General features: G+C 68.7%; 47 protein-coding genes (1 of these 47 cut by a window edge). 24 read left to right on the top strand and 23 right to left on the bottom strand.

The window, feature by feature from the left end; all coding sequences use genetic code 11:
* On the top strand, positions 1-264 hold the final stretch of the coding sequence (locus tag INR38_RS10340; protein WP_207443660.1) for an alcohol dehydrogenase catalytic domain-containing protein. It extends 858 nt beyond the left edge of the window; the window shows 264 of its 1,122 coding nt (coding positions 859-1,122); the start codon falls outside the window, past its left edge; the stop codon is at positions 262-264.
* A gap of 45 nt (positions 265-309) precedes the next feature.
* Positions 310-1,266: a sugar-binding transcriptional regulator gene (locus tag INR38_RS10335; RefSeq protein ID WP_012206377.1), complete on the top strand. Its 957-nt coding sequence runs from the start codon at positions 310-312 to the stop codon at positions 1,264-1,266.
* Between the two features lie 35 nt (positions 1,267-1,301).
* Here INR38_RS10335 and INR38_RS10330 read toward each other — a convergent pair whose 3' ends face one another.
* The 3 genes from INR38_RS10330 to INR38_RS10320 form a co-directional block, all read right to left on the bottom strand.
* Entirely contained in the window at positions 1,302-1,949 is a 648-nt protein-coding gene (locus INR38_RS10330; RefSeq protein ID WP_016453272.1) for a LysE family translocator, read from the bottom strand.
* 106 nt (positions 1,950-2,055) lie between these two features.
* Positions 2,056-2,727, bottom strand: a complete 672-nt coding sequence (locus INR38_RS10325; protein ID WP_013801706.1) for a glutathione S-transferase — start codon at positions 2,725-2,727, stop codon at positions 2,056-2,058.
* A gap of 93 nt (positions 2,728-2,820) precedes the next feature.
* Positions 2,821-3,678: a LysR family transcriptional regulator gene (locus INR38_RS10320; protein ID WP_016448249.1), complete on the bottom strand. Its 858-nt coding sequence runs from the start codon at positions 3,676-3,678 to the stop codon at positions 2,821-2,823.
* 109 nt (positions 3,679-3,787) lie between these two features.
* Between INR38_RS10320 and bla the strand changes: the two genes are divergently transcribed.
* Positions 3,788-4,699, top strand: a complete 912-nt coding sequence (gene bla / locus INR38_RS10315) for a class A beta-lactamase (RefSeq protein WP_063325733.1) — start codon at positions 3,788-3,790, stop codon at positions 4,697-4,699.
* A 171-nt stretch (positions 4,700-4,870) separates the two neighbouring features.
* Here bla and argA read toward each other — a convergent pair whose 3' ends face one another.
* The gene (argA, locus tag INR38_RS10310; RefSeq protein WP_012206372.1) at positions 4,871-6,217 is read right to left on the bottom strand and encodes an amino-acid N-acetyltransferase; all 1,347 of its coding nucleotides are present in this window, start codon (positions 6,215-6,217) and stop codon (positions 4,871-4,873) included.
* Between the two features lie 283 nt (positions 6,218-6,500).
* Between argA and INR38_RS10305 the strand changes: the two genes are divergently transcribed.
* The 4 genes from INR38_RS10305 to INR38_RS10290 are packed head-to-tail and all read left to right on the top strand — an operon-like array spanning position 6,501 to position 11,361.
* On the top strand, positions 6,501-7,952 hold the full coding sequence (locus INR38_RS10305) for a TolC family protein (protein ID WP_207443659.1): 1,452 nt from the start codon (positions 6,501-6,503) through the stop codon (positions 7,950-7,952).
* A complete protein-coding gene (locus INR38_RS10300) occupies positions 7,949-8,998 on the top strand; it encodes an efflux RND transporter periplasmic adaptor subunit (RefSeq protein ID WP_013801710.1) in 1,050 nt (349 codons plus the stop codon). Before INR38_RS10305 ends, INR38_RS10300 begins: the two co-directional genes overlap by 4 nt.
* A gap of 13 nt (positions 8,999-9,011) precedes the next feature.
* Complete coding sequence (locus INR38_RS10295) at positions 9,012-10,226, top strand: ABC transporter permease (protein ID WP_207443658.1); 1,215 nt, start codon at positions 9,012-9,014, stop codon at positions 10,224-10,226.
* Position 10,227: 1 nt separating this feature from the next.
* A complete protein-coding gene (locus INR38_RS10290) occupies positions 10,228-11,361 on the top strand; it encodes an ABC transporter permease (RefSeq protein WP_207443657.1) in 1,134 nt (377 codons plus the stop codon).
* Positions 11,362-11,373: 12 nt separating this feature from the next.
* Here INR38_RS10290 and INR38_RS10285 read toward each other — a convergent pair whose 3' ends face one another.
* Complete coding sequence (locus INR38_RS10285; protein ID WP_207443656.1) at positions 11,374-12,579, bottom strand: MFS transporter; 1,206 nt, start codon at positions 12,577-12,579, stop codon at positions 11,374-11,376.
* Positions 12,580-12,630: 51 nt separating this feature from the next.
* Positions 12,631-13,629 (bottom strand): LysR family transcriptional regulator, encoded by a 999-nt coding sequence (locus INR38_RS10280; RefSeq protein ID WP_207443655.1) that lies wholly within the window; start codon positions 13,627-13,629, stop codon positions 12,631-12,633.
* A gap of 70 nt (positions 13,630-13,699) precedes the next feature.
* On the opposite strand from INR38_RS10280, the gene INR38_RS10275 reads away from it, so the two are divergent.
* Both INR38_RS10275 and INR38_RS10270 read left to right on the top strand, forming a co-directional pair.
* A complete protein-coding gene (locus INR38_RS10275; protein WP_099752808.1) occupies positions 13,700-14,590 on the top strand; it encodes an amidohydrolase family protein in 891 nt (296 codons plus the stop codon).
* Positions 14,591-14,616: 26 nt separating this feature from the next.
* Positions 14,617-15,612 (top strand): tripartite tricarboxylate transporter substrate binding protein, encoded by a 996-nt coding sequence (locus INR38_RS10270; protein ID WP_043822806.1) that lies wholly within the window; start codon positions 14,617-14,619, stop codon positions 15,610-15,612.
* Between the two features lie 25 nt (positions 15,613-15,637).
* Here the strand turns inward: INR38_RS10270 and INR38_RS10265 are convergent, their stop codons facing one another.
* A complete protein-coding gene (locus INR38_RS10265; protein WP_207443654.1) occupies positions 15,638-17,269 on the bottom strand; it encodes a gamma-glutamyltransferase family protein in 1,632 nt (543 codons plus the stop codon).
* Positions 17,270-17,282: 13 nt separating this feature from the next.
* On the bottom strand, positions 17,283-18,272 hold the full coding sequence (locus tag INR38_RS10260; RefSeq protein WP_207443653.1) for a tripartite tricarboxylate transporter substrate binding protein: 990 nt from the start codon (positions 18,270-18,272) through the stop codon (positions 17,283-17,285).
* Between the two features lie 132 nt (positions 18,273-18,404).
* Here INR38_RS10260 and INR38_RS10255 point away from each other — a divergent pair, with 132 nt between their 5' ends.
* Positions 18,405-19,289 (top strand): LysR family transcriptional regulator, encoded by an 885-nt coding sequence (locus INR38_RS10255; RefSeq protein ID WP_043822811.1) that lies wholly within the window; start codon positions 18,405-18,407, stop codon positions 19,287-19,289.
* 36 nt (positions 19,290-19,325) lie between these two features.
* Here INR38_RS10255 and INR38_RS10250 read toward each other — a convergent pair whose 3' ends face one another.
* On the bottom strand, positions 19,326-19,709 hold the full coding sequence (locus INR38_RS10250) for a tautomerase family protein (RefSeq protein WP_207443652.1): 384 nt from the start codon (positions 19,707-19,709) through the stop codon (positions 19,326-19,328).
* Positions 19,710-19,829: 120 nt separating this feature from the next.
* Between INR38_RS10250 and INR38_RS10245 the strand changes: the two genes are divergently transcribed.
* From INR38_RS10245 to INR38_RS10235, 3 genes are all read left to right on the top strand, one after another.
* Positions 19,830-20,687 (top strand): LysR family transcriptional regulator, encoded by an 858-nt coding sequence (locus INR38_RS10245; RefSeq protein ID WP_012206359.1) that lies wholly within the window; start codon positions 19,830-19,832, stop codon positions 20,685-20,687.
* Positions 20,688-21,098: 411 nt separating this feature from the next.
* Positions 21,099-21,953, top strand: a complete 855-nt coding sequence (locus INR38_RS10240; RefSeq protein WP_012206358.1) for an RNA ligase family protein — start codon at positions 21,099-21,101, stop codon at positions 21,951-21,953.
* Positions 21,954-21,988: 35 nt separating this feature from the next.
* The gene (locus INR38_RS10235; RefSeq protein WP_207443651.1) at positions 21,989-23,134 is read left to right on the top strand and encodes an AAA family ATPase; all 1,146 of its coding nucleotides are present in this window, start codon (positions 21,989-21,991) and stop codon (positions 23,132-23,134) included.
* A gap of 32 nt (positions 23,135-23,166) precedes the next feature.
* On the opposite strand, the gene INR38_RS10230 is transcribed toward INR38_RS10235, so the two are convergent.
* Both INR38_RS10230 and INR38_RS10225 read right to left on the bottom strand, forming a co-directional pair.
* Complete coding sequence (locus INR38_RS10230; protein WP_207443650.1) at positions 23,167-24,150, bottom strand: tripartite tricarboxylate transporter substrate binding protein; 984 nt, start codon at positions 24,148-24,150, stop codon at positions 23,167-23,169.
* A gap of 57 nt (positions 24,151-24,207) precedes the next feature.
* Positions 24,208-25,212 (bottom strand): tripartite tricarboxylate transporter substrate binding protein, encoded by a 1,005-nt coding sequence (locus INR38_RS10225; protein WP_207443649.1) that lies wholly within the window; start codon positions 25,210-25,212, stop codon positions 24,208-24,210.
* A 97-nt stretch (positions 25,213-25,309) separates the two neighbouring features.
* Between INR38_RS10225 and INR38_RS10220 the strand changes: the two genes are divergently transcribed.
* Genes INR38_RS10220 through INR38_RS10205 form a run of 4 tightly spaced genes read left to right on the top strand, consistent with a single transcriptional unit; the run spans position 25,310 to position 30,785 of the window.
* Positions 25,310-27,925, top strand: a complete 2,616-nt coding sequence (locus tag INR38_RS10220) for an aconitate hydratase AcnA (RefSeq protein ID WP_207443648.1) — start codon at positions 25,310-25,312, stop codon at positions 27,923-27,925.
* Positions 27,926-27,950: 25 nt separating this feature from the next.
* Positions 27,951-28,916, top strand: coding sequence for a GntR family transcriptional regulator (locus tag INR38_RS10215; RefSeq protein WP_192366513.1), 966 nt, complete (start codon positions 27,951-27,953; stop codon positions 28,914-28,916).
* 19 nt (positions 28,917-28,935) lie between these two features.
* Complete coding sequence (locus INR38_RS10210) at positions 28,936-29,679, top strand: ABC transporter substrate-binding protein (RefSeq protein ID WP_012206352.1); 744 nt, start codon at positions 28,936-28,938, stop codon at positions 29,677-29,679.
* Positions 29,676-30,785 (top strand): lactonase family protein, encoded by a 1,110-nt coding sequence (locus tag INR38_RS10205; protein WP_207443647.1) that lies wholly within the window; start codon positions 29,676-29,678, stop codon positions 30,783-30,785. The genes INR38_RS10210 and INR38_RS10205 overlap by 4 nt, the downstream gene beginning before the upstream one ends.
* Before the next feature lie 27 nt (positions 30,786-30,812).
* Here INR38_RS10205 and INR38_RS10200 read toward each other — a convergent pair whose 3' ends face one another.
* On the bottom strand, positions 30,813-31,979 hold the full coding sequence (locus INR38_RS10200; RefSeq protein WP_063325958.1) for a metallophosphoesterase: 1,167 nt from the start codon (positions 31,977-31,979) through the stop codon (positions 30,813-30,815).
* A gap of 214 nt (positions 31,980-32,193) precedes the next feature.
* Here INR38_RS10200 and hrpA point away from each other — a divergent pair, with 214 nt between their 5' ends.
* Positions 32,194-36,267: an ATP-dependent RNA helicase HrpA gene (gene hrpA, locus INR38_RS10195; RefSeq protein WP_207443646.1), complete on the top strand. Its 4,074-nt coding sequence runs from the start codon at positions 32,194-32,196 to the stop codon at positions 36,265-36,267.
* Positions 36,268-36,533: 266 nt separating this feature from the next.
* The gene (locus tag INR38_RS10190; protein WP_207443645.1) at positions 36,534-37,193 is read left to right on the top strand and encodes a cysteine hydrolase family protein; all 660 of its coding nucleotides are present in this window, start codon (positions 36,534-36,536) and stop codon (positions 37,191-37,193) included.
* A gap of 29 nt (positions 37,194-37,222) precedes the next feature.
* Here the strand turns inward: INR38_RS10190 and INR38_RS10185 are convergent, their stop codons facing one another.
* Positions 37,223-37,744, bottom strand: a complete 522-nt coding sequence (locus INR38_RS10185; protein ID WP_242699032.1) for a right-handed parallel beta-helix repeat-containing protein — start codon at positions 37,742-37,744, stop codon at positions 37,223-37,225.
* A gap of 506 nt (positions 37,745-38,250) precedes the next feature.
* Positions 38,251-43,320, bottom strand: coding sequence for a DUF6765 family protein (locus INR38_RS10180; protein WP_207443644.1), 5,070 nt, complete (start codon positions 43,318-43,320; stop codon positions 38,251-38,253).
* A 259-nt stretch (positions 43,321-43,579) separates the two neighbouring features.
* Between INR38_RS10180 and INR38_RS10175 the strand changes: the two genes are divergently transcribed.
* Together INR38_RS10175 and INR38_RS10170 are read left to right on the top strand one after the other, a co-directional pair.
* Positions 43,580-44,482, top strand: coding sequence for a LysR family transcriptional regulator (locus INR38_RS10175; RefSeq protein WP_199139737.1), 903 nt, complete (start codon positions 43,580-43,582; stop codon positions 44,480-44,482).
* Positions 44,483-44,484: 2 nt separating this feature from the next.
* Complete coding sequence (locus INR38_RS10170; protein WP_012206346.1) at positions 44,485-44,988, top strand: hypothetical protein; 504 nt, start codon at positions 44,485-44,487, stop codon at positions 44,986-44,988.
* Between the two features lies 1 nt (position 44,989).
* Here the strand turns inward: INR38_RS10170 and INR38_RS10165 are convergent, their stop codons facing one another.
* Positions 44,990-45,529: a pyridoxamine 5'-phosphate oxidase family protein gene (locus INR38_RS10165; RefSeq protein WP_207443643.1), complete on the bottom strand. Its 540-nt coding sequence runs from the start codon at positions 45,527-45,529 to the stop codon at positions 44,990-44,992.
* Positions 45,530-45,767: 238 nt separating this feature from the next.
* Here INR38_RS10165 and INR38_RS10160 point away from each other — a divergent pair, with 238 nt between their 5' ends.
* From INR38_RS10160 to INR38_RS10150, 3 genes are all read left to right on the top strand, one after another.
* Complete coding sequence (locus INR38_RS10160; protein ID WP_063325719.1) at positions 45,768-47,462, top strand: long-chain fatty acid--CoA ligase; 1,695 nt, start codon at positions 45,768-45,770, stop codon at positions 47,460-47,462.
* Between the two features lie 171 nt (positions 47,463-47,633).
* Positions 47,634-48,434 carry a class D beta-lactamase gene (gene blaOXA, locus INR38_RS10155; protein WP_207443642.1) on the top strand — a complete coding sequence of 267 codons (801 nt, stop codon included), beginning with the start codon at positions 47,634-47,636 and terminating at the stop codon, positions 48,432-48,434.
* A 138-nt stretch (positions 48,435-48,572) separates the two neighbouring features.
* The gene (locus INR38_RS10150; RefSeq protein WP_012206342.1) at positions 48,573-48,791 is read left to right on the top strand and encodes a hypothetical protein; all 219 of its coding nucleotides are present in this window, start codon (positions 48,573-48,575) and stop codon (positions 48,789-48,791) included.
* A 105-nt stretch (positions 48,792-48,896) separates the two neighbouring features.
* Here the strand turns inward: INR38_RS10150 and INR38_RS10145 are convergent, their stop codons facing one another.
* The 8 genes from INR38_RS10145 to INR38_RS10110 form a co-directional block, all read right to left on the bottom strand.
* Positions 48,897-50,546 (bottom strand): PepSY-associated TM helix domain-containing protein, encoded by a 1,650-nt coding sequence (locus INR38_RS10145; RefSeq protein ID WP_207443641.1) that lies wholly within the window; start codon positions 50,544-50,546, stop codon positions 48,897-48,899.
* Positions 50,543-50,881: a hypothetical protein gene (locus INR38_RS10140; protein WP_192366521.1), complete on the bottom strand. Its 339-nt coding sequence runs from the start codon at positions 50,879-50,881 to the stop codon at positions 50,543-50,545. Before INR38_RS10140 ends, INR38_RS10145 begins: the two co-directional genes overlap by 4 nt.
* The gene (locus tag INR38_RS10135; protein ID WP_013801746.1) at positions 50,862-51,134 is read right to left on the bottom strand and encodes a hypothetical protein; all 273 of its coding nucleotides are present in this window, start codon (positions 51,132-51,134) and stop codon (positions 50,862-50,864) included. Before INR38_RS10135 ends, INR38_RS10140 begins: the two co-directional genes overlap by 20 nt.
* 79 nt (positions 51,135-51,213) lie before the next feature.
* Positions 51,214-53,367 carry a TonB-dependent siderophore receptor gene (locus INR38_RS10130; RefSeq protein ID WP_071956313.1) on the bottom strand — a complete coding sequence of 718 codons (2,154 nt, stop codon included), beginning with the start codon at positions 53,365-53,367 and terminating at the stop codon, positions 51,214-51,216.
* A gap of 159 nt (positions 53,368-53,526) precedes the next feature.
* The gene (locus INR38_RS10125) at positions 53,527-54,426 is read right to left on the bottom strand and encodes an NAD(P)/FAD-dependent oxidoreductase (RefSeq protein ID WP_207443640.1); all 900 of its coding nucleotides are present in this window, start codon (positions 54,424-54,426) and stop codon (positions 53,527-53,529) included.
* Complete coding sequence (locus INR38_RS10120) at positions 54,413-54,898, bottom strand: Rrf2 family transcriptional regulator (protein WP_207443639.1); 486 nt, start codon at positions 54,896-54,898, stop codon at positions 54,413-54,415. Before INR38_RS10120 ends, INR38_RS10125 begins: the two co-directional genes overlap by 14 nt.
* Before the next feature lie 66 nt (positions 54,899-54,964).
* Positions 54,965-55,957, bottom strand: coding sequence for a tripartite tricarboxylate transporter substrate-binding protein (locus INR38_RS10115; protein WP_034395494.1), 993 nt, complete (start codon positions 55,955-55,957; stop codon positions 54,965-54,967).
* Between the two features lie 49 nt (positions 55,958-56,006).
* Positions 56,007-57,155: a porin gene (locus tag INR38_RS10110; RefSeq protein WP_207443638.1), complete on the bottom strand. Its 1,149-nt coding sequence runs from the start codon at positions 57,153-57,155 to the stop codon at positions 56,007-56,009.
* Between the last annotated feature and the right edge of the window lie 53 nt (positions 57,156-57,208).

The raw sequence follows: 57,208 nt of genomic DNA, 5'->3' as shown, positions 1-57,208 counted from the left end.
GTGGAGTTCAGCGTCTTCGGGCGCGAGACCACGGTGGACTGGTCCATCATCGGCGAGGAAAAGGAGCTGGACCTGCGCGGCGCCCACCTGAGCGCCCATTGCTACCCCATTGCCATCGACCTGCTGGCGCGCGGGCTGGTCACCTCCGAGGGCATCGTCACCCACCGCTATGCGCTGTCGGACTGGGAGAGCGCCATCCGGGTGGCCGATTCCATGGATTCGGTCAAGGTCCTGCTGCTGCCCCACGCTGGCGAGGCCCGGTGAGCGGCGCTACACTGCGCGCCTTTCCCGGCACCCTTGGAGGCACCCTTGACTGAAAGCGACCTGACGCGACTGGCGACCCTGTACTACGTCGATGGATGCACGCAGGACCAACTGTCCAAGGAGTTCGGCATCTCGCGCGCCACCGTCGGACGGCTGCTGCGCCGCGCGCAGGAAGAGGGCATTGTCGAGATCCGCGTGCGGCCGCATTCGCTGGTGTCCGCCGACCTGGAGCGGCAGCTGACCGAGCGCTTTCACATCAAGCGCGCACTGATCGCGGTGGACCACAAGGATGCCGACCGGCAGCGCGAACTGCTGGCAGGCCTGGTGGCCAGCGAGCTGGAGCGCATCCTGGTCGATGGCTCCATCGTGGCCGTGGGCATGGGGCGCAACGTGTCCTCGGTCTCCGAGCACGCCCTGTCCGCCACACGGCGGGAGTGCCACTTCGTCAGCGCCATCGGCGGCTCCTACCGTGGCGGGGAGGCGATGAACGCCGACCACATCGCGCGCCGCCTGGCCGCGCGCTTTGGCGGCAAGTCCGAATCGCTCTATGCGCCGGCCCTGGTGGGCGATCCGCAACTGCGCAAGGCGCTGCTGGACAACGACACCGTCAGGCACACCCTGGACAAGGCGCGCCGCGCCGACATCGCCCTCATCGGCGTGGGCGATGTCAGCGTGGACAGCAACATGGCCCGCATGGGCTGGTTTTCCGCGCAGGAGATCTCGGACGCCCGCCGCGCGGGCACGGTGGGCGACATGATGGGCTACGACTTCATCGACATCCATGGGCAACCGGCCGCAACCCCCATGCAGGACCGCGTCATCGGCCTGAGCCGCGAGGACCTGCTGCGCATACCCAACGTCATCGCCGTGGCGGCCGAATCCAGCAAGGTCACGGCCATCCTGGGAGCCCTGCGCACCGGCGCCATCGACACCCTGGCCACCACCACCGCCAACGCCGCCGCCGTGCTGCAGCTGGACGATGTCATGGGGACGACGCGCTGACGCAGTGGGGGAGGCGAGGCTCTTGGGCGGCGCGCCTAGTTCGACGCGCGGCGGTAGAAGGCCAGCGAGCCTGCCAGCGCCAGCAGCATGCCGCCGCACAGGCGGTCCAGCCACATCACGGCCCGCCCGCGCAGCAGCCGCGCGGCGCGTGATCCGGCGAAGGCATAGGCCAGCATCACCAGGAAATCGATGAGCGCGAACACCAGCGCAATGGCGATGTACTGCGGCGCCTGGGCGGCCGCCGGGTCGATGAACTGCGGCAGCAGGGCCGAGCAGAACAGGTAGCCCTTGGGATTGGTCACGGCGACCAGGAACGACTTGAGCAGCACGGTGCGGGCGCTGTAGCCGTCGGCGCCGGCCTCTGCCTTGCCGTCGCCCTGGGGTGCCGACAGCGATCCGCCCTGGCTGCGCAGCATGCGCAGGCCCAGCCAGGCCAGGTAGGCCGCTCCCGCCCACTTGACCACCGAGAACCAGAACTCCGAAGCCGCCAGCAGCGCGCCCAGGCCCAGCGCGACCGCGCCGACCAGCACGAAGTCCGACAGCACGGCGCCCAGCATGCCCGGCAGGGCGCGGCGCACGCCGTGGCGCGAGCCATTGGCCAGGGCCAGCAGCACGGTGGGACCGGGGGTGATGATCGCGATCAGCGCGACCAGGGAGAAGACGAGCAGGGTGGCGAGGGTCATGTCGGCGAAGGCTCATGCGGTTGGCAACAGCCTGCCACTGTGCCAGTTTTGCCTGCCTTGCGCAGCCCCTGCCGACCCGGGGCAGGGCAAACGGGGCGGGCAGGCGTCAGTCGCTGCCCACGCCGCCGGCGGCAAAGACCGGGCCGCGCGTGCCGGGCACCCAGCCCGGGTAGGTTTCCATCACTTCGGCGAACAGGGCCGAATCGATCCAGCGCTGCAGCCAGGCCTGCAGGTGCGGCCAGGGCTGCTCGTTCCATTGCGACTCGTCGATGCGCGCGTACTGGCGCACGAAGGGGCGCAGGGCCATGTCGGCCAGGCTGGGGTTCTGGCCGAACAGGTAGCCGGTGGCCTCCAGCTGGTCGTCCAGCTCGGCCAGCCAGGTCAGGGCATCGGCCTGGGCGTGGTTGACCTCTTCGGCCGTATAGCGCTCGGGGTACTTGCAGCGGTCCAGGGCGTGCTTGAAAAAGCCGTCGTTGCGCTCGATCAGCGCCAGCATGTCCGGCAGCGAACCGCTGGTCGGTGCCAGCCAGCCATCCGGGTCATTGGCGCGCAGCGCGTGCAGCATGACATCCAGGCTCTGCTCGATCACGCGGCCGTCCTCCAGCACCAGCACGGGCACCGTGCCCTTGGGCGATGCGTCGAGCAGCGCCTGCGGCTTGTTGCGCAGGTTGATTTCGCGCAGCTCGCAGGCCAGGCCGGCATGGGCCAGCGCCAGACGGGCGCGAATGGCGTAGGGGCAGCGGCGAAACGAGTAGAGAACCGGCAGGGTCTGGGTCATGGAGCGGGGACGGGGCTAGGGGCCAAAAGCGGCAGATGATAGCGCCGGGGCCAAAGTCAGGCGGCCTGCGGGTCTTGCCGCGGGCGTCCGTGGCTATTGCAGCTGCGCCAGCAGCCATTGCCTGAAGGTCTTGAGCGCCGCGCTGGGTGCGCGCGAGCGCAGATGGGTCAGCCAGTAGGCGCCCGTGTCCACCTCCTGCTCGAAGGGGCGCACCAGCCGGCCCTGCTGCAGCAGGTGCTGGAACATGCGCGCCGGCAGCAGGGCCACGCCCGCACCCTGGGCCGCCGCCTCGGCCAGCGTCAGCGAGGAGTCGAACATGGCCCCGCGCGCCAGCGGCGCGCTCTGGTCCAGCGTGGCAAACCAGCTCTCCCACTCCTGCAGGCGGTACGAGCGCAGCAGCGTCTGCCCGGCCAGGTCGGCCGGCTGGCGCAGGCGCTGGGCCAGGGCCGGGGTGCACATGGGCGTCAGCGGCGCGCGCAGCAGCAGCTCGGCGCGCGTGCCCTGCCAGGCGCCGTCGCCGAAGCGCACGGCCGCATCCAGCCCTTCACCGGCCAGGTCCACGCGGTTGTTGTGCGTGAGCAGTCGCAGGTCGATGTAGGGGTGCTGCTGCTGGAACTGGCCCAGCCTGGGAATCAGCCAGCCGATGGCGAAGGTGCCGACCACGCCCACGGTGAGGATCTCGCGCGGGCGCGGTTCGGCCACCTGCTGCAGCGAATGCTCTATGCGCGCAAAGCTCTCGGCCACGGCAGGCCACAGCGCATGGCCCTCGTCGGTCAGCGCCAGGCCGCGCGGCAGGCGCCGGAACAGCGGCTTGCCCAGGCGCTCCTCCAGGTTGCGGATGTGCTGGCTGACGGCGGCCTGGGTCACGCACAGCTCGTCGGCCGCCCGCGTCAGGTTGAGATGGCGCGCGGCCGCATCGAACATGCGCAGGGCATTGAGGGGCAGTTGCATGGTGAGCCAATAGTTTTTCTAAGGGATGCTGCCAATTATTCACGCTGGTCGCAGATTGGGCGCGGCGCTATCGTTGCGTTTGTCGATCTGCAACTGAAAAGGAAAAACAATGCAAAGACGCGATTTTCTGATGACGGGCGGCGCGGCCGTCTGGATGGCGGCCGGGCTGGCGGGCTGCGCCCTGCCATCAAAAAAACAGGGGGCTGCCGACCAGGCCTTCAGGACCGAGCTGGCGCGCATCGAGAAAAGTGTGGGCGGCCGGCTCGGCGTGGCCGTGCTGGAGGCGGAGTCGGGCGCCAGCGTGGACCACCGCGGCGATGAGCGCTTTGTCATGTGCAGCACCTTCAAGCTGCTGCTGGCCGCCCAGGTGCTGGACCGCGTGCAGCAGGGCGATGAGCGCCTGTCGCGCCGCGTGCACTACGCCAGCTCCCGGCTGGTTCCCTACTCGCCGGCCAGCGGCCCGCGTGCCGGTGATGGCGGCGGCATGACCATCTCCGAGCTGTGCGAGGCCGCCGTGGTGCTCAGCGACAACACCGCCGCCAACCTGCTGCTGGACGCCAGCGGCGGCCCGCAGGCGCTGACGCAGTGGCTGCGCGCCAGCGGCGACGAGACCACGCGCCTGGACCGCATGGAGCCCGAGCTCAACGAAGGCCTGCCCGGCGACGAGCGCGACACCACCACGCCCCTGGCCATGGTGCAAAGCATGCAGCGCCTGCTGCTGGGATCGGTGTTGGACGGCCATGGCCGCGCCCTGCTGCAGCAGTGGCTGGTGGCCAGCCGCACGGGCGACAAGCGCCTGCGCGCGGGCATGCCGGCCGGCTGGCGCGTGGGTGGAAAGACGGGCACCGGCGATCGCGGCACGGCCAACGATGCCGTCATCGCCTGGCCCACGCCGCAAAGCGCACCGCTGCTGGTGACCGGCTACCTCACCGAATGCCCGGCCGACGCGCCACAGCGCGATGCGGCGCTGGCAGCGGCCGGCAAGGCGGCCGCACGCTGGCAGGCAGCAGTGCAAGGCTAAGTTGCGCCACCATGTCGCTTGATTTGGGCGATTTCAGAAAATTGGCGCGGCCTGAAGACGAGAGACACCGAGGAAGGGCCTGGGCCGGCCGCGCCGCCCCCGCACCGAGGGTGTCGCCGGCCGCCCATATGCCCCCCTCGTGAGGGGGAAGGCGCACAGCGCCTCAGGGGGTTACAACTTCTTGACCAGGACCTGACTTTTGCGGTCCCAGTTGTACTTGGCCTTGCGCGCCTCGGGCAGCCAGTCGGGGTCCACGGGCTGGAAGCCGCGCTTGATGAACCAGTGCATGGTGCGCGTGGTCAGCACGAACAGGCTGTCCAGGCCCTGGGCCTTGGCGCGCTGCTCTATGCGCTTGAGCAGCTTCTCGCCATCGCCCGTGCCCTGGCTCTTGGGCGAGACGGTGACGGCCGCCATCTCGGCGGTCCGGGCGCTGGGGTAGGGGTAGAGCGCGGCGCAGCCGAAGATCACGCCATCGTGTTCGATGATGGTGTAGTGGGCGATGTCGCGCTCGATCTCGGTGCGGCTGCGCTTGACCAGGGTGCCGTCCTTCTCGAAGGGCTCGATCAGCTGGATGATGCCAGCCACGTCGTCGGGCGTGGCCTCGCGCAGCTCTTCCAGCTTCTCGTCGATGATCATGGTGCCGATGCCGTCGTGCACATAGATCTCCAGCAGCAGCGCGCCGTCGATGGCGAAGGGCAGGATGTGGCTGCGCTCCACGCCGTGCTCGCAGGCATGCACGCAGTGCTGCAGGTAAAAGCCCGTGTCCGTGGGCTGCTCGGGCGTGGGCAGCTCGGCCAGCATGCGGCGGGCCGTGGCCAGCGGCAGCTCGGTGTCGATGGGGTTGGTCTCGTCGGCCGGGCCCGTGGGGTCCATGCGGATGCCCGGCACCTCGGTCATGAAGATCAGCTTGTCGGCCTTCAGCTCGATGGCCACGCGCGTGGCCACCTCTTCCATGCTCAGGTTGAAGGCCTCGCCGGTGGGCGAGAAGCCGAAGGGCGACATCAGCACCATGGCATCCATGTCCAGGGCGCTGCGGATGCCGCTCACATCGACCTTGCGCACCAGGCCCGAATGCTTGAAATCCACGCCGTCCACGATGCCCACGGGCCGCGCCGTGAGGAAGTTGCCCGAGATCACCCGCACCCGCGCGCCGGCCATGGGCGTGTTGGGCAGGCCCTGGCTGAAGGCGGCCTCGATCTCGTAGCGCAGCTGGCCGGCGGCTTCCTGGGCGCAGTCCAGCGCCACGGAGTCGGTGATGCGCACGCCGCGCGAGTACTGGGCCTCGTGGCCCTTGGCGGCAAGCTGCTCGTTGACCTGGGGACGGAAGCCATGGACCAGCACGATCTTCACGCCCATGGCCTGGATCATGGCCAGGTCCTGGACGATGGAGCTGAGCTTGCCCGATGCGATGGCCTCGCCCGTCAGTCCCACCACAAAGGTCTGGTGTCGGAACTTGTGGATATAGGGAGCCACGGACCGGAACCAGGGGACGAAGGTGAAGTTGAAGACGGTGGACATGGTGGTCAGTCGGGGCATCGGGCCGATGCCGGGCAGAAAAAAAAGGCCTGCGGACAGGTCCGCCAGGACATGCTCGCGCAGGCAGGCGCCAGTGTAGCGGCATGGCGCGGCACCTGCGCACAGAAATGGGATGGAACGCCAAGCAAATCGGCCCTGCTGCACAGTGCCGGGGGCACAAGGCACAGGACCTTGTCCGACGGTAGCCCGCCTGCAAGCCCGTGTAAGCTTCGCCACCATCGGTGAACCACGCAAGGCGCCCCCATTCATGCCATTGAGCGCTTCCATGTTTTTTCCGTTGCTTGCGCGGCCCGCGCGCCTTGTGCCGTGGCTGGCGGCGCTGGGCATGGTCGCAGGGGCGGCCCAGGCGGCAGGGGAGGCTCCGGCCTCCCAGGCCGCCGCCGCGATGAGCTTCGTGCAGGCCCGCCAGGCGCTGCTGCAGGCCTCCGACCAACTGGCCGCCTCGGCCAAGGCCGTGGAAAGCGCGCGGCTCAGACGCCAGGGTACGCAGGGGCTGGGCGGGCCTTCCGTGGCCATCACGGGCCTGGGCTACCGCTACTCGGCCAATGCCGACATCGATCTCGATCCTGCGCGGCGCACCCTGGACGGCGTCCTCGGCCAGCTGCCGCCCTCGGTGGGGCCGGCCATTCCCTCGCTGCCGCAACTGCCCACCTCCTATGCCTTGCAGCGCAAGAGCACGAATGCCTCGGCCAGCCTGTCCCTGGTCTGGCCGCTGTACCTGGGCGGCCTGTCCGATGCGGTGCGCAGTGGCCTGGACGCTGCCACCGACGAAGCCCTGGCCGATGCCGCCAGCAGCAGCCACGCCCTGCATTCGCTGCTGGTGCAGCGCTACTTCGGCGCCCAGCTGGCCGAGCGGGCCGCACGGCTGCGCGAGCGTGCGCTTGAAGGCGTGCGCGTGCATGACACGGCCGCGCAAAGCATGCTCAAGGCGGGCGTGATCTCCCGGCTGGAGCGCCTGCAGGCCCGTGCCGCGCTGGCCGACGCCGAGCAGCAGGCGCGCAAATCGCGCGACGACGCAGACCTGGCCGCAGCGGCGCTGGCGCGCACGGTCAAGGCGCAGCGGCAGGTGCTGCCCAGCACGCCGCTGTTCGTCAGCAGCCGACCCTTGCCGCCGCTGGACGGCTTCGTCACCGCGGCCCAGTCGCACCATCCGGGTCTGGACAAGGTGCAGGCCAAGAAGCGCCAGGCCGAGTCGCTGCACGATGCCCAGGAGGCGCTGCGCCGGCCGCAGCTGCTGGCCTTCGGTTCGCGCGAGGTCAACACCAGCGGCAAGCCCAACTGGGTGGCTGGCGTGGCCGTGCGTTGGACGCTGTGGGACAGCATCGACCGCGATGCGCTGGCCGCCTCCTCGCAGCGCAAGATCGAGCAGGCCGAGCTGACCCAAGCCCAGGCGCTCAGCGACATCGCGCTGCTGGTCGAGAAGAACTGGCTGGGCGTGGAGCAGGCACGCCGCCAGTACCAGGCCCAGCAGGCCCAGGAGGATCTTGCGCGCGAGCTGCTGCGGCTGCGCGAGGCCGGCCTGCGGGAAGGCACCAGCACCACGCTGGACCTGATCGATGCCAGCCTCAATCTCGCCAAGGTCCAGACCCAGCGTGCCGAACTGGCCAACCAGTATGTGCAGGCCCTGGCCGCACTGCTGGAGAGCACGGGCCAGAGCGAGGAATTCGACCGATTCATGGCCCAGGCCGACATACAGATCCCACCCGACGCACCATGAGCACAGCCACGCCCGACCATCCCCGCAGCGCCCCCGAAGCACCCGGCCCCGCGCCCGTGCCGCCGGGGCGCAGGCGCCCCTGGCTGGCCCTGGCCATCGTGCTGGCCGTGCTGCTGCTCGTGGCCTGGGGCTTTTGGCGTGCGGCGCAGCCCGCCCCCCTGTATTTCCAGGGCCAGATGGAGGCACGCGAGACCGACATCGCGCCCAAGGTCACGGCGCGCATCGCCAAGGTGCGCGTCACCGAAGGCCAGAAGATCCAGCCCGGCGATCTGCTGGTGGAGATGGACAGCCCCGAGGTGCGCGCCAAGCTGGCCCAGGCCGAGGCCGCGCGCGATGCCGCCCAGGCCCAGGCCGACAAGGCGCAGGCCGGCGCACGCCCGCAGGAAGTGCAGATGGCGCGCCTGAACTGGCAGCGCGCCCAGACGGCCGCCGACCTGGCCCAGACCTCGCTGCGCCGCGTGCAAAGCCTCTTTGACCAGGGACTGGTTGCGGCCCAGAAACGTGATGAAGCCGATGCCAACTGGCGCGCCTCGCGCGACCAGGCGCTGGCTGCACGTGCGCAGTATGAAATGGCGGCTTCGGGCGCGCGCCAGGAGGATCGCAGCGCCGCCCAGGCCCAGGCACGCCAGGTGCAGGGCGTGGTCGCCGAGGTGGAGGCCGCGCGTGCCGAGACCGAGCTGCGCAGCCCCGTGGGCGGCGAGGTGGTCCAGGTGCTGGCCCGCCAGGGCGAGCTGTCCCCGCAGGGCGTGGCCGTGGTCACCGTGGTGGACCTGGCCGACCAGTGGGTGGTGCTCAATGTGCGCGAGGACCAGCTTGCACGCTTTGCCCAGGGCAGCCGCTTCACCGGCCGCCTGCCGGGCCTGGACAACCGTGAGGCCGGCTTCGAGGTCTACTACCTGGGTGTGCTGCCCGACTTCGCCACCTGGCGCGCCACGCGCGCCGGCCAGGGCTTCGATGCGCGCACCTTCGAGGTCCGCGCGCGGCCGCAGCAGCCCATTGCAGGCGCGCGGCCCGGCATGAGCGTGGTCGTGGAAGGCGGCCGTTGAGCGGCCGGCGTCAGTGAGCGCGAACCCGCCCACGGCCTTTGCCGCCAGCCTGCGGCGCGAATGGCGTCTGCTGCGCGGGCGGCCCTGGGACCTGGCCATGGTCAGCTGGGTGCCGCTGCTGGCGCTGCTGCTCATGGTCTGGATCTTCTCGGCAGGCCTGGTCCAGCGCCTGCCCGTCGCCGTCTGGGACCAGGACCACAGCGCCCTGTCGCGCCAGTTGGTGCGCATGCTGGGCGCCACGCCGGGCCTGGCCGTGCAGTCGCAGGCGCTCAATGCCTCCGAGGCGCAATGGGCGCTGCAGTCCATGAATGCCTACGCCGTGGTGCAGATCCCGCCCGGCTTTGCGCGCGACATCAAGCGGGGCCAGGGGGCCGACGTGGTGCTCATGCACAACGCCCAACTGGCCACGCACTCCAGCCTGATCCAGCGCGACCTGCGCCAGGTGGTGGGAACGCTGTCGGCCGGCGTGGAAATGCAGGCCCGTGCCAAGCGCGGCGACCCGGCCCAGGCGCTGCGCGTGCGCATGGAGCCCATACGCACCAACCTGGTGTCGCTGTTCAACATCTCCACCAACTACGAGCAGTTCCTGGCGGCGGCGCTGATTCCCGCGCTGCTGCACATCCTGGGCATGACGGCCGGCGCCTGGTCCGTGGGGCGCGAGCTGCGCGACCGCACGCTGGGCCAGTGGATGGCCGAGGCTGCGGGCCCGGCAAAGCCCGGCTGGAGCGCCATTGCGGGCGCCTTGACGGGCAAGCTGGCGCTGTCCTGGGCCAGCCTGGGCCTGGGCGGTACGCTGGCCATGCTGTGGCTCACGGCCGGGCGGGGCTGGCATCCGGGGCAGGGCGGTGCCAGCCTGGCCTGGGTGGCGCTGGCCCTGCTGCTGCTGATCGCCGTGAGCCTGGCGGCCGGGGCGCTGCTGGCGGCGCTCACGCTGTCGCTGCGCACGGCGCTGTCGGGCGCGGGCCTGCTGTCGGCGCCGGCCTTTGCGTTCAGCGGCGTGGGTTTTCCGCTGCTGGCCATGCCGGATTCGGCGCGTGCCTGGGCCCTGTCCATGCCCTATACCCACTATGCGCGGCTGCAGATAGAGCAGCTGCAGATGGGCGCGCCCATCGTGCAGAGCCTGCCCGTGGTGGCCGGGCTATTGCTGGCCGCGCTGGTGTTGCTGTTGCTGGCCACGGCAGGCCTGGCGCGCGGCCTTTCCCGCCCCGACAAATGGGGAGGGCGCTGAGATGGCCAGGGGCTTTGCGCATGACTTCATCAGCGCCCTGCGTGCCGTGCTCGGCGATGTGGGCGTGCTCATGCTGCTGGTGGGCGCGCCCGTGCTCTACGGCTTCTTCTATCCCTGGTTCTATGGGCAGGAGGTCGTGCAGCGAGTGCCTGTGGCCGTGGTGCAGCACGACGGCAGCGGCCTGGCGCGCCAGATGCTGCGCTTTGCCCAGGCCAGCCCGCGCATCGAGGTGACCCTGGTCACGGGCGACGAGGCCCAGGCGCAGCAGGCCCTGCTGGATGGCCGCGTCATGGGCTACGCGCTGCTGCCGCGCGACCTCAAGCGCCGCGTGGTGCGCAGCGAAGAGGCCGTGGTCCCCGTCTATGCCAACGGTGCCTACCCGCTGGCCGCCAAGCAGGTGCAGTACGGCTTTGCCGAAGCCTTCGGCACGGTCTCGGCAGGCGTGGAGCTGCGGCGGCTGACGGCCGGCGGACAGAGCGCACTGCAGGCCCAGGCCAGCCGCTCGCCCGTCAACCTGCAGATGCAGGCCCTGTTCAATCCGACGGAAGGCTACGGCAGCTTCGTCGTCGCCGCCGTGGCCATCATCATCCTGCAGCAGACCCTGCTCATGGGCGGCGCGCTGCTGGTGGGAACCTGGCGCGAGCAGGGATTGGACAGGGCGCCGGCACGCACCTGGCTGGCGCGGCTGCTGGCGCTGTGCACGCTGGGCTGGCTCTCGGGCCTGTACTACTTCGGCTGGATCTTCGTCTGGCACGACTATCCGCGCGGCGGCAATCCCTGGGGCGCGCTGGCGCTGCTGGCCGTCTTCGTCCCGGCTGTGGCGGGAGCGGCGGCGCTGCTGGGCTGGTGGCTGGCCAACCGCGAGCGTGCCATGCAGGTGGTGCTGTTCACCTCCATCCCGCTGGCCTTCGTCGGCGGCTTCAGCTGGCCGGCCGAAGCCCTGCCGCAACTGCTGCAGGCGCTGCGCTGGCTGTCGCCCAGCACGGCCGCCATCCAGGCCTCGCTGCGCCTGAACCAGGCCGCCGCCCCGCTGGAGGCGGCGCTATGGCATCTGTCCGTACTGCTGGCCCTGGCGCTGCTGGGCTGGGTGGCCGTGCTCTGGCTGGGAAGCCGCCGTGCGGACCCTGGCGATTGACCGGTCGGGGCTTCAGGCCGGCGCGTCCGCGCCGCGACCTCGTCCCTGCACGGCCAGCATCAGCAGCACCACGCCCACGATGGGCAGCAGCCAGGTGTTGATGCCGTCCCAGCCGGCCGTGTGCAGCAACTGGCCCGAGCCGAACGAGGCCACGGCCACGGTGCCGAAGACCAGGAAGTCATTGAGGGCCTGCACCTTGGCGCGCTCGGCAGGGCGGTAGCACTCGGTCACCATGGCCGTGGCGCCGATGAAGCCGAAGTTCCAGCCCACGCCCAGCAGCACCAGGGAGCCCCAGAAGTGCAGCAGCTCCAGCCCCATCAACGCCATCAGGGCCGAGGCGGCGATCATCACCAGCCCCAGCGCCGTGATGCGGCGCTTTCCAAAGCGCGCGATCAGCCGGCCCGTGAAGAAGCTGGGCGCGAACATGGCCAGCACATGCCACTGGATGCCCAGCGCCGCCTCGCCCACCGTGTGGCCGCAGCCCACCATGGCCATGGGCGCGGCCGTCATCAGAAAGGCCATGAGACCGTAGCTGACCACGCCGGCCGAAGCCGCCACGATGAACTGCGGCGTGCGCGCAATCTCGGCCAGCGGCCGGGCCTCGCCCGCCACGGCGCGGGCCTGGGGCGGCGGCAGCTTCAGGCCCAGCAGCAGCGGCAGGGCCAGCAGGGCGAGAACGGCCTGGCTGTAGAAGCTGCCGGCGAACGGCGTCATGGGCAGGGCGTCGCGCGTCCAGATCACCACCTGCGGGCCGATGATGGCCGCGATCAGCCCGCCGATCATCACGCGCGAGATGGCGCGCGCCTGCTCGGCGGGGTCGGTCATGGCGTCGGTGGCCGCGAAGCGGTAGCTCTGCACGCAGGCCGCGTAAAAGCCCGCCAGCGCGGTGCCGATGCAGAAGGTCACGAAATCGGAGTGCGCAATGCCCTGGGCGGCGATCACGCCCGAGACCACGCCCAGGATGGCGCCCAGCACATAGGCCGTGCGCCGCCCCATGCGCTGCATCAGCCAGGCCGCGGGCAGCGTGGACAGCGCCAGGCCCAGCTGGTAGATGCTGACCGGCAGCGTGGTGGCCGTGGGATTGGTGGACAGCTGCTGCCCCACCAGGCCGCCCAGCGAAATGATGATGGGCGGCGACGCGCCCCCCAGCGATTGCGCGGCCACGAGCAGGCCGAGGTTGCGGCGCTGCAGCGCTGGAGTGTGTTGTTCTGGTGTCATGGCTTGTGCGGCGGAAAGACCGCATCTTCACCGAAAAGCATGAGGGCTGGGTTAAGCGTTGTTCCGTGTGCCAGCCCTGTCCAGGCGCTGCTGGAGCAGGGATTTGCTGTACGCCTCCTGGAAGATCTGGTGGATCAGCTCCCTGAACCATTTGTGCCCCGCATCATGGTCGTTGCGCGGATGCCAGACGGCGTCGATGGACAGGGCCAGCTCGGGCAGGGGCATGGGGCGCGCCACGCAGTTGGAGCCGGACAGCACGCTGTGCATCCAGTGCGCGGGCATGGCGGCCACCAGGTCGGTGGATTCGATGACGGGCACCATGCCCAGCCAGGTGGGCACCTGGAACATCACGCGCCGCGCCAGCCCGCGCTCGGCCAGGAGTTCGTCCACGATGCTGCTGCCTACACCCGTGACCTTCAGGTGGCCCTGCTCCAGGTATTTCTCCAGCGTGAGCGGGGAGGCGGCGGCCGGATGGTCCTTGCGCATCAGCACCATCCACTGGTCGTCCAGCAGGCGGCGTGACGCCGACAGCACCGAGCGACCGCGAGAGACGGAAAGGCGGATTTCCACGCCTTCGTACTCGACGCGGTCCGAGGGCTGGCGGCCGTCGAAGGACTGCACCGACAGGCTGATGCCCGGCGCCACCGCACGCAGATGGATGCACAGCTGCGGGAGCAGCAGCACACCCACGTAGTCGGACAGGCGCAGGTGGAAATTGCGCCGCGCCGTGGCCGGATCGAAGCCCTTGCTGACCTCGATGGCGCTTTCGATCTCGCTGAAGGCCTTGCGGAAGCTGCGCGCCAGGCGCACGGCCTCGGGCGTGGGCGACATGCCGTCGGCCGTGCGCAGCAGCAGCGGGTCGTTGAACTGGGTGCGCAGCCGGCGCAGCGCATGGCTGACGGCCGAGGAGGTGATGCCCAGCCGCGCGGCGGCCTTGCCCACGCTGCGTTCTTCCACCAGGGCCTCGAAGATCACCAGCAGGTTGAGGTCAATGCTGCGCAGGTTAACCGGAGCCCGGGGCGCGCCGTCTGCATGTTGAATGCTGTTCATTTTGATGATGACAAAGATGAGCTTGACTGAATTTTACGTGCGTCACGACAATGCACCAGCTTTGAAATGAATGCCCATGAATTCACCCAGTTTCAACCGCTGTGCCGGTGATTGCGACGCAGTCGAAAATCCAGCGGAACAATATCTGTTTCCGGAAAATTCCTGCGATACCCATTTCCATGTATTTGGTCGTTCCGATGATTTTCCGTTGATTGCGGAACGCGCCTATACACCGGCCGTCGCGTCCATGGACGATTATTGGAAAGCCTTTCGCCCATTGGGTGTGGACCGCTGCGTTCTGGTCCAGCCCAGCGTGTATGGCCGCGATCACGGCCTTCTCAAGCAGACGCTGCGCCATGCCGAGGCGGGCCGCATGCGTGGCGTGGCCGTGATCTACGAGGACACGCCGGAGGCGGAGATCGAAGCGCTGCACGCCCTGGGCGTGCGCGGCGCACGGTGCAATGCGCTGTTTTCGGGCGGGGTCTCCGTCTCCAGCCTGCAGGCCGTGGCCGACCGCATCCGGGGCCTGGGCTGGCATGTGCAATTGCTGGTGAACGTGGATGAAGACCCTGGCCTGGCGCAGCGCGTGGCCGACATGGGCGTGGCCGTGGTGGTGGATCACTTCGGCCACCCGTCGCGCCAGTTGGGCGCCGGCGGGCCGGGCAGCCGCAACCTGCAGGCGCTGATGAAGGAAGGGCGGGCCTGGGTGAAGTTCTCGGGCGCCTACCGGATATCGGCAACGGCATCGGCCGTGGACCCGGCCGTGGTTCCCATTGCACACGCCCTGGTGCAGGCCAATCCGCACCGGATCTTATGGGGGTCGGACTGGCCGCATCCCGGAATAAAGGCCCGTTCGAATTCCGCTGGCGAATTGGCGCAGGCATTGGTGGATTGGGTTCCAGAGGAATACAGGCACACGGTATTGGTCGATAACCCCGCACGCCTGTATTGGGGTCATTGATTTTCAAATAGCAGGAGACAGAGAAAATGAATCGAATCACATCGGGCCGCAGAGGCTTTATCCGCACGGCGGTATCTTTCGCGGCGCTGGCTGCGGCATCGGCTGCATCGGCAGTGCAGGCGCGCGCATTTCCCGCCAAGCCGCTCACGCTGGTCGTGCCCTTTGCGCCGGGCGGCAATGTGGACATCGTGGCCCGCACGCTGGGCATTCCGCTGGCCCGGCATGCGGGGCAGTCCGTGATCGTGGACAACCGTGCGGGTGGCGGTGGTGCCGTGGGCTCGGGCTGGGTGGCGCGCGCCGAGCCGGACGGGCATACGCTGCTGGTGGCCACGCCGGGCCAGTTGGGCACCTTGCCCGAGATGATCAAGCTGCCCTACCGCGCCGACAGCTTTGCGCCCATTGCCGTGGTCAGCCGCACGCCCGTGGTCGTGGTGGTGCGCGCCAACGACGCGCGCTTCAAGACCGCTGCCGATTTCATCAAGGCGATGAAGGCCAAAGATGGCAGCGTGACCGTGGGCCATGCCGGGCCGGGCTCGCCCAATCACCTGGCCGTGCTGCAGCTGGAAGATGCCGTGAAGGTGCGCGTCAATCCCGTGCCCTACAAGGGATCGGGGCCGGCCCTGGTCGATTTGATCGGCGGGCAGATCGACGCCGTGGTGGACCAGATCACCAGCTCCACGCCGCATATCAAGAGCGGCGCCCTGCGCGCGCTGTTCGTGCTGGGGCCGCGCGCCGGGGGCGGGCTGGCCGATGTGCCCGACCTGGCCCAGCTGGGCCTGCCGGTGTTCGATGCCACCACCTTCGTGGGCGTGTTCGCGCCCAAGGGTGCGCCCACGGCCAGCGTGGACAGCCTGTATGGCTGGATCTCCCAGTCTGTGGCCGACTCGGAGTTCAGCCGCCTGATCCGCGAGCTGGGCAGCGAGCCCTTCCCGGCCAGCGCGGCCGTGCTGCAGCGCCTGGTCAGCGAAGAAGCCGCGCTGGCGGCGCGGCTGACCCGGCAGGGGCGTCTGCGCGCGGAGTAGCCGCCGCGCGCACTTTCCCGATCCTCTAGTACCCGGCCGCCAGCCCGTCGCGGCGCGGGTCGCTGGCGATCTGGTAGCCCTCCACGGCGGGATCGCCCATGCGCCAGATGAACTGGCCGGCACCGAAGTCCTGGTAGGGGTCGTGGATGACCTCCACCTGGTGGCCCAGCGCCTGCAGGCCGGCGATGGTGGCCGGCTCCATGCCGCCTTCCACGTTGATGGCCAGGCCTTCGTTGACGCGCCAGCGCGGCGCATCGCAGGCCGCCTGGGGCGACTGGCGGTAGTCCAGCATGCGCACCACAGTCTGCATGTGGCCCTGGGGCTGCATGTTGCCGCCCATGACGCCGAAGCTCATCACAGGCTGGCCGTCGCGGGTCAGGAAGGCCGGAATGATGGTGTGGAAGGGGCGCTTGCCCGGGCCCACCAGGTTGGCGCGGTTGGGGTGCTGGGGGTCGGTGCCGAAGCCGTGGCCGCGGTTTTGCAGGCTGATGCCGAAGGTCGGCTCCACCACGCCCGAGCCAAAGCCCGAGAAGTTGCTCTGGATGAAGCTGACCATCATGCCGTTCTCGTCGGCTGCCGTCAGGTAGATGGTGCCGCCGCGCACGGGGTTGCCGGCCTTGAAGTCCTGCGCACGGCGGGGATCGATGAGCCTGGCGCGCGAGGCCAGGTAGGCGTCGTCCAGCATCTGTGCGGGCGTCACCTCCATGTCCGCGTCGGCCACGTAGCGGTAGATGTCGGCAAAGGCCAGCTTCATGGCCTCGATCTGCAGATGCTGGGAGGCCACGCCATCCACGGGCAGGCTGGCCAGGTCGAAGTTGGACAGAATGCCCAGCGCGATCTGCGCGGCAATGCCTTGCCCGCCCGGCGGGATCTCGTGCAGCGTGTGGCCGCGGTAGTCCTTGGCCAGCGGCTGCACCCATTGCACCTCGTGCGCGGCCATGTCGGCCATGCCCAGGCAGCCGCCGTGCTGCTGCACGAACGAGGTCACGGCCCGGGCAATCTCGCCTTCATAAAAGGCCTTGCCGAGCGTGGCACCAATGGCGCGCAGGGCGCGCGCTGCGGCGGGAAAGCGGAACAGCTCGCCCACCTCGGGCGCGCGGCCCCGGGGCAGGAAGCTTTCCCTGAACCCCGGCTGCGATTGCAGCTCGGGCGCGCCTGCGGCCCATTTCTGCTGGACCACGGGCGGCACCAGGTAGCCGCGCTCGGCGATCTCGGCGGCCGGCTCCATCAGCGCGTCAAACGGCAGCTTGCCGAAGCGCTCGTGCAGGGCCACCCAGGCGCTGACGGCGCCCGGCACGGTGATGGAGTCCACGCCCCGGCGCGGCGGCTTGTCCTGGCGGCCATAGCGCTGGTGGAAGTACTCGGGCGCCCAGCCCTGTGGTGCGCGACCGCTGGCGTTGAGCCCGTGCAGTTCCTTGCCATCCCAGAGGATGCAGAAGGCGTCCGAGCCCAGGCCGTTGCTCACCGGCTCGACGATGGTCATGGCCGCCGCCGCCGCAATGGCCGCGTCCACCGCGTTGCCGCCTGCCCACAGCATGCGCAGTCCGGCCTGCGCCGCCAGCGGGTGTGATGTGGACACGGCATTGCGCGCGAACACGGGCACCCGCCTGGAGTCGTAGGGGTTGCCGGGAGTGAAGGGAGAGGAAGAGGCGTGCATGAAAGAACCTGCCTCAGTCGGCGGTGATGCCCATGGTCTTCACGTCACGGCTCCAGCGCGTCAGCTCGCGGTCGATCTGCTGCTTGAAGGACTTGGGGTCGCTGGTCTCGGGGTCCAGGCCCTGGGCCTCGAACTGGGCCTGCACTTCGGGGCGCTCCATGATCTTGCGCACTTCCTGGGCCAGCCGCTCGACGATGGCCGGGTCCGTGCCGCCCGTGGTGAACAGGCCGTACCAGGACGTGAAGGCATAGCCGGGCAGGCCGGCCTCGGCGACGGTGGGCACGTTGGGCAGGTTCTTGACGCGCTGCTTCGTGGTCACGGCCAGGATGCGGGTCTGGCCGGTCTTGGCCGAGGTGATGGCGGGCGGAATGCCCGAGAAAATGGCCTGCACCTGGCCGCCCGACACATCGGTGATGGCCGGGCCGTTGCCGCGGTAGGGCACGTGCACCAGGTTCACGCCGGCCTGCTGCGCGAACAGCGCGCCGGCCAGGTGCAGCGTGGAGCCGTTGCCCGACGATGCGTAGTTGATGCTGCCCGGTGCCTTGCGCGCGGCCTCGATCATTTCCTGCACCGTCTTGTAGGGCAGGGCGGCGTTCACCAGCAGCGCGTTGCCGGACTCGGCCACCAGGGTGATGGGCTCCAGGTCCTTGCGCGGGTCGAACGACAGCTTCTTGGCCAGCACGGGCGCCACGGTGTTGCTGCCGATGGAGCCCAGCAGTAGCGTGTAGCCGTTCTTGGGCGCCTTGGCCACCACTTCGCTGGCGATCAGGCCGCCCGCGCCGCCGCGGTTCTCCACCACCACGCTCTGGCCCAGGCGCTGCTGCAGCTCCTTGGCCAGGATGCGGGCCACGATGTCGTTGGCGCCGCCGGCGGCAAAGCCCACCATGATCTTCAGCGGCTGCGAGGGCCAGGCATCGGCGGCGGGCGCGGCCCAGCCGGGCGTGGTGCAGGTCAACAGGGCGGCGCAGCAGACGAGCAGGCGGCGGGACACGGGTGCAGGCATGGAGATCTCCAGAAATCCGGGAAGTGGGAGGGTGTGATCAGGACGATCGGCTATCGGTTGCCAGCGATTTTGATGATAGAAACTGTTTGGTGAAAGCTGGAATTTCTTACGAATCTTGAAAGCAAAACTTTTATGCCAAGCCTGCGCATTCTTCGCACTTTTCTGGCCGTGGCGGCCGAGGGGTCCTTCACCGCGGCAGGCCAGCGCGTGGCGCTGACCCAGGTGGCCGTGGGGCTGCAGATGCGCACGCTGGAAAACGACCTCAAGCGCAAGCTGTTCGCGCGCCAGGGCAAGCTGGTCACGCTCAATGAGCAGGGCCGGGCGCTGGTGCCCATTGCCACCCAGCTGGTGGCGCTGTACGAGCAGGCCAAGCACGGCACGCGGGCCGACGCACCGCTGGCCGGCACCGTGCAGTTCGGCTCCATCGTCTCGGCGCTGAGCCAGCTGGTGCGCGCCACGCTGGAGCTCAAGCGCCACCATCCGGCGGTGGACCTGCATGTGGTCTCGGGCAAGTCCAACCGGCTGATCGCCCAGGTGGAGAACCATGAGCTGGACGCGGCCGTAGTGGTCTACAACCCGGCCATCAAGCGCCCCTCGCTGGTCTGGACGCCGCTGTATGCCGAGCCCATGGTGCTGCTGGCGCCGCGCGCCGCCCGGCCCGCGGCGCCCGCCGACATGGTGGAGCGCTATCCCTTCATCCGCTTCGACCGCACCGAGCACACAGGCGAGCTGGTGGAGCGCACGCTGCGCCGCCTGCGTGCCAAGCCCCAGGAGTTCCTGGAGCTCAACTCCATCGAGACCATCGTGGAGCTGGTGCGCGACGGCATGGGCGTGGCCATGCTGCCCAATCTGGCGCGGCATGGCTGGGAGGGCGACCCACGCCTGCGCGTGCTGCCCATTGCCCAGACCGCCGAGAGCCGGCAGATCGCCCTGGTGCAGCTGCGCACGGCGGCGCGCGCCGAGATCATCACCGCCGTGGGCCAGCAGTTCGTGGCGGCGCTGGCGGTGCCGGCCTGAGCGCGGCGCTGTGGGTGTTGCGCCGATCCGCGTGTCTTAAATTGCGTATTGCGCGAGCCCGTGGCCCATGGACCAGTTCTCCTTGTCCACCTCGACCAGGTTGACGAACACGTCCTCGGGCCGCAGGCCCGGGCTTTCGACCAGCAGCTCGGCGATGCGGCTAAACAGCGCCTTCTTCTGCTCCAGGCTGCGGGTGTTGCTGACCGTGAGCTGCACCAGCACCAGATCGTCGCTGCGCGCCACGCCCAGGTAGGAGGCGCCGTAGCGGAAGTTGTCGCCGTCATGCTCGGTGATGGTCATGAACTGGTCGTCCTCCGGCACGTTGAAGGTCTCGCGCATGGCGCGGTAGAGGCTGTCGCAGATGGCCTGGCGGTAGGCGGGGGACTTGCCGGCGCGCATGTTGATCCGGGTCATGGGCATGGTGTGGCTCCTTTGCGTTGCGTTGAGTTGCGTTGCTTTGCGTTGTGGGAGCCTCGAAGGTAGGCCGTGCCAGCTATTTTGAAAAGCCATGATTTCTGATATCAGTAATAATGAATTGCAATGATTCAACGACCCCTTGACCTGGATGCCGTGCAGAGCTTCGTGCACATCGCGGAGCTGGGCAGCTTCACGCGCGCGGCCGAAGCCATGCAGACCACGCAGGCCGCAGTCAGCCTCAAGCTCAAGCGGCTGGAGCAGCGGCTGGGCTGCAGGCTGGTCGAGCGCACGCCGCGCCACGTGCAGCTGTCCGCGCTGGGTGCCGACTTCCTGCCCCATGCGCGCGAACTGTTGCAGGCCCATGAGCGCGCACTGGCGCTGGCCGTCAGCACGCGCCAGCGGCTGACCATCGGCATCAGCGACCATGTGGCCGGGCCTGAGCTGCCGGCACTGATCGCCCGCATGAATGCGCAGGACCCGCAGCTGCTGATCGACATCCGCATCGCATCGTCCGGCCCGCTGCTGCAGGGGTTTGACCGGCGTGAGTACGACACGGTGATCGTTCGCACGCATGCCGGGCGTGACGACGGCGAGCTGCTGGCCGAGGAGCCTTTCGGCTGGTTTGCCGCGCCCGGCTGGCAGCACCGCGCGGGCGAGCCCCTGCCGCTGGCCACGCTGGCCGAGCCCTGCGGCGTGCGCGCCATGGCCGGGCAGCTGCTGGATACGGCGCGCATGCCGTGGACCGAGGTGTTCGTGGGCGGCGGCGTGGCCGCTGTCTCGGCCGCCGTCATGGCGGGGCTGGGCGTGGCCGCGCTGGCGCCGCGCATGCTGGCCCTGGGCGCCGTGGACGTGGGCCCGCGCCTGGGCCTGCCCACGCTGCCGCGCCTGCCCGTGCTGCTGCACACCCGCGTGCGCGAAGGCCGGCCGCGCGCGGCGCTGGATGCGCTGGGCGCCGCCTTCAAGTCCGCCGTGCGTGGCTAGCAGCCAACAATCGGCCCGGCATGGCGCGCAGCCGCTTGTGCCTGCGGGCCAACGGGCGATAGACTCGCACCCCTCCCATCCACCCTCACCCTTTCGAGGTGCACCATGCCCCGCCGCACAGCTTCCTGCTGAACGACTTCGTCACACGCTGATCCTGGCCTTGCCACGGATGTCTTTTGCGTGTGCGCTGCGGTGCGTGGCCTTTTGAGGGCTTGCGGCTGACCGTCCGGTTTGCGGACGGCCCCGACAGTCCTGCCATCTTCCCCTTCGACAGCCTGCCGGCCCGGCCACCACGGGCCAGGCCGCGCTGTCGCTGCATCCCCTGCATTGCGGCGCCTGGCGTCGTCGTCGGCTTTCCCCGCCCCATGGCATGTCGCCGTGGGGTGCTGCATCGTTTTCGGAAAGCACGACATGACCCCATCCATTGCCCAAGGCGCTCACTTTCTTTCGAGCGTCGAGATCCTCAAATACCCCCGCACGCCGCACCTGCGCGGCTCGCGCCTGCAGTCCGGTGACCAGGACGACGCCGTGCCCTATGAGCGGCTGGCCGGCCGGCACATCGTCGTCGAGGAAAAACTCGACGGCGCCAACGCCGCGCTGAGCTTTGCCGGCGACGGCCAGCTGCTGCTGCAGTCGCGCGGCCACTACCTGGACAGCGAGCGGCCCGGCGGGCGCGAGCGCCAGTTCAACCTCTTCAAGCAATGGGCCCAGGCCCATGAGGGCGCGCTGCTGTCCCTGCTGGACGACCGCTACCAGGTGTTTGGCGAGTGGATGTACGCCAAGCACTCGCTGTTCTACGACGCGCTGCCGCACTGGTTCTGCGAGTTCGACATCTGGGACCGCTCGGCGCAGTGCTTCCTGGACACACCGCGCCGCCATGCCCTGCTGGCCGGCGTGCCCGTGGTCTCGGTGCCTGTGCTCTACAGCGGGGCGGCGCCCCGGCGCATGCAGGACCTGCTGGCGCTGCTGGCCCCCTCGCTGGGCCGCAGCGCGCGCTGGCGCCAGGCCTTTGAGCAGGTGGTGGCCCGCCAGAAGCTGGACCTGCCGCTGTGCTGGCGGCAGACCGACGGCTCCGAGCTGGCCGAGGGCCTGTACCTCAAGGTGGAGGAGGACGGCCAGACCGTGGCGCGCTACAAGTTCGTGCGGCCGGACTTCGTGCAGGTCATCCTCGACTCGGGCTCGCACCACAGCGAGCGGCCCATCGTCCCCAACGGGCTGCGCGAAGGCGCAGACATTTTTGCGGCCGATATTTCAAAAAGCTGGTGAGGCCTGCAGCGCAGACCCATCGCAAGGAGATTTCCATGACGAACTGGAAACAGATCCAGTCCCTGGTGCCGCAGCCCGGCGCCGACCCCGACTTCGCGGCCTGCCTGGCCGCCTTCCCCCAGCTGGAGCAGGCCAAAACCACGCCGCAGGACCCCGTCTATCACGCCGAAGGCGATGTCTGGACGCACACGCAGATGGTGGTACGCGAACTGCTGGCCGACCCCGGCCATGCGGCGCTCACCGCCACCGAGCGCGAGACGGTCTTCCTGGCCGCGCTGCTGCACGACGTGGCCAAGTGCTCGACCACCGTGGTGGGCGAGGATGGCCGCATCGGCCAGCCCGGCCATTCGCGCCGGGGTGCGCTGGATGCGCGGCTCATGCTCTGGGAAGCTGGTGCGCCCGTGGACCAGCGCGAGGCCATCTGCCGGCTGATCGCCGTGCACCAGGTGCCGTTCTTCGCCTTTGCCGACTCGCGCCGCGGCCTCTCGCCCGAGTTCATCGTGCGCGAGCTGTCCTGGCAGGTGGACCTGCACCTGCTCACCCTGCTGGCGCGGGCCGACATGCGCGGGCGCATCTGCCCGGACATTGCGTCCGTGCTGGTCAACATCGAGCTGGTGCGCGAGTTCGCGCTGGAAGAGGGCTGCCTGCGCACGCCACGCCGCTTTGCCTCGGCCGAGACGGCGGTGCGCTACTTCCGGGGCGCGCAGCTGCATCCCGACTATGCGCTGCACGAGCAGACCGGCTCGCGCGCCATCGTCATGTGCGGCCTGCCGGCCAGCGGCAAGAACACCTGGGTGGCCGCCCACCATGGCGACCTGCCCGTGGTCTCCTTCGACGATGCGCGTACGGAGCTGGGCCTGCGCCACGGCCAGAACGAGGGCGCGGCCGCCCACCACGCCGTGGACAAGGCCAAGGCCCTGCTGCGCGCAGGCCAGCCCTTTGTCTGGAATGCCACCCACCTGTCGCGCCAGATGCGCGGCAAGACCGTGGACCTGTGCCTGGCCTACGGCGCCCGCGTGGAGCTTGTGCACCTGGAAGCCAGCCGCCCAACCCTGCTGGCCCGCAACCGCGCGCGCGACACCACGCTGACCAACGCGGCCCTGCTCGGCCTGCTGCAGCGCTGGGACGTGCCTTTGCCTACCGAGGCGCATGCGCTGTCGTTGGTGGTCAATGAGGGGTAGGTCGAGGGTGGGGGGGAGGACCCGCCTTTCGCTCAGTCCCTTCGGATTCCGCGCTCCTTCACCAGCCGACCCCACTTGGCGGCTTCGCTGTCGATGAAGGCGGCGAACTCCTGGCTGCTGCCGCCGCCGAACTCGTTGCCCTGGGAGACGATGCGTTCCCGGACTTCCGGGTGCTCCATGGCCTTGGCGAACGCCTTGTTGAGCCGGGCCACGATCTCGGGCGGCGTGCCTTTGGGCGCCACATAGCCCATCCAGTTGGAGACGGTGACCTGGGGGAAGCCGGACTCGGCGAAGGTGGGCACGTCAGGGAGCATGGCCAGGCGCTGTGCCGAGGTCACACCCAGCGCGCGGATCTTGCGCGCCTGTATGGAGGGCGCGGCCGCACCGGTCTGCTCGAACATCAGGTCCACCTGTCCCGACAGCAGGGCGGTGGCGGCGGGACCACCGCCCTTGAAGGGCACGCCGACCATGTCCAGGCCTGCCGCCGCCTCGAAAAGCTCGGCCGAGAGATGGTGCGCGCCGCCCGGCCCTGCATTGGCGATGTTCAGCTGCCCCGGCCTGTCCTTGGCGGCCGTCACCACATCGGCCACGCTGCGATAGGGCTTGTCGGCGGGCGTGACCAGCACCAGCGGGCTTTTCTCCAGCAGGATGATGGGGACAAAGGTCTTGGGATCGAAGTTGAGCTTGGGATAGATCCAGGGATTGACGGCCAGCGGCCCGAAGCTGCCCATGGCGATGGTGTAGCCGTCGGCTGCGGCGCGGCCCACGAACTCCATTCCGATGTTGCCGCTGGCGCCGGGCTTGTTGTCCACGATCACGGGCTGGCCCAGTATCTGCGCCAGCTGCCTGGCCACGAGCCGGGTCTTGACGTCGGTGTTTCCGCCGGCCGCGAAGGGCACGACGATGGTGACGGCGCGGACCGGGTAGCCGTCGGGGGCGGTCTGGGATCGGGCCGTGGCCGAAGCCAGGGCCAGGATGGCGGCGGCCGTGGCGGCCAGCGCGGGATGAAGCTGCATGTCGTCTCCTGTGGTTTTCTGAAGGGAAAGGCAAATGCCGGGAAAGGGCGCGCGCCCTCACTCGGCCACGATGCGTGCCGAGGTCACTATGGCGGCGTACCTGGCGGTCTCGGCGGCGATGAAGTCCCTGAACTGCTGCTGGGACATGGGGGCGGGCTCGCCGCCCAGTTCGCGCAGGCGCTGCGCCAGCGCGGGATCCTTGAGCGCATTGACCACCGCCGCATGCAGCCGCGCCTGGACGGCCGGCGGTGTGGAGGCGGGCGCGAAGAGGCCGAACCAGTTGTCCAGGTCGTAGGAGGCCAGGCCCGTGGACTCGGCAATGGCGGCAATGCCGGGGGCGAAGCTGGCGCGCTGCGCTGAAGTCACCGCCAGCGCCTTGACACGGCCGCTCTTGATGAAGGGCGCGGCCCCCGCGTAGCTGACGAAGGCCAGTTCGACCACGCCCGAGGACACGTCCACCAGCTGGTTGGCCGCGCCCCGGTAGGGCACGTGGTTCAGCCGAATGCCGGCCAGCGACTGCAGCAGCTCGCCATTGAGGTGCTGGGGATTGCCCACGCCGCTGGTGGCGTAGCCGAGCTTGCCGGGGCTGGCCTTGGCCAGGCGCACCAGTTCATCGATGTTGCTGGCCGGCAGGCCGGGCGAGGCCACCAGTACGTTGGGCACGCGCGTGACCAGGGTCAGGGGCGCCAGGTCGCGGGACGGCTGGTAGGGCATGCGGCCCTGGTGCACCAGCGGGGCGATGGCGGTTTCGCCGGCCGAGCCCAGCAGCAGCGTGTGGCCGTCGCCCGCCGCGCGTGCCACGGCCCCTGCGCCCAGCATGCCGCTGGCGCCGGGCCTGTTGTCCACCACCACCGGCTGCTTGAGCGTCACGCGCAGCCGCTCGGCCAGCAGCCGGGCCATGGCGTCGACACCGCCACCTGCCGTGAAGGGAACCACGAGAGTGATGCTGCGCTGCGGCGCGTCCTGGGCCGCAGCGGGCAGGCTGCCGATGAGGCTGATGAGGCCGGCGAGCAGCGCGGTGCCCAGGTTGCGCAGCAAGCTGCGGCGGGAGGGAGCGGACATGTCAAAACTCCTTGGCGGCCTTTTAGCCGGGGTTTCAGGGAAAGCGAGATGAGGCGTTTGATTGCATTTTAGAAATTCAAAATGCAAAATATCAGCTATGGAAAACACCGAGAACCCCTTTTCCCGCGTCCTTGAACTGGACGGAGTCCGCTACCACGCCGCCGATGTGCCGGGCGTGCTGGGCGAGTGCCTGCCGCGCCTGCCCGTGGTGCTCAGGTTGTTACTGGAGAACGTGCTGCGCCACATGGAGGGGCAGGAAAGGGACGCTGCCGTGGCTGCCCTGCGGGCCTGGCTGGATCACGGCAGCAGCGAGGCCGAGATCGCCTTCCAGCCGGGCCGCGTGCTCATGCACGACACCACCAGCACGCCGGCGCTGGTCGACATCGCGGCCATGCGCGACGCGCTGCACGAAGAGGGCGTGGATCCGGCCGTGCTCAATCCGGTGCTGCCCGTCGATGTGTCGGTGGACCACTCGCTGGCCGTGGAGGCCTATGCAGCGCCGGGCGCCGCCCAGGCCAACCTGGAGCACGAGATACGGCGCAATGCCGAGCGCTACCGCTTCCTGCGCTGGGCTTCCAGGGCCCTGGCCCATGTGACCATCCACCCGCCCGGCACGGGGATCATGCACACCATCAACCTGGAGCAGCTGGCCACCGTGGTGGCTACCGAGGAGCGCGGCGGCAGGCTCTGGGCCGTGCCCGACATGATGCTGGGCACGGACAGCCACACACCCATGGTCAACGGCATCGGCGTGCTGGGCTGGGGCGTTGGCGGGCTGGAGGCGCAGACCGTGATGTTCGGCATGCCCACCATGCTGCGCATCCCCGACGTCATCGGCGTGCGGCTGACCGGCGCGCTGCGCCCCGGCGTGCAGGCCAGCGACCTGGCCCTGGTCGCCACCCAGCGGCTGCGCGCCCTGGGCGTGGCCGGCGAGTTCGTCGAGTACTTCGGCCCCGGCGTGTCCACGCTGACGGCGGGCCAGCGCAGCGTGGTGGCCAACATGGCGCCCGAGTACGGCGCCACCACGGGCTACTTCGCGGTCGATGGCCAGACGCTTGACTACCTGCGCGCCACGGGCCGCAGCCCACAGCGCGTCGCCCTGGTCGAGGCCTATATGCGTGCCCAGGGCCTGTGGTTCGATCCGCAGGCCCAGCCGCGCTACACACGCCAGATCGAGATCGACCTGGACGCCGTGGGCTGGCACATTGCCGGTCCGCGCCGTCCGCAGGACCTGCTGGACTATGGCGACAGCGCTAGCGCGCTGCAGGCCGTGGGCTTTGTTGCGTCCGGCGCGCAGACCGGGCTGCCGCGCCATGCCGTGGCGCTGGCCGCCATCACCAGCTGCACCAATACCTCGGATCCCGCGCTGCTGGTCGCCGCCGGGCTGGTGGCGCGCAAGGCGCGGGCGCTGGGGCTGAAGGTCCCCGCATGGGTCAAGACCTCGCTGGCACCGGGCTCGCCGGCGGCTGCCTCCTATCTGGCGCGCGCCGGGCTGCTGCAGGACCTGGAGGCCGTGGGCTTCGGCATCGTGGGCTACGGCTGCACCACCTGCATCGGCAACCCTGGCCCGCTGACGGAGCCGGTGCGCCAGGCCCAGCGCGCCGGCCAGGCCAAGGCCGTGGCCATTTTGTCGGGCAACCGGAATTTCCCGGGCCGCGTGCATCCGGACATCGAGCTGAGCTTCATCATGTCGCCGTCCCTGGTCATCGCCTTCGGCCTGGCCGGCGACGCGGCCCGCAACCTGCGCAGCGAGCCCGTGCAGCACCTGGCCGATGGCCGGCCCGTGTTCCTGGCCGACCTCATGCCCACCCGCGAGGAAGTCCAGGCGGCGCTGGCGCTGGGCATGCACCCGCAGGACTTCGGCCGCGACTTCGCGCGGGCCACGCTCAACCCGGCCTGGCATGCGCTGAAGGCGCCCGAGGGGCCGTTGTTTCCCTGGGACGCGCGGTCCACCGCGCTGCGCCGCCCGCCCTTTGTGGCGCTGTCCGAGGGCAGCCAGCTGGGCCGCTACCAGGCCCACCCGCTGCTGGTGGTGGGCGACGACATCACCACGGACCATATCTCGCCGGCCAGCGCCATCCCGCCCGACAGCCTGGTGGCCGATTTCCTGGTGGAGCGCGGCGACGACCGGGGTGATCTCAACGTCTTCGCGTCGCGGCGCGGCAACTGGGAGGTGATGGTGCGGGCGGCCTTTCACAGCAAGACGCTGAAGAACCTGCTGGCGCCCGGTGCCCCCGTGGCCCATGGCCTGCATGCGCCATCGGGCGAGATCGCGCCGCTGTGGGACATCGCGCAGCGCTACCGCAAGGCGGGCCAGTCCGTGGTGCTGGTTGCCGGCGAGCGCTACGGCACGGGCTCCTCGCGCGACTGGGCCGCCAAGGGCCAGCGCCTGCTGGGCATACGTGCCGTGCTGGCCCTGAGCTTCGAGCGCATCCACCGCTCCAACCTCATCGGCATGGGCATCGTGCCGCTGCGCTTGCCTGCGGGCATGGGGCCGCAGGAACTGGCGCTGCAGCCGGGCGACCGTATCGAGATCGATGCACCGTCCAACGCCCTGGCGCCGCGCTGCGCCGTGCCCGTGCGCATACTGCGCGGCGATGGCAGCGTGCAGGCGCTGCAGGCCACGGCCGCCGTGGAGACGCAGCTGGAGGCAGGGCTGCTGCGCAGCGGCGGCGTGATTCCTTCCATCCTGCGGCAGGCGGCCGGGCGCTGATGTGGCATGGCATGACAATGGGGGCATGAAGACCTCCACCCAGCTGTGCTCGCAAATCCTGGCACTGGCCCGTTCCGAACAATGGGACAGCGGAACCCACCTGGCCGCCCAGGGCCTGGCCGACCGGCTGCGCGTCTCCCGCCAGCCCGTCAACGAGGCCTTGCAGCAGCTGGAAGAGCAGGGTGTGGTGCGGCGCGAGCGCAACCGGGGGTTTTTCCTGGCCCTGCCGCATGATCGGATTCCGGCCGAACTGCTGGCCGAGGCGGCGGCCGGCGACCAGGACCTGACCGAAGCCATCTACTTTCGCATCGCCGAGGACCGGCTGCGCGCCAGCCTGCCCGAATCCGTCACCGAGGCCGCGCTGCGCACGCGCTACGGCCTGAGCAAGGCCCAACTGGCGGCCGTGCTCAACCGCATCTCGCAGGAGGGCTGGATCGAGCGCAAGCCCGGCTACGGCTGGACCTTTGCGGCCATGCTGACCACGCCCGACAGCCTGCTGCAGTCCTACCGCCTGCGTATGGCGCTGGAGCCGGCCGCGCTGCTGGAGCCCGGCTACCGGCTGGACCGCGCCGTGCTGCAACGCTGCCGCGCGGCCGAAATCCACTTGCTGGAAGGCGGTATCGCCACCGACCCGGCCGACCGCATCCACGACCGGGGGGTGAACTTCCACGAGTCCCTGGTCGAGGCCTCGGGCAACGTGTTCTTCATCGACACCATCCGCCGCGTCAACCGCGTGCGGCGCCTGCTGTCCTACCGCTCCATGCAGGACCGGGCGCGCTACCGCGAGCACTGCGAGCAGCATCTGAACATCCTGGAACTGCTGGGGCGCGAGCGCAACGAAGAAGCCTCCCTCGCCATGCGCGAGCACCTGGCGAGCACCTTGCGCAACCTGGCCAGCATCAGCGATCTCCTCGGTCCCGGTGCAGCGTCCCCGGAACCTTCGCGTACCCCTTCGCGTACCTCTTCCACGCCCCGGCGGGCATCCCGTTGACCCTTGAAGCGAGCCATCCATGAACCTTTCCTCCCAGCTGCTGTCCACCCTCGCGCCGCTTGGCCGCATCCGCGCATCCATCAACACCGGCAATCCCATCCTTGCGCGGCTGCAGGCCGATGGCCAGCCCGCAGGCGTGTCCATCGACCTGGCCCGGCGCCTTGCGCAGCAGCTGGGGCTGGAGCTGGAACTGGTGGTCTTCGATACGGCCGCCAAGTCGGTGGATGCCGTCACGCGCGAGGAGGCCGACTTCGGCTTCTTTGCCGTGGACCCCGTGCGTGGCGCGGGCATCGGCTTTACCGCGCCCTATGTGCTGATCGAGGGCAGCTACCTGGTGCGCCAGGATTCGCCGCTGACCGACAACGCCCAGGTGGACCGGGCCGGGCACACCGTGGTGGTCGGCAAGGGCAGCGCCTATGACCTGTACCTGAGCCGCGAGCTCAAGCATGCGCAGATAGAGCGCGCCGTGTCCTCGCCCGCCGTGGTGCAGACCTTCGTGGAATCGACGGCCGATGTGGCCGCCGGCGTCAAGCAGCAATTGGAGGCCGATGCCGCCCGCCTGCCCGGCCTGCGCCTGCTGCCGGGCCGCTTCATGGTGATCCAGCAGGCCATGGGCCTGCCCAAGGGGCGGGGCGATGAGGCCCTGCGCGTGCTGGCGGCCTTTGTGGAAGAGGCCAAGGCTTGCGGCTTTGTGGCCGAGGCGCTGCAGCGCCATGGCATTCAGGGCGCGGCCGTCGCACCGCTGGCGGGCGCATCGGCATGAGCACCTCAGCGTCGCGCTCCCTGTACGCCTACGTGGGTTCGCGCACCACGCGCGAGCGCGACGCACGTGGCGAGGGCATCACCGTCTATCGCGTGGACGAAGCCACGGGCGGCCTGCAGCATCTGCAGACCGTGGACGGGCTTGCCAACCCCTCGTTCCTGGCGCTCGATGCAGCCGGCACCCGGCTCTACACCGTGCATGGCGATGGCCATGAGGTCAGCGTCTTCGCACGCGATGCCGCAACGGGCCGCCTGGCGTTGCTGCAGACCCGGGACTGCGGCGGGCGCAACCCGGTGCACCTGGCCATCGCCCCGGGCGGACGGCAGCTGGTGGTCTCCGACCATCTGGGCGAGCCGGCTGCCAGCGACGGCCACCGGGGGTATGGCGGGCCAGGCGGTACGCTGGCCGTGATGTCGATCGCACCGGACGGGCGCCTTGGCTCCGTGCAGCAGCGGCTTGCGCTACCGGGCCAACCCGGGCCGCATCGCAAGGAGCAGCCGTTTGCCAAGCCGCACTTCAACCCCTTCTCGCCGGACGGGCGTTTCGTGCTGGTTCCTGACAAGGGGCAGGACCGGATCTTCATCTTCGCCTTCGAGCACGGGCGGCTGGTGCCTGCGCCCCAGCCCTGGCTGGACTGCCGCGAAGGCTCGGGCCCGCGGCATATCGCCTTCCATCCTGCGCTGGCCTGCGCCTATGTGGTCAACGAACTGGACAACACCGTGCTCACCTGCCGCTTCGATGCGGCCACTGGGGCGCTGCAGGGCTTGCAGATCCTGTCCACCCTACCGGAGCGCTTTGTGGGCAACAGCCGGGCGGCGGGCATCGAGGTCTTGCGCGACGGCCGGCAGGTGCTGGTGTCCAATCGCGGCGCCGACGGCATTGCGGTCTTCGATGTCGATCCTTTGACGGGGCTGCTGCACGCCAGTGGCGGCTTCGCCTCGGGCGGGCGCACGCCGCGCTTTTTCACGTCCTCGCTCGACGGGCGCCTGCTCTATGTGCTCAACGAGGACAGCGACAGCATCGTCTGCCATGCCCGGGATGACGCCTGGCGCCCGCTGGCCAGCACCCACTGCGCCAGCCCGGTGTGCATGGTGTTCGCGCGGTAGCCGTCCGCGCCGCCCTCCGGGGCAGGATCAGGCGCCGCGCAGCACCAGCAGGTCGATGCTGGCCGGCACGCCCAGGCGCACGGCAAAGCCGGCCCACAGGCCTGCGCCGGCGCTGACGAAGAGCTTCATGGCGCCGACCTCGTACTCGCCGCGCACGAAGCCGTCATTGGCGGGCGCCACCAGCCATTGGTCCATGCCCAGGATCAGGCCGCCGTGCGTATGGCCCGACAGCTGCAGGCCCACGCCGTGGGCAGCGTTGTCGCGGGCGGTCTTGGGCTGGTGGGCCAGCAGCAGGTGGTATTGCGCACCGGCCTCTTTGGCCTGGCGGGCCACGGTGTCGATGTCGGGCGGCACGCCTTCGGCCACGGACGGGTCGGTGTTCTGGCGCGACAGGCGGCCATAGGCCGGATCGCCGATGCCCGACAGCGCCAGGCGCGCGCCCTGCACATCGATCAGCTGCATGCGGTTTTCCAGCAGGTTCAGGCCCAGGCGGCGGAATTCGGCCATCCAGGCGTCGTAGCCGCTGTAGTACTCATGGTTGCCGGGCGCCGCCCACACGCCGTAGCGTGCCTTGAGCTGCGCCAGCGGCGCGACGTTGGCGCGGCCGCTGTCCACGTCGCCGTCCACCATGTCGCCGGGCAGCACGATGAGGTCGGGCCGCGCCTCCAGCGTGCGGTCCACGATGGTCTGCACATAGCGCGCGTTGTTGATGGGGCTGGCGTGGATGTCGGCCAGCACGGCCACGCGCAGGCCTTCCAGGCCGGTGGGCAGGCCGGGCAGGCGCAGCGTGCGCTCATGCACCTCGGGCGGGCGCAGCGCATTGGCCACGCCCCAGGCCGACAGCAGGCCCGCCAGGGCCAGGGCGCCGGCCGTGAGCAGCGGCGCGTGCAGGCGCTGCTTCCAGTCCTCGCGCCGGGCCACGGCGGCCAGCGCCCAGAGGCCGTCGCGCAGCACGATGAAGACGGCCAGCATCAGCAGCAGGGCCAGCACCCAGCCGCCCGGCACCTGCAGATAGGCCAGCGTGCGGTACTCCACCGTGCCCTCGCGCAGCAGCACCAGCAGCAGGGCGGGCGTGCAGCCCAGGGCCGCCGTGGCGACGGCCGCCATCAGGCGTGCGCGGCGCGGCATCAGGCGGACGGGCCACCACAGCCACAGGGCCAATAGCGGAATGACGAGGGCGGCAAGAGAAACCATGGGGAGCAGATCGAGGAAGGCGGGTGAGGTGGCCAGCGCCGGGCGCGGGCGGCAAGGCGAGCGCCGATTGTGCGCAATGCCTTGCATGCGGCCGGCCCGCACTGGCGAAGGCCCTGGCCTGCGGGGGTTTTCATGCGGGCGGCACAGGGCAGGCGTATGGAAATCTGCAGCCGCGTGGCGCCGCCGGCATGGCGCGGGGATAATCCAGCCCCTTATGCCTTTGAAGATCAGCTTCCCTGAATCCCTGCCCGTATCCGCCCGCCGTGAGGAAATCATGGAGGCCATGGACCGGCACCAGGTCATCATCGTGTGCGGCGAGACGGGCTCGGGCAAGACCACGCAGCTGCCCAAGATCGCGCTGGCGCTGGGCCGGGGCAAGGTCAACGCCACGCCCGACGACAAGGGCCAGGTGCGCGGCCACCTGATCGGCCACACGCAGCCGCGCCGCATTGCCGCCAGCTCGGTGGCCAAGCGCATTGCCGAGGAACTGAACACGCCGCTGGGCGATGTGGTGGGCTACAAGGTGCGCTTCCAGGACCGGCTGTCCAAGGACGCCTCGGTCAAGCTGATGACGGACGGCATCCTGCTGGCCGAGACGCAGACCGATCCGCTGCTCAAGGCCTACGACACCCTCATCATCGACGAGGCCCACGAGCGCAGCCTCAACATCGACTTCCTGCTGGGCTACATCAAGCAGATCCTGCCCCGGCGCCCCGACCTCAAGGTGGTGGTGACATCGGCCACCATCGATGCCGAGCGGTTCTCCAGGCACTTCGAAGGCCCCAAGGGGCCTGCGCCGGTGATCATGGTCTCGGGCCGCACCTACCCCGTGGAGATGCGCTGGCGCCCCTTCGAGGAAAAGCGCGACCACGACCTCAACGATGCCATTGCCGAAGGCGTGGACGAGCTGTGGTCCGGCGGCGTCAGCGGCGACATCCTGGTGTTCCTGCCCGGCGAGCGCGAGATCCGCGAGGCGGCCGACCACCTGCGCAAGCATCTGGCACAGCAGCCCGTGCTGCGCCATGCCGAGGTGCTGCCGCTGTTCTCGCGCCTGTCGCAGGCCGAGCAGGACCGCATCTTCGACAGCCACACGGGCCGGCGCATCGTGCTCGCCACCAACGTGGCCGAGACCTCGCTGACCGTGCCCGGCATCCGCTATGTGATCGATGCGGGCACGGCGCGCGTCAAGCGCTATTCCTTCCGCAGCAAGGTCGAGCAGCTGCTGGTCGAGCCCATCAGCCAGGCAGCGGCCAACCAGCGCGCGGGCCGTTGCGGCCGCGTGGCCAACGGCATCTGCATCCGCCTGTACGACGAGGCCGACTTCGGCACGCGCGCGCGCTTCACCGACCCTGAAATCCTGCGCTCCTCGCTGGCCGGCGTCATCCTGCGCATGAAGTCGCTGGGCCTGGGCGACGTGGTGAATTTCCCCTTCCTTGAATCGCCCTCGGGCCGCGCCATTGCCGACGGCTACCAATTGCTGGGCGAACTGGGCGCCGTGGACGAGCGCGGCGAGCTGCTGCCCATGGGCCGCGAGCTGTCGCGCCTGCCGCTGGACCCGCGCGTGGGCCGCATGATCCTGGAGGCGCGCACGCGCGGCGCCGTGGCCGAGGTGCTGGTCATCGCCTCGGCCCTGTCCGTGCAGGACGTGCGCGACCGGCCGCTGGAAGCCCAGCAGCAGGCCGACCAGCAGCACGCCAAGTTCGACGACGAGAAAAGCGAATTCAGCGGCTACCTGCGCCTGTGGAAATGGCTGCAGGATGCGCGCGGCGGCAAGGTGGTGGCCAAGAGCCGCAAGGAAATGGCCACGGCCCAGGCGCCGGCCGCCAAGCCATCGGCGCGCAATGCCGCCTTCCTGCCCGTGGCCCAGCGCAGCGGCGGGCAGAGCGTGGCCGCCCCGGCGGCCGAGGCGCTGGCGGCCTTCCATCCGCAGGACACCGGTCCCGGCACGGATGACGAGCCCTCGCACAAGCTCAGCAACCGCCAGTGGGAGCAGCTGCTGCGCCAGAACTTCATCAACATCCGCCGCGTGCGCGAATGGCGCGACATCCACTCGCAGCTGCTGACCGTGGTCAACGAGCACAAGTGGAAGATCAACACCGAGCCTGCGGGTTACGACGCCGTGCACCTGTCCATGCTGTCCGGCCTGCTGGGCAACCTGGGCTACAAGGGCGATGAAAGCGACGCCTACCTGGGCGCGCGCGGCATCCGCTTCTACCCGCACCCGGGCGCCCACCTGTCCAAGAAACCCGGGCGCTGGATCGTTGCGGCCGAGCTGGTGGAAACCTCGCGCCTGTACGGCCGGGGCATCGCCGCCATCGATCCGCAGTGGCTGGAGGAAGTCGGCGCCCACCTGCTCAAGAAGCAGCTGCTCGATCCGCACTGGTCCAAGAACCAGGCCGACGTGGTGGCGCTGGAGCGCGCCACGCTCTACGGCCTGGTGGTCTACAACGGCCGCCGCATGAGCTATGGCCGCATCGATCCGCAGTCCGCGCGCGAGATCTTCATCCGCCAGGCCCTGGTGGAGGGGCAGTGGGACACGCGCTGGCACTTCCTGCCCGCCAACCTCAAGCTGGTGCGCAAGGTCGAGGAGCTGGAGCACAAGAGCCGCCGCCAGGACGTGCTGGTCGATGACGAGCTGATCTACGCCTTCTACGACCAGCAGATCCCCAAGGACGTGTTCAGCGGCGCCACCTTCGACCATTGGTTCCGCGAGGCGGCCAAGGAAAACGCCGACCTGCTGCGCCTGTCGCGCGACGAGCTGATGCGCCACGAGGCGGCCGGCATCACCACCCAGGCCTTTCCCAAGGTGGTCAAGCTCGGCGGCATGGACTGCACGGCCAGCTACCTGCACAGCCCCGGCGACGCGCGTGACGGCATCACCGTCACCGTGCCGCTGTTCGTGCTCAACCAGGTCACCGACGAGCGCGTGGAATGGCTGGTGCCCGGCATGCTCAAGGACAAGCTCCAGGCCCTGCTCAAGAGCCTGCCGCAGCGCCCGCGCAGCCGCTTCGTGCCCCTGCCCGAAAGCGCCCAGCGCCTGGCCGAACTCTTCACCACGCCCGAGCGCTGGGGCCAGGGATCGCTCATCGATGCCCTGCTCAAGCAGGTGCGCGACGAGACCTCGCTGGACGTCAAGCGCGCCGACTTCAAGCTGGACATGCTCAGCCCGCACCTGTTCATGAACTTCCGCATCACGGACGAGCATGGACGCCAGCTGGGCCAGGGCCGCAACCTGGGCGCGCTCAAGGCCGAACTCGGCGCCAAGGCGCGCGGCGCCTTCCAGGCGCTGGCCGCGCTGAAGGTGGCGTCGGTCACGGAGGCCCCTTCTGCACCCGCTGCCACCGCGCCCGAAGCCGGCAGGAAGCCTGCGCCCGCTGCCAAGGCGGAAAAGCCCGACCAGGCCACGCCTGCCAGGAATGCCAAGCCCAGCCAGCCCGCCGACAGCCGCTACAAGGAATGGAGCTTTGGCGAGCTGCCCGAGCTGATGGAGATCGGCCGGGGCGGGCAGACGCTGATCGGCTTTCCAGCACTGATCGACCACGGCGATGCCGTCGGCATCGAGGTCTTCGACGAGCCCGAGGTTGCGGCCGCACGCCACCGCGTGGGCCTGCGTCGCCTGTTCGCGCTGCAGATCCGCGACGCGCTCAAGTACCTGGAAAAGAACATTCCAGACCTGCAGAAGATGGCGGTCGCCTACATGCCGCTGGGCACGCAGGAGGAACTGCGCGAGCAGATCATCGACGTGGCCATAGACCGCGCCTTCCTGCAGGAGCCGCTGCCCACCAACGACGCGCAGTTCAAGCAGCGCGTGCAGGACGGACGCGGCCGGCTGACGCTGATCGCCAACGAGGTGGCGCGCATGGCCTCCACCATCCTGGTCGAGTACGCGGCGGCGCAGCGCAAGATCAAGGACACCAAGAACGCGCCTGACGCCACGGCCGACGCCGCCCAGCAATTGCAGCGCCTGGTGCCCAAGAACTTCATCGCGGCCGCGCCCTGGACCCAGTTGCAGCACTACGCGCGCTACCTCAAGGCCATCACCAGCCGGCTGGACAAGTACCGCTCCGACCCTGCGCGCGACGCCAGCCGCCTGACCGAGCTGCGCCCGCTGGAGCAGCGCTACTGGCGCCTGGTGGCTGAGCGCAAGGGCCACATCGATGCGCGCATGCAGGAGTACCGCTGGATGCTGGAGGAGCTGCGCGTGAGCTTCTTCGCCCAGGAGCTGCGCACGCCGTACCCGGTAAGCATCAAGCGGCTGGACAAGGTCTGGCAGCAGCTGCAGAACTAGCGCCGTGCCGGCCTGCGGCCCTTTCTTGAGCGGGAGGGCCGCAGGCCATGTTTCAATGCGGCATCGCCACCTTCACCGGCACGCGGCGGGTTGGAGCGATGCAAGGCCCAAGGCCGTATGCGCCATCACAGAGATGGGGCATTTTTCAAAGCATGGGCGATCTGTGCAGAACCTGCACAGATGCTGGCCGCTCCATGGCGTTGCGGCGGACCCTGTGCGTTTCTAGACTGCAGGCATCAACCACTTCCCGTTTTCAGGAGCACTGCATGTCCCTCGCAGAACAGGCCAGCCAGGCCACCCAATCCACCCAATCCACCAGCCATCCCACCCTCCGCGCCCTGTCCGGCGCGCCGGGGCGCAGCCAGTTGCCACGGGGTGCCACGGCGCTGCTGGTCATCGACTTCCAGAACGAGTACTTCAGCGGCCGCCTGCCCATCCCGCGCGGCCCGCAGGTCCTGGAGCAGGCCCGGCGCCTGCTGCAATGGGCCGATGCCGGGCAGGTTGCCGTGTTCCACATCCAGCACATTGCCCCTGAAGGTGCGCCCGTGTTCGCCGTCAATGGCAGCACCGTCCAGTTCCACCCCGGCCTGCAGCCGCGCGCGGGCGACACCGTGGTGCAAAAGCGCAGCGTCAGCGCTTTCGTCGGCACCGACCTGGCCGACCAGCTGCGCGCGCGTGGCATCACCACCGTAGTCATCTGCGGCCTCATGACCCACGCCTGCGTGGCCGGCGCCGCACGCGATGCCGCGCCGCTGGGCTTCGAGGTCGTCGTGGCCAGCGATGCCGTGGCCACACGTGCCATCACGCGCAGCAATGGCGAATCCGTGGACGCCGACAGCCTGCACCGTGCCGCGCTGGCCGAGATCGAGGATGTGTTTGGCGATGTCATGCCCACCGCGCATGTGGTGCAGCTGCCCCTGCGCTGAGCCTGCAGGCAGGACCCGCGCATCGTCTCCTAGCGAGAATCCACGGCGTTGCCGTACTCCGTCGTGGTGCTGGCCGCATCCTTGCGCACCGGCAATGCGACCTGCTCGAACACATTGCCCTCGATCACAACGCCTTTGGACTCCAGCAGGTTGATGCCGGCCTGGGGTTCCTCTTCCTTCTTCCTGAACAGCCCGCTGCGCTTCACGATGAAGCGGTTGTTGCGGATGATGGAACCATCGGCATCGCGCAGCTTGAGGATGGCGGGCAACGGGGCCTTGTCGCGCAGGTCCATGTGCACGATGAAGGTGTTGCCCTCCACCAGCGAGCGCGGGCCGTACAGGTAGACGGCGGTGCGGCCATCGACCTCGATGGTGTTGTTGCGCACCACGTTGTCTGAGCCCGCCATGATGATGGCGCGGCCGCCGGATTTGATTTGGAGGTTTTCTGCGGTGTAGAAGGTGGGTGGGGTGTAGTCCCAGGGGATTTCGTTGAACTCCTTGATTCTTATATTCCAGTCGGTTGTTTGCGTGACTGGAAAATCCTCAGTCAATTCTTTTATTCTTTTCCACGCAGAAATATTAGGTGCCATATCTACACCCAAACCCCTAGGTCCAGGGGTTTCTATTCTTCCATGATGCACACGTAGGAATAATAGATTTTTCCCAAGGAGACCAACTCCACGAGTATTTTCAAAAGGCCTTCCTGAAATCTCATGGCCCTGCAAATTCAAGTCGGCATTTGTGTTTTTGTAAAACGTTAAAATACTTCCTCTGCCAACTTCATCGGTGGGAGATCCTCGAATGCTCCAATCTATTAAATCTCTAACTTTTCTTTGAGTAAAATCATGCACTACGCAATGGCGACCTGAGCCTTCAAATGCCTCCTTGATTGATATATATCCACCTGTGTATCTCACTGCTTTGCAGCCCGAAGGCAAGGGTGTTTCTCTGATATTTTTTGCATTTTGGATTTTCGTTCGATCACCTGATTCGTGAGTGTTCAAAGTGTCTGCTGCATATGCATGAGGTTGCAGTACCAATAAAAAAGAGACCATGGTTAAACGGACTTGCATATAGGACTTCTTGGCAAACATACTCCAGGATAATTTTTCTCTTGACCAGCGAGTCCGCCAAGATATTTCTCCCTGTTCTTCTGGGCGGTTTCTTCGTTATATTGATCTAGGTCCTTTTCAGAGAAATTTATCTTGGCATCAGTAGAAACGCTTTTGTCTTTTTCAGGTTTTATTTTTCCATCTTGGATATATTTATTAATCGTCTCTTGAAGCATGCCAATTTTAGCTGGTGAGTTGCCACCACTTTCGCGAATTGCATTGAATCTCTCCAGCACTTTCTCTATCTCTTTAAAACTGACCGCCGGCTTAGCCCCATACCGCGTCAGAAACTCATAAACCGCCTTCTCTCCTTGCAACGATCGATACTCCCGCTTGTCCCAATAAGGCACCTCTGGGTCAGGCATATTCCCAAGTATTGGCATGTCCTCGTCATAGGTGTAATCCGGCTCGGACCCCGCAAACCCATGCCCTATGCCCAGCTTCACGCTGATGGCATCGAACGGCCGGTTGTCCTTGTCCCGGTGGCTGAAGGTGTCCAGGTAAGAGTGCAGGAATTCGCCCAGGAACTGGTATTCGGCACAGGGCTGGGCCGGGTTGCCCAGCCGGCTGGCGTTGAGCAGGTTGTTCAGTTGCGGGCTCAGGTTGCCCACCACGCTGTTGACGTTGTCGTTGGCGTACTGGGGCAGCGTGGTGCCCTTGTCGTCGGACAGGGTGAAGTGGTACCACAGCAGTTGCCGGTGGTTCTTGAAGATCGAGCCCACGGTGGTGAGGGTGTTGGCCTCGTCCAGCGGCTTGGTGATGGGGTTGTCATCCACGTACTGCGAAGCCAGCGCCGTGATGCGCGCAGGTTCGTAGTCCAGGCCGGCGGCCAGGGCCAGGAAGAAGACCATGTAGTAGTGCATGTCCTCCTGGTACAGCCCGGTGGGATCGATGCGGTTGATCGGATCGCCGCCGGCATACAGGTAGGCATCGGGCCCGTCCGGGTAGCCCAGCGGGTCCGGCTGCAGGTAGCGGCCGCTGGCCGGGTCGTAGCTGCGGTGCCAGTTGTCGTGCAGTCCGCTTTCCTCGTCGAAGTACTGGCCCGGCAGGCGCAGGTTGAGCACGGCCTGCTGCCGGGGCGGGCTTGTGTGGCCGGCCTGATGCATGGCCGGCGCTCCCCAGGGCGTCTGGCGGGCACGCCAGACCACGCGTTGGCCTGCGTCCGTCATGGCCTGCGGACTGCCCCGGTGGTCGTTGTGGATGTGCAGCATGCGCGCCTTGCCGCTGGCGTTGTCCCGGTTGTGCGCGGATTCCAGCTTGGCGATGGGCGGGGTGCGAGTCCCCTCGCTCAGGTACAGGTACTGGCTGGTGATGCGGCCTTCGCCATCCATTTCCGCGACGAGCCGGTTGTCCTGCCACAGGTAGTGGCTGTGCGTTTGCCTGTCGCCCTGGTGCACGGTCTTGCCCACGCGCTGGCCCAGGCTGTTGTAGCGGTAGCTGGCGATGGGCCGGTCCTGGTGGTCGCTGATGCCCTGGAGCTGTCCTGCTTCGGTGTAGGTGTAGCGGTGCAATGCGTCCTGGACAGTGCGGCCCTGGCTGTCGCGCTGCACGGGTGCTGGTGCTGACGGTGCGTTGTCCTGCACCAGCCTGCCGAAGCCCTGGTAGCGGTAGTCGGTCTTTTGCAGGCCGGCTGGTGGCCCCTCCTGCTCGATGGCGCGGATGCGCGGGCCCACGCCGTAGCGGTAGCGCTGGCTGAGGATGGGTGCGCTGCCTTGCGATGTGCCTTGTGATGTGCCTTGCCCGGTGGTCTGCTGCGTGAGGCGCCCGGCAATGTCGTATTGGCGCGAGGTGACCAGGCCATTGCCTGCCGTGTAGTGCTGCAGGCCGTTGAAGGCGTCTGTTTGGATGTCGCCTACCACCGTCTGCGCGGGCAGCAGGCGTTCGAGCAAGCCTGTGGCGCCAGCGCCCAGCCAGTTGTCGCTGGCCTGCAGCAGGCCGGCCACCCAGGCGCTTTGCAGTTGCAGCCCTTGCACGCTGGCGCCTTCGCTGGCGGGGCCGCGCCGGGTGACGAGTACGCGGCCATCGGCCAGGGTGCGGCTGTGGACCCGGCCGTCCGGGCCATAGCGCGTGGCGGTGCGGTAGGTATGCTCGGCCTTGCCGTCGGGCGTGGCCAGCGCAATGGTCCGTGCCACGGGGCGGCCCAGGGCGTCGTATTCGATGGACTCGCGCTGCCAGTTGCTGTCGATGGTCTGCAGCAGCCGGCCCTGGTAGTGCAGCCGGGTTTGCGAGGAAGAGCGACGATCTGCGCCGGGCGCCGCTTCGTAGCGCTTGGCCAGCAGACGCCCGCTGGGGGCGTACTGGTAGTGGGTGCTGCTGCCGTCGGCGCGGGTGTGCATCAGCAATTGATCGGCTTCGTTGTAGCGTGCGCTTTGGCGGCCATGATCGGCAAGCTGAAGCCAGACGGTACGGCCGAAGTCGTCGCGCAGGGCCTGGCGGCGTTCGGCGGGTTGGGTGCTCCGGGATTTGCTGGTGATCTGCTCCATCGCCGCGCTGGCCGGGCCTTGCAATGCCAGCCGCACCGCCCCATCGGGCGTTTGCGACAGGCTGGCATGGAGACTGCCGTTGTTCAGCCAGCGCGTGCGGATGTCGTCGCCATCGGTGTGCTGGAGCAACTCGCCCGCGTCGCCGTAGGTGTAGCTGTCCAGGCGCCCATCGGGCAGCAGGCGGTGGCTCAGGCGCCCCTGCGCATTCCAGCCGTAGTAGGCCGCACGTTCGGGGAGGTCCTGGCCTTCGCGGTACAGGCCCAGCCGCTTGATGCGGCCTTCGCTGTCGCGTTCGATCTGGTCGCGGTTGCCCATGCCATCGAGCCGAGCCTGGGTGCTGCCCTGGTAGGTCCAGGTGGTGCTGCGGCCTGCCGTGTCGATGGCCTGGTTGGGGCGGCCCAGCGCGTCGTGGCGGATGCGATATGGATTCAGGCTCAGTCGGCTGCTGTCGCGGGGCTGGCCGTCGGCATCGAGCAGCCAGCCGCTGGTGGTGATTTCTTCGGCCTGCAGGGCGTTGGCGGACAGGGCGCTGTAGCGTATCTGGCGCTGAAGGCGCCGCACGCCGTCGTCTTCGGTGCGGGTCGTGATGCGCCCGGCCTTGTCATGCTCCAGCGCCACGGTCGTGCCATCGGGCTGCAGCACGCGCGTGACGTGGCTGCCGCTGCGGTCCCAGCGCAGCCGCGTGAGATCGTTCTGCGCCGGGCTTCCGTCGTCATAGCCTGCCAGCGAGGTGGGCAGCGGCCCGTCGATGTCCACCAGCACGCTGCGGCCGTTGATCTCGGTGTAGCGGTAGCGCGTGCTGCGTTCGATGGGCGTGGCGCCGTCCGCATTGCCTGCGGGCTGGCCCTGGGCATCCAATGGGCTGAAGCCCGCCTCGGTGATCTGCAGCGGCTGGCGGCTGCTGTTGTAGCGGATGCGGATCTGGTGTTCGCGCCCGGGCACGACGCTGTGCCGGGCGATGAGTTCGGGGCCGTATTGCTTCCAGGGGTCCTTGCCGTAGCCGTAGCGCACCTGCAACTGCGGAGCCTGGGCCTGGGCCTGGGCCTGGGCCTGGGCCTGGGCCTGGGCCCGGGCTTGGCCTTGTGTGTAGGCAATGCGGTACACGGCCAGCGGGCGGCCGAAGGGGTCCAGCTCGGTTCGCGTGCCTTCCAGCGGGCGGCCTGCGGGATCGAGCTGCGTGGCTTCGGTCAGGCGCCCTTGCGCGTCGTACCGGTAGCGCATGTCGCCGGGGCCGCAGCTGGCGCAGCCCGGGCCGCGCACTTCAAGCAATCGCCATTGCCCGCCGATGGTGTCGTAGTGGTAGGTGGTTGTTTGCCCAAGGCTGTTGGTGAGGGTGTTCTTCCAGGGCTGGCTGAGGTCCAGGGTGACTTTTTCCTGCTGGCTGTCCGGCGGGCCGCGCACGCTCAAGGTGGCGCGGCCGTTGTCGCCGTAGGCGTAGCTGGCGATGCGCTCGTCCATGGGCTTGCCGTCGCTGCCCTGGCCCTGGACGCTGATGCCGGTGAGCAAGGTGGGGTGGCGTGGGTCTTCATAGTGGTAGTGGCGCTGGACCGGGGCTTGGCCTTCGGCCGATGGGAGGCTGACCTGCACGAGGCTGGCGTTCAGCTTGGCCTGGGGCTGGGTGCTGCCGGGCAACGGTGCGCTGCCGTGGCGGTAGTCGATGCGGCCCAACGGGGTGTCGATGGCCTGCACGCCGGTGAAGCTGCCCTCGCCCGAAGATTGGGCGTAGTGCAGGCGCAGGCTGCGGCCCTGCGGGTCGGTGACCTTGAGCAGGCGGTTGCCCTTGGCGTTGTAGTCCAGGCGGACCTGTTCGCCCGAGGGCAGGCTGATGCGGGTCAGGCGCCCCCGGTGGTTGAAGCGCAGCTCGCGCCCGTCCATCCATTGCCAGGTATAGTGCCGTTCCTGGCCGGGCTTGGTTTCCTTGGTGCCCTTTGTATCCGGGCCTTCGATGCGCACGATGCCGTTGCCCGGCTGCTCGCTGGCGCACAGGCTGGGGTGCTCGCGCAGCTTGCTGAAGATGATGCGGGTGCCGTCGGCCTGCACGATCTGCAGGTTGGTGGGGTGGTCGTACAGGCGGGCCTCGTAGCTGAGCAGCCAGCCGCGGCCGAGAAGGCCTGGCGGCACGTAGGCCCGGCTGTAGCTGCTGTTGTAGTGGCGCACGACTTCCAGACCGAGCAGGCCTGGCAAGGCGGGCATGTCCACTTCGCGCTGGTATTTGTTGCCGTTGATGAGGTGGATGGGGTTGCCTGCGCCCTGGTGGGTGCTGCTGGAGTTGCCCTGGGTGGCGGGGCCGGCGCCGCCGCAAGGGCTGCCGCCGGGCGTGGGGGTGCAGGTGCCGCCGCCCGAGCCGCCACCGCCGCCGCCGAGGTCGATGCCGCCGCCCGTGCCGGGGGCGCAGCTTTGTACGGTGGGGTCGCATTTGCCGGAGCCGCCGCCCAGGTTGGGGGCGGCAGTCGCCAGGGTGGGCGTGGCCTGGGCCAGCAGTGCGGCAATGCATAGCAAGGCGCTGCGCAGCAGGACGTGCCTTCGGTTCATGGATGTCTTCCTCCCTCGGTCTTGGCGAATCTCGGGTATGGAACGGCCATCCGTCTGGCGTCGGGCTGGTGGCGGCGTGTCCCGGTTTGGGGTAGCCGGCCAATCTAGGCAGTTAGTGCCCGCGTGTCTCTAGGAATAGTCTGTTTCTGAGGAAGAGGATGAGGGAGGGGGCGGAAATGAGGGCTGGCTTGGGGCTGCTGCGCAACGGGATGCGGCCGCGTCCATGCTCCACAATCCCCGCCAAAGGAGTGCATGAGCAATGGACAGATGGCAAGCCATGCGGGTGTTCTGCGGCGTGGTGGACGCGCAGGGTTTCACGGCGGCCCAGGATCGGCTGGGCATGACGCATTCCACGGCGTCGCGCCATGTCAAATGGCTGGAGTCGGAGCTGGGCACGCAGCTGCTGCAGCGCAATTCGCGCGGGCTGAGCCTGACCGATGCGGGGCGCAGCTACTACCTCAGTTGTGTGCAGTTGCTGGAGCAGCTCGATGCGGCCGAGGCCGCACTGGCGCAGCGCCGTGCGCGCGTGGCGGGCGTGTTGCGCATCACGCTGCCGCTGGCCGTGGGTGCCATCGAGCTGGGCGACTGGCTGCCCGAGTTCGAGCAGCAATTCCCGGAGCTGGAGCTGCAGCTGCTGTGCACCGACCGGCTGGTGGACCTGGTGGCCGAGGGTGTGGATGCGGCCGTGCGCATCAGCCGGCAATTGCCGGACAGCGGGCTGCAGGCGCGGCTGCTCACGCATTCGCCTCTGGTGCTGGTGGCGTCGCCCGCCTACCTGATGCGCCAGGGCGTGGTGCAGGCGCCCGGGCAATTGGCCGAGCACCGCGCCCTGGCCTTTGCGGCGGGCCCGGCCCCATTGCGCTGGAGCGTGGTGTCCGGGCAGGGCGCCGTGACCGAGGTGCAGCCGCACACGGCGCTGCGCACCGATTCGGTGGCCACCATCTTCGAGGCCGCACGCGCAGGCCGGGGCATTGCGGCGCTGACCTGGCATACCGTGCGCTCGGCCGTGGAGCGCGGCCAGCTGGTGCGGGTGCTGCCCTGTTTTCATCTGGGGCAGTACAGCTACCACGCGCTGTATCCGCGCACGCGGCATCTGCGCCCGGCCGTGCGCGCGTTTGTGGATTTCATGGCGCGGCGCTATCGGCAGGGGCCAGGCGGCTGAGCATGGTCTTCTGGAGCCGGCCACTGGATGCGCAGGAGCAGGCCTTTGTGCGCACGCATTTCGGCGCCTCGCTCGATGCGCTGCTGCCGCGCCTGCGCCTGTACCAGCGGCGGCTGGGCGACACGCGCAGGGCGCTGTCCATGAATGGCGGGCGCATCTTCATGCCGCGCGCCTTCTTCACGCAGTCCGATCCGCGCCAGCCGCTGCGCCTGTCGCATCCGCAGATCGCAGGCATCTTTGCCCATGAGCTGCTGCACCAGTGGCAGCGCCTGCAGGGCATGCCCGTCACGCGGCAGGCGGCCTGGCTGCAGTTCAAGGCGCTGTGCACGCGCGGCGATCCGTATGCCTATGAGCGCTGCGACGATCCCCGGCGCATGCTGCAGCGCTTTGTCCATGCCCAGGTGGAGCAGCAGGGCCAGATGTGGGAAGACCATGTGCGCGCCTGCGTGGCGGGGCAGGGCGATGCGGCGGGCGCCCTGATCGCGGCCCACGTGCGGGGCGCGTGAGTCAGCTGGCCTGGGTGTTCAGTGCTTCGATCAGGTCATGGGCCGACACATCGCGCGCCGCGCCAAAGCCCGCCACGTGCCGGGCGATGGATGGCGTGATGCAGACAAAGCGGAAGTCGCCCAGATCGGTCATGAACGCGGCTTCGGGGAAGCGCAGCACATAGCTGTCGCGCGCGCCATCGGCCAGCACGCTGCCGGGCGGCGGCGTGCTGGCCACGCCTTCAATGGCCACGCGCTCCAGTGCATGCACGCCCTCGCCGTCCACTTCGACCGCGCATACCAGCAGGCTGACGGCCGGGTGCAGCTCCATGGCCCGCGTGTGCGCTGCCAGCGCGCTGACGTGCAGCACAAAGCAGCCAAACTGCGCATTCCAGGCCCAGGGCACCATGGACAGCCGGGGAGCGGGCAGTGCATCGCCAGCCCCGGGGGCAGGGGAGTCGGCGGGCTGGGTGGCCAGGGCCGCGCTGCGGTGGCGGGCCAGCAGATCGCGCAGCGACAGCTGCAGGCGGGACAGGTGGGGCATGTCGGGCGTGGAGGGCATGGCGCCATCGTACCCGTGGCGTACCTGTGGCGTACTTAAGGCGTGCCCGTGGCCGGCTTGCGAAAGCACAAGGCGAGTTGCGGTGGCATCGGCATGCCATGGGCGCTCAAGCGTCACTTTGGCGACGATCTCCTGGGGCCTTCCCCAATGCCGGGAAGCGGGTGTGGGCCTAGCCTCGCTGGCAAGGCGGATTGCCGCCGTTCCTTCCACTCACCGACACTTCAAAGCCCATCCACCCATGCCCTCCCAGCCCGCGCACCACGCTTTCTGGCCCAGCCGCCTGCCCCATTCCATCACCGTGCCCGCCACCAGCGTCTGGGACAACCTGGCCGTCAATGCGCGACGCTACCCGGACAAGGCAGCCATCCGCTACTTCGGCAGCTCCATCAGCTACCGCGAGCTGTGCGAGGGCACGGAGCGCATGGCGGCCTACCTGCACAGCCTGGGCGTGCAGCGCGGCGACCGCGTGATCCTGCTGATGCAGAACACGCCTCAGCTCATCCTGGCGCACTACGCCATCTTCCGCGCCAATGCGGTGGTGGTGCCGGTCAACCCCATGAACATGGCCGAGGAGCTCAGGCACTACATCACCGACGCCGATGCCAAGGTCGCCATCACCACGGCCGACCTGGCCCCCGAACTGGCCAAGGCCAGCAATGCGCTGGCGCCCGGCCAGCGGCTGGAGCACCTGGTCGTCACCCAGTTCACGGACGCCTTCGATGCCGGGGTGCAGGGCGACGACGCCCCGCCCGTGCAGTGGCACGACTGGCTGCTCACCCGGCGTGAGCCGGCCGTGCTCGATGGCGGCAGCGTCCACACCTGGCAGCAGGCCCTGGCCTGCACCGACGCCGCGCCGCCCCATGTGGTGGGCCGCGACGACATGGCCGTGCTGCCCTACACCAGCGGCACCACGGGCCACCCCAAGGGATGCATGCACCCGCACCGCTCCATCAACCACAACGCCGTGGCGGGCAGCTACTGGGGCAGCGGCACCAGCGAGACCGTGGTCCTGGCCGTCGTGCCCATGTTCCACATCACGGGCATGGTCTCGGTGCTGCACACGGCCATCTTCGTGGGCGCCACCCTGGTCGTCATGCCGCGCTGGGACCGCGAGCTGGCGGGGCGGCTGATCTCTCGCTACCAGGTCACCAGCTGGACCAACATCCCCACCATGGTCATCGACCTGCTGGGCAGCCCCAACTTTGCGCAGTTCGACCTCACCAGCCTCAAGTACATCGGCGGCGGCGGTGCGGCCATGCCACAGGCCGTGGCCCAGCGCCTGCTGGAGCAATACGGCCTGCGCTTCAGCGAGGGCTACGGCCTGACCGAGACGGCCGCGCCCACGCACAGCAACCCGTTCGAGCATCCCAAGCAGCAATGCCTGGGCATTCCCTTCATGAGCACCGAGGCGCGTGTCATCGACCCCGAAACCGGCGCCGATGTCCCACAGGGCGAGCAGGGCGAAATCGTCGTCCACGGCCCCGAGGTCTTCGACGGCTACTGGAAGCGACCCGACGCCACGGCCCAGGTCTTCATGGAGATCGACGGCAAGCGGTTCTTTCGCACCGGCGACCTGGGCCACGTGGACGAGGACGGCTACTACTTCATCACCGACCGTCTCAAGCGCATGATCAACGCCAGCGGCTTCAAGGTCTGGCCGGCCGAGGTCGAATCGCTGATGTTCCGCCACCCCGCCATCCAGGAAGCCTGCGTGATCTCCACGCGAGACGCCTACCGCGGCGAGTCGGTCAAGGCCGTCGTCGTGCTGCGCGCCGGCAAGGAAGACACCACGGCCGAGGACATCATCCAGTGGTGCCGCGAGAACATGGCCGTCTACAAGGCGCCCAAGATCGTGCAGTTCGTCAAGGCCCTGCCCAAGAGCGGCAGCGGCAAGGTGATGTGGCGGCAGCTGCAGGAGGCGGAGGCCGGCTGACCGGCCCTCAGGGCCTCAAAACCTGAAGCCCTTGCCCTCGGCGCGTTCCTGACGCGGCCGCCGAGGACGCTGTGGGGATGTTGCTGCATGGGCGTTGCGAAGGCTGCGCGCGCATCTATGATCGCGCGCCAGACACTAACACTGCATCAGACAGCACACAGTACACAGCACATGCTTGGATTTCCTGGGTCCGCTGCCACGGTCGTGGCAGCATTTTTTTGCCTTCCCGCTTGCGCGCACGAACTGTGCACCCTCGTCGCCGACGCCGAAACGGGCCAGTCCCTGGTGCACAGCGGCCCGGCCTGCGCCGAGCGCGTCACACCGGCCTCCACCTTCAAGATCGCCATCAGCCTGATGGGCTATGACGCCGGCATCCTGCAGGACGAATCCCGGCCCGCGTGGCCGTACCAACCGGAGTATCCGGACTGGGGCGGCGATGCCTGGCGGCGCGAGATCACGCCCCAGGCTTGGATGAAGGACTCGGTGTTCTGGTACTCGCAGCAGGTGGCGCGGGAGCTGGGCCAGCAGCGGTTTGGCGCCTACGTGAGGGCCTTCCAGTACGGCAACGAGGATGTCTCCGCCGTTGCCGTGGCCCATCCCGGCCACAACGGCGCGTGGGTGGTGTCCTCGCTGCGCATCTCGGCGGCCGAGCAGGTGGCCTTCATGCGCAAGATCGTGCGCCGGGAACTGTCTGTGAGCAGTCAGGCCATCGACATGACTGCGCGCATCACCCGGCACCCCGTGCCTGTGAATGGCTGGACCGTGCATGGCAAGACCGGCACCGGGTCGCCCGGCAGCGACAACCGCTACGATGCCAGCCGGGCCTACGGCTGGTATGTGGGCTGGGCCACCAAGGACCAGCGCAGGCTGGTGTTCGCCACGCTGATCCAGGATGAGCAGGCCCAAAAGCCCAATGCGGGCTTGCGCGCACGCGATGCCCTGCTGCAGCGATTGCCTGCCGCGGACCGCTGACAATGCACGGGCGTTTTCCTTTCCGCACCTCGCCCACATACCTCCCACACATCTCCCACACATCTCCCGCATATCTCCCGCATATCTCCCGCATATCTCCCGCATATCTCCCGCACAAGAGCGACAGACCGACACCCGATGAAGACCATTGACGAAATGCTGAACCTGGACCTGCTCACCCCCGAGCAGCACGTTGAGATCAGCGACTGGATTGCCCGCGCGAACTCCCCCGAGGAAATACTGCAGATGCCCGCCCCCCTTTGGCAGGCCGTGGAGCGGGCCAGCGAGGCCATGGGCGTCAATGCCGATCTTCTGCGGCCGCCCTCGCTGGATGCGGGCGGCGCAGTTTTCGGATAGACCCAGCAGCGGGGATGGGCCGGCCCACCAGGCAACCGGCCCACCAGGCAACCGGCCCACCAGGCAACCGGCCCACCTGCGCACTCCCATGGCGTGCCGGCCAAGTCAGCTGGCCAGTGCCGGTGAGTCCTTGGTGTCCTGATGCGCCGACCTGTCGCGCGGCGCGGACCACACACTGTCCTGCGGGCCGCTGCGCGTGCGCCGTGCCGTGGCACGCGCCATCCAGGCCAGGGCCAGCACGCCGGCCACGGCCGTCAGGTCCAGGCCGATCAGCGAGGTGTCCACCCACGCGCCGGTGCCTGGCGCCAGCCAGCCCAGCAGCGATGACAGCGCGATCGCGGCCGTGCAGGCGGCGGCCAGCCACAGCAAGGCCGGGGCCGCGCGTGCCGCGCCGCGCACGAAGGCCCAGGCCATGCTGGTGAAGAACACGGCGTAGTAGATGCCCATGTGCCATGCGGCCAGGTCATCGACGCGGCCCGGCAGCCACTTGGCGGCGGCAATGGTGGCGGAAATGCCGGCCACGCAGCCCAGGCAGACGCCGACGGTGGCCGAGGCCATGAGGGCTGTGTCGCGCCGCTGCACGGGCAAGTCTGCGCCCTTGCGCTGGGCCTTGCGCCGCGTCTCCACCCACAGCAGATTGCCGCCGTAGAACAGCCACGCGCCTGCCAGGCCCAGCAGGAAGTACAGCCACCAGACCGCGAGTCCGCCGAAGGAGGCCATGTGCAGCGCGAAGAAGCTGCTGATGAACAGGTTGGGCGTGCTCTGTCCGCCTGACAGGTAGTCGGCCGAGAGCAGCTTTCCGCTGTACGGATCAAGCATGGCAAAGCCGCCCACGGCGCGCGGCGATACGGCCTGAGGACTCCTGCCCCAGACGCGCACGGTGGGCTTGGGGCCGGTGACCTGGGCGTACTGCAGTCTTTCGGGCTCGAAGCCGGGCGCGGCCGCCCTGACGATCTCCACCAGTCGGGAGGGCGCGAGCATGTCGGCCGGATTGCGTGGCGGCGCGTCCGGGGCCTTGCCCGAGGGACGCGCAAAGGTCTGGGCCCATTGGCCTTCGTGGATCAGCCTGTCCTGCACGTCGAAGATCTGGTCGTGGTAGGCGAAGACCACGGCGCTCAGGGCCATGACGATATGAAAGGGCAGGCTGACGATGCCCACCACGTTGTGCGCGTCCAGCCACATGCGCTTGAGGTTCCTGCCCACGCGCAGTGCGAAGAAGTCCTTGACCAGGGAGGGCAGCAGGATCACCACGCCCGACACCAGGGCCAGGAAGTACAGGGCCGAGATCGCGCCCATGATCCAGCGGTTGGGGTCCGAGTCCACGGGCAGGCCGACCACGCGGTGCAGCACGTCGATGAACTCCACCAGGCGGGACGTACGCTGCTCATCGACTTGTACGCTGCCGTCGGCCGACAGCTGGGCCGTGTAGTGGCGTACGGCGCTTTCGTCATGGTCGTCGGCCTTGGGATCGCGCACCTGCCATTGCAGGCGCGGTATGGCGTTGTCGCCCTGCAGCTGCACGATGGCGCCGCGCGCGGCCGCCGGCGTGCTGGCCAGGGTCCGGGCGATCAGCGGCTGCACCTTGTCCATGGGCACGGCCTGCACCACGGCGGCCGGCGGCGTGGACCATCGCCGGATGGGTTCCTTGAACACCGTCAGCGCACCCGCGTAGAAGGCGATGAACAAGGCCATGCCGCTGAGGATGCCCGTCCAGGTGTGTACGGATTTGTAGATGCGGATGTAGTCGGCTCTCATGACAGGCCTCCTGCGCTGCTGTGCATTGCCGCGCGCACCAGCCACCAGGCGGCCAGGGCCAGCGCGTTGGCCCCGCCCAGCCAGGCCCAGGCGCGCAGGCCGCTGGAGAAGAAATACACCAGGGACTGCACCAGCAGCCAGACCGGCGGCACCAGCCACATGACCAGCTGCCCGCTCACCGCCAGCGGCATGCCGTGCAGCAAGGCGGCCAGCAGGCCACTGGCGCTGATCGCCAGGCCCGGCCCCAGCAGCAGGCCGGCCAGGGTCTTGGAGATCCAGTCCGGCCGGATGGGGGCCGGCTTGCGCGGGCGGACCTCAGGGTGTGCGTCGGCCATGGAACAGCGCTCCGATATAGGGCAGCAGGGCGAAGGCCAGCATCAGCAGGGTGAGCCAGGTGAACGTGGCGGCCAGCGTCCGCATGTCCTGGGCGAATGCCAGCCAGCCCGCTGCGAGCAGGCCGCCACCGGCCAGGAGGGCAGGCCGGCGCGGCCAGGCGGCCGCCCATAGCCGCTGGTTGGGCGAGGCGGCGTAGATGCACAGGCAGGCCAGCGAGGTGGCAAGCAGGCCGGCGACGGTGAAGAACGGCATGGAAATTCGATCGTGGGAAGCAAAAGACCCGGCGGGACACATGCGCCCCGCCGGGTGGCCCGCGCAGTGCGTCAGGCGGTCAGAACGACACGGTGGCCGACAGCCGGAAGGTGCGCGGTGCGCCGGGCATGACGAAGCCGTCGGTGAACATGCCGATCCAGTAGTTCTTGTCCGTCACGTTCTCCACGCTGGCATTGAAGCGCACGGGCGTGGCGCCGAACCTGGTCTCGTACTTGGCCATCAGGTCGAAGCGGTTCCAGGCCGGGGCGCGCAGCTTGTTGCCGGAGTCCACCCACTGCGAGCCGGTGTACAGCACGCGGCCGCCGACCGACAGGCCCTGCACGGGCGTTTCCCAGTCGATGCCGATGCGCGCGCGCAGCTTGGGCACGCCGTAGTTTTCACGGCCGGAGTTGATCTGGCGCGACTTGATGTACTCCACCCCGCCCAGCAGCGACAGCGTCTGCGTGAGCTTGCCGAAGGCGCTCCACTCCAGGCCCTTGAGGCGCTGCTCGCCATCGAGCACCTGGGCATTGCCGCTGTTGGTGATGATGGACGGCTTTTCGATGCGGAAGGCGCTCAGCGTGTGCGTGGTCTGGCCCGCCTGCAGCTTCACGCCCACCTCGCCCTGCTTGGTCTGCATGGGCGCCAGGGTCTCGCCGGTGTTGGCAAAGCCCGCGCCCACGGTGCGGCCGGGCTCCAGGCCTTCGGTGTAGTTGGCGTACAGCGAGACGTTGTCGCCCCAGGGCCGCACGACCAGGCCGGCCATGGGCGAGACGCGGCTCTTGCTGTAGTTGGACGACACGCCGTTGACCAGCGGCGTCTTCACCGTCTGGTGGCGTGCGCCCAGCGTCAGCAGCACCTTGTCGTTGGCGAAGCTCATCACGTCGGCCAGGGCCAGCGAGCGGAATTCGTTCTCGGTGGTGTAGCCCTTCCACTGCGGCGCGCCCGGGAAGGTGGGCGTCGTCGGCTCGTACATGTTGGTGGTGTAGCAGTAGTTGCAGGCCGTGTTGTAGGTGCCTTCCTTGTGCTTGAGGATGTTGAACGACAGTTGCAGACGGTGCTGCACGCTGCCCGTGCTCAGCTTGCCGATGACGCCGGCCTCGGCCGTGCGGCGCTCGGACTCGGTGTGCACGTTGTAGATGGCGCCGCGCGTGGTGCCGTCCAGGCCCGTGACGATGGCGCGGGTGCCGAACAGCAGACCCTTGCCCTGCGCCTCGGAGGCGCCGAAGGCGAAATAGCCCTGCCAGTTCTGCGTGAAGTCCACCTCGGCACGCGCCAGCAGGCCGCTGTTGTCGTACTGGCCGTGGGTGCCGCGGAACATGTTCACGTCGCCGCTGGGCGGTGCCAGCAGCCGGCCCACGCCGGGGATGGCCGCGCTGCCCAGGAAGCTGAACATGCCCGGGCTGCCGCCGTCGATCTTGGTGATGCTGTTGTACAGGTCCAGCGAGAAGCGGGCCCTGTCGCCCAGGTAGTCCAGGCCCAGGGCGCCCACGCGGCGCTTCTGGCTCTCGTCCTTGGCGCCCATGTCGCCCGAGCCGTAGACGCCGTTGAAGCGCAGGCCCAGCCGCTGCTCGGGGCCGAAGCGCCTGCCCACGTCGGCATGCATCTGCAGGTAGGAGTCCGAGACGTAGGTGGCCGTCAGGTCCGCCATGGGCTGGGCCAGCGCGCGCTTGGTGACCATGTTGACGGAGCCGGCCACGCTGGCCAGCGGCGGCATGCCGGACAGCAGCACGTTGGGGCCGCGCATCACCTCCACGCGCTCGAACATCTCGATGGGCACCGAATTGGCCGGCGCCACGCCGTACAGGCCGTTGGTGGCGATGTCCATGGCCGTCACATCCAGGCCGCGCAGGTTGAAGTTCTGCAGCAGGTGTCCCTTGTTGGTGGTGAAGACCACGGCCGCATCGTTTTCCAGCACATCCTGCAGCGACAGGGCGGACCAGTCCTCGGCCAGCTCGCGGGTATAGGCGTTGACATGCACCGGCGCGTCCACGATGGAGGTGGCGCCCAGAATGCCCAGGCGTGCACCCTTGGCGGCCTTGCGCCCCGGTGCCAGCGTGGGCAGGTCCTCGCGCTCGTACTTGTCGCGCACGTCGATCTGCGACAGCGTCGGCGTCGTTGCGCTCGGCGCCTGCGCTGCATCCTGTGCGATCGCCGTGGACCCGGCGCCGGCGGCCAGCATGGCCAGAACAATGGAGTTGAACCGCAGCGCGCGGCCGTTGGTGGTGTGCATGGACTGGACTCTTGATGTTGTAGATGTCAATGAGAATCAGTCTTAATTATATTTGCGGATTTAGTTAGCATGGGAAGTTGTTGTATCCACGCATCGTCCGGCGGGCAGTTGATCTGCGTCCATGCACGGGCCCAAGGCCCGCCCCCCATCACCACCTCATCACCACCCCATCATCGACCGGTGCGCGCCAATGCCTGCCATGGCGCCATCGCTCACCGCCATGGCCACGTTGCCGGCGGCGCGGGCCGCGTCGCCACAGGCGAACACGTTGGGGACGCTGGTCGCCTGGCCTTCCGCGACCTTGATGAAGGTGCCCATGGGGCCTTCGTCCAGGGCGCAGCCCAACTGCTCGGCCACGGGGCTGGCGATGCGGGTGCGCGGCTGGGTGAACAGGCCGTCCATCACCAGGCGGCGGCCATCCTGCAGCACCACGTCGGCCCGGCCTTCCAGGCGGGCGATGGGCGTGGTCTCCACCTGGGTGCCCCGGCGCGCAAGGGTGGAAAGTTCTTCGGCGCCGGGCGTGTAGGCGCCGTTGAGCAGCAGCGTGGTCTGGCCCCAGTCCGGCAGCATGACGGCGTGATGGTGAGCCAGGGCCGAGCTGGCGATGATGCCGATGCGCCCCGCATTCATCTCGTAGCCGTGGCAGTACGGGCAGTGAAAGACGCTGCGGCCCCAGCGCTCGGCCAGTCCCGGCACGGGCGGCAGGCTGTCATGCACGCCCAGCGCCAGGACGATGCGGGCGGCGCTGATGGCCGTGCCCGCTGCATGGAACTCCAGCCGGCCATCGGGCGCCACGCGGGCGTCTTCGGCCGTGCCGTCCAGCCACTGCACGGTGGGGTAGGCCATCAGCTGCTGCCGGGCCTGGGCGGCGATCTGGGCGGGGGCCACGCCATCCTGGGTGAGAAAGCCGTGCGATGTCTCGCCGGCCTGGTCCACGAAGCGGTTGCGCCGCAGTCCGGCATCGACCACCAGCACCTGGCGGCGCGCACGCGCCAGTTGCAGCGCGGCGGACAGGCCGGCATAGCTGCCGCCGATGACGGCGAAATCAACGTGTTTCATGTGTGTGCTCCTGCAGTTGGTGCCAACCCTGGCCGCCTGCTGCGCGATGGCGGGCCAGGCGGGCGTGGAAGTCATGGGACAGGGCAGCCAGCGTCACCGTGCCCAGGCGTGCAAGCAGGGCGGCCTCGGCCTGCTGCACGGCGTCGCTCAGGGCTTCGTTCACGGCCTGGGCGACCAGGCATTCGGGCCGGTCTTCCCTGAAGCCCAGCGCCACCAGGCCGGGCGCGCCCAGGGCCTCATGCACGTCGCGCAGCGTGGTGCGGTCCAGTTCGCAAGAAAGCACCCAGCCCCCGCCATGGCCCTTGGCGGAGGTGACAAGGCCTGCATCGCGCAGGCCCGACATCAACCGGCGCAGCACGACCGGGTTGGTCTGCAGCGCGGCGGCGAGCATGTCGGAGGTGGCAGGTCCATCGCCCTCGGCCATGTGCAGCAGCACATGGAGGACGTCCGAGAATTGGCTGTTCTGTTTCATGCAACATTATTTGTTGCATGAGTGTGGCCTTGTCCCGTGAAGGGGAATGGGCCTGCCGCCGACTGATCAGGACTCGCCCGTGAACCCGATCTGCTTGACCAGCGAACTCCAGCGCTCGAACTCGGCCTGCTGGTCGGCCGCCATCTCCTGCTGCGTGCTGCCGCGCGCCAGCAGGCCCAGGGCGGCCAGCCCGTCGATCACGGCCTTGTCCTTGAGCGCGGCCGTGATGGCCGCGTTGGCGTTGGCAATGGTGGTGGCCGGGGTCTTGGCGGGAGCGTAGAAGCCGAACCATTCCTCCACCGTGACATCGGGAAAGCCCAGTTCGGTGAAGGTGGGCACGTCGGGCAGGAAGGGCGAGCGCTGCTTGCCCGAGGTGGCCAGCACGCGCAGGCGGCCGGCCTTCAGGTATTGCAGGTAGTCGCCGCTGGGGTTCATGGTGGCCGCGACCTGGCCGCCCACCAGGTCGGTGATGCTGGGCACGGTGCCGCGATAGGGCGCGTGCTTGAGTTCCACCCCCGAGCGCAGGCTCAGCAGCGCGCCCAGCAGGTGCGGCATGGAGCCCGCGCCCGGCGAGCCGAAGTTGGCCCGGTCGGGGTGGGCCTTGGCCCAGGCCAGGAAGTCCTTGAGGGTCTTGACCTCGGCCGGCACGGCAGGCCCCACGGCCAGGCCGTGGTAGATGACGGCGCCGATGGAGACGGGGATCGCATCCTCGGGCTTGTAGGTCAGCTTGGGGTAGATGTGCGGGTAGACCGAGAAGGCCGACACGGGCGCCAGCGCCAGCACCGAGCCGTTGGGCGGGGCGTTCTTCAGGGCCTCCACCGCGATGCGGCCACCGGCGCCGGGCTTGTTTTCCACAAAGCCCGGCCCTTTGCTGTAGGGCGTGCCGCCCAGCCGCTCGGCCACGCGGCGGGCCACGCTGTCGCCCGAGCTGCCTGCCGGAAAGCCGTACATGATCTTGACCTGGTCCAGTGCCTGGGCCAGGGCCTGCAGTGGCGACAGCGACCCCAGGGCGGCGGCGCTGCCCAGGGCCTGGACGAAATGACGGCGATGCATCTGCATGGATGTCTCCTGGTGAAATCGAAAAAAGGAAAAGCTGGAAAGAACAGGCTCAGAACATGTGGCGGATGCCGACGTTGATGCCGGTCTGCGAGCGGCCCGGCGCGGTGTTGCTGCCCGGGGCGCCGCCGCTGACCGAGACGGTGGCCAGGCGGTCGTTGCGGATGTGGCCGAGCTGGGTGTAGACCGCCGTGCGCTTGGACAGGTTGTAGATGGCGCGTGCCACCAGCAGGTCGGAGTCGTAGCCCGACACGCCGCGGTAGCGCAGCGTGAGCCACTGGGTTTCGAGCACCAGGGCCTCGGTGACCGGGTAGGAGGCGCCCACGTACCACAGGTTGCTGCGTGGCTTGACGGCGTCGCCGTCGTTGTCGCGGCGCAGCAGGCCGCCGCCGATCTTCACGCCGGCCAGCTTGAAGTAGCCGCCCAGGTGCAGGCGCTCGTCATGCTTGGCGCTGGAGTTCATGCCGCCGAACACCGGGTCGGTGGACGAGGCCGGCGTGCGGCCGTTTTGCTGTTCGTAGCCCAGCGCCAGGCCCCAGACGGGCGTGTCGTACTTGGCATACAGCGACCACTGGCGGCAGGCCTGCGTGTCCGATCCGCTCTCGCCCGGGCAGTTGGTGCCGGCGGGGCTGGGGCCTGCGTTGACGGCATCGCGCCCGAAGCTGTAGCCCGCGCCCAGCGCCAGGCCGCCGAAGTTGCCGCGCCAGGCCAGCATGTTGTCGGCGCGCGAGTTGGGAATGTAGGCGTCCAGCGAGCCCATGGCGAAGACGGCCGGGCCGATGATGTCCGAATCGAGCAGTGACCAGAACAGCATGGAGTTCTGGCGGCCCATGGTCAGGCTGCCCCAGCTGCCGCCCAGTCCCACCCAGCTTTGGCGCCCAAAGCCGCGCCCGCCCTGGTTGAAGGTGCCCTGGTCGGGCGCAAAGCCCGACTCCAGCGTGTAGATGGCCTTGAGGCCGCCGCCCAGGTCCTCGCTGCCGCGCAGGCCCCAGCGCGAGGGCACCAGGCTGGTGGTCGATGGCATGCGGCTGAGACCGCCGCCTGCCGCCACGTTGTTCAGGTGCTCCACGCCCACATCGACGATGCCGTAGAGCGTGACGCTGGAGGTGCCTTGCGCGAAGGCGCCGAAACTGGTGCTGGAGCCGGCCAGGGCCAGCACGGCGGCGGCCGCCAGGGTCAGCGGGGAAGGGGTTTTTTGCATGGTGATGTCTCCTCTGGTTTGAAAAATCGTTGCCGTCTTGGCGTGGGTGTCCG

This window comes from Delftia sp. SD018 (genome assembly GCF_017355445.1).
Taxonomy (GTDB): Bacteria; Pseudomonadota; Gammaproteobacteria; order Burkholderiales; family Burkholderiaceae_C; genus Comamonas; species Comamonas acidovorans.
Note: the sequence above shows the minus strand (reverse complement) of the source record. Positions and strands in the feature narration are given on the sequence as shown.

Coding starts and splice junctions, on each gene's coding strand:
- INR38_RS10330 (WP_016453272.1), bottom strand. CDS start 1,949: ATGACCCTCGCCACCCTGCTCGTCTTCTCCCTGGTCGCGCTGATCGCG.
- INR38_RS10325 (WP_013801706.1), bottom strand. CDS start 2,727: ATGACCCAGACCCTGCCGGTTCTCTACTCGTTTCGCCGCTGCCCCTAC.
- INR38_RS10320 (WP_016448249.1), bottom strand. CDS start 3,678: ATGCAACTGCCCCTCAATGCCCTGCGCATGTTCGATGCGGCCGCGCGC.
- bla (WP_063325733.1), top strand. CDS start 3,788: ATGCAAAGACGCGATTTTCTGATGACGGGCGGCGCGGCCGTCTGGATG.
- argA (WP_012206372.1), bottom strand. CDS start 6,217: ATGTCCACCGTCTTCAACTTCACCTTCGTCCCCTGGTTCCGGTCCGTG.
- INR38_RS10305 (WP_207443659.1), top strand. CDS start 6,501: ATGTTTTTTCCGTTGCTTGCGCGGCCCGCGCGCCTTGTGCCGTGGCTG.
- INR38_RS10300 (WP_013801710.1), top strand. CDS start 7,949: ATGAGCACAGCCACGCCCGACCATCCCCGCAGCGCCCCCGAAGCACCC.
- INR38_RS10290 (WP_207443657.1), top strand. CDS start 10,228: ATGGCCAGGGGCTTTGCGCATGACTTCATCAGCGCCCTGCGTGCCGTG.
- INR38_RS10285 (WP_207443656.1), bottom strand. CDS start 12,579: ATGACACCAGAACAACACACTCCAGCGCTGCAGCGCCGCAACCTCGGC.
- INR38_RS10280 (WP_207443655.1), bottom strand. CDS start 13,629: ATGAACAGCATTCAACATGCAGACGGCGCGCCCCGGGCTCCGGTTAAC.
- INR38_RS10275 (WP_099752808.1), top strand. CDS start 13,700: ATGCCCATGAATTCACCCAGTTTCAACCGCTGTGCCGGTGATTGCGAC.
- INR38_RS10270 (WP_043822806.1), top strand. CDS start 14,617: ATGAATCGAATCACATCGGGCCGCAGAGGCTTTATCCGCACGGCGGTA.
- INR38_RS10265 (WP_207443654.1), bottom strand. CDS start 17,269: ATGCACGCCTCTTCCTCTCCCTTCACTCCCGGCAACCCCTACGACTCC.
- INR38_RS10260 (WP_207443653.1), bottom strand. CDS start 18,272: ATGCCTGCACCCGTGTCCCGCCGCCTGCTCGTCTGCTGCGCCGCCCTG.
- INR38_RS10255 (WP_043822811.1), top strand. CDS start 18,405: ATGCCAAGCCTGCGCATTCTTCGCACTTTTCTGGCCGTGGCGGCCGAG.
- INR38_RS10250 (WP_207443652.1), bottom strand. CDS start 19,709: ATGCCCATGACCCGGATCAACATGCGCGCCGGCAAGTCCCCCGCCTAC.
- INR38_RS10245 (WP_012206359.1), top strand. CDS start 19,830: ATGATTCAACGACCCCTTGACCTGGATGCCGTGCAGAGCTTCGTGCAC.
- INR38_RS10240 (WP_012206358.1), top strand. CDS start 21,099: ATGACCCCATCCATTGCCCAAGGCGCTCACTTTCTTTCGAGCGTCGAG.
- INR38_RS10235 (WP_207443651.1), top strand. CDS start 21,989: ATGACGAACTGGAAACAGATCCAGTCCCTGGTGCCGCAGCCCGGCGCC.
- INR38_RS10230 (WP_207443650.1), bottom strand. CDS start 24,150: ATGCAGCTTCATCCCGCGCTGGCCGCCACGGCCGCCGCCATCCTGGCC.
- INR38_RS10225 (WP_207443649.1), bottom strand. CDS start 25,212: ATGTCCGCTCCCTCCCGCCGCAGCTTGCTGCGCAACCTGGGCACCGCG.
- INR38_RS10220 (WP_207443648.1), top strand. CDS start 25,310: ATGGAAAACACCGAGAACCCCTTTTCCCGCGTCCTTGAACTGGACGGA.
- INR38_RS10215 (WP_192366513.1), top strand. CDS start 27,951: ATGAAGACCTCCACCCAGCTGTGCTCGCAAATCCTGGCACTGGCCCGT.
- INR38_RS10210 (WP_012206352.1), top strand. CDS start 28,936: ATGAACCTTTCCTCCCAGCTGCTGTCCACCCTCGCGCCGCTTGGCCGC.
- INR38_RS10205 (WP_207443647.1), top strand. CDS start 29,676: ATGAGCACCTCAGCGTCGCGCTCCCTGTACGCCTACGTGGGTTCGCGC.
- INR38_RS10200 (WP_063325958.1), bottom strand. CDS start 31,979: ATGGTTTCTCTTGCCGCCCTCGTCATTCCGCTATTGGCCCTGTGGCTG.
- hrpA (WP_207443646.1), top strand. CDS start 32,194: ATGCCTTTGAAGATCAGCTTCCCTGAATCCCTGCCCGTATCCGCCCGC.
- INR38_RS10190 (WP_207443645.1), top strand. CDS start 36,534: ATGTCCCTCGCAGAACAGGCCAGCCAGGCCACCCAATCCACCCAATCC.
- INR38_RS10180 (WP_207443644.1), bottom strand. CDS start 43,320: ATGAACCGAAGGCACGTCCTGCTGCGCAGCGCCTTGCTATGCATTGCC.
- INR38_RS10175 (WP_199139737.1), top strand. CDS start 43,580: ATGGACAGATGGCAAGCCATGCGGGTGTTCTGCGGCGTGGTGGACGCG.
- INR38_RS10170 (WP_012206346.1), top strand. CDS start 44,485: ATGGTCTTCTGGAGCCGGCCACTGGATGCGCAGGAGCAGGCCTTTGTG.
- INR38_RS10165 (WP_207443643.1), bottom strand. CDS start 45,529: ATGCCCTCCACGCCCGACATGCCCCACCTGTCCCGCCTGCAGCTGTCG.
- INR38_RS10160 (WP_063325719.1), top strand. CDS start 45,768: ATGCCCTCCCAGCCCGCGCACCACGCTTTCTGGCCCAGCCGCCTGCCC.
- blaOXA (WP_207443642.1), top strand. CDS start 47,634: ATGCTTGGATTTCCTGGGTCCGCTGCCACGGTCGTGGCAGCATTTTTT.
- INR38_RS10150 (WP_012206342.1), top strand. CDS start 48,573: ATGAAGACCATTGACGAAATGCTGAACCTGGACCTGCTCACCCCCGAG.
- INR38_RS10145 (WP_207443641.1), bottom strand. CDS start 50,546: ATGAGAGCCGACTACATCCGCATCTACAAATCCGTACACACCTGGACG.
- INR38_RS10140 (WP_192366521.1), bottom strand. CDS start 50,881: ATGGCCGACGCACACCCTGAGGTCCGCCCGCGCAAGCCGGCCCCCATC.
- INR38_RS10135 (WP_013801746.1), bottom strand. CDS start 51,134: ATGCCGTTCTTCACCGTCGCCGGCCTGCTTGCCACCTCGCTGGCCTGC.
- INR38_RS10130 (WP_071956313.1), bottom strand. CDS start 53,367: ATGCACACCACCAACGGCCGCGCGCTGCGGTTCAACTCCATTGTTCTG.
- INR38_RS10125 (WP_207443640.1), bottom strand. CDS start 54,426: ATGAAACACGTTGATTTCGCCGTCATCGGCGGCAGCTATGCCGGCCTG.
- INR38_RS10120 (WP_207443639.1), bottom strand. CDS start 54,898: ATGAAACAGAACAGCCAATTCTCGGACGTCCTCCATGTGCTGCTGCAC.
- INR38_RS10115 (WP_034395494.1), bottom strand. CDS start 55,957: ATGCAGATGCATCGCCGTCATTTCGTCCAGGCCCTGGGCAGCGCCGCC.
- INR38_RS10110 (WP_207443638.1), bottom strand. CDS start 57,155: ATGCAAAAAACCCCTTCCCCGCTGACCCTGGCGGCCGCCGCCGTGCTG.